Annotated in this window: 47 protein-coding genes and 1 rRNA gene (1 of these 48 running past the window's edge); 3 read left to right on the top strand and 45 right to left on the bottom strand. The window is 41.6% G+C overall.

What is annotated here, in order from left to right; genetic code table 11:
* From E4K68_RS16355 to E4K68_RS16230, 26 genes are all read right to left on the bottom strand, one after another.
* A protein-coding gene (locus E4K68_RS16355) for a desulfoferrodoxin (protein ID WP_135379996.1) crosses the window boundary here: on the bottom strand, window positions 1–364 show its 5' portion. 20 nt of this gene lie to the left of the window's left edge; the window shows 364 of its 384 coding nt (coding positions 1–364); it begins with the start codon at window positions 362–364; its stop codon lies beyond the left edge, outside the window.
* Between the two features lie 194 nt (window positions 365–558).
* Window positions 559–1,986, bottom strand: coding sequence for a cardiolipin synthase (cls, locus tag E4K68_RS16350; RefSeq protein WP_243450411.1), 1,428 nt, complete (start codon window positions 1,984–1,986; stop codon window positions 559–561).
* A gap of 24 nt (window positions 1,987–2,010) precedes the next feature.
* Window positions 2,011–3,354, bottom strand: a complete 1,344-nt coding sequence (locus E4K68_RS16345; RefSeq protein ID WP_135379994.1) for a VWA domain-containing protein — start codon at window positions 3,352–3,354, stop codon at window positions 2,011–2,013.
* 49 nt (window positions 3,355–3,403) lie between these two features.
* Window positions 3,404–4,279 (bottom strand): MoxR family ATPase, encoded by an 876-nt coding sequence (locus E4K68_RS16340; RefSeq protein WP_135379993.1) that lies wholly within the window; start codon window positions 4,277–4,279, stop codon window positions 3,404–3,406.
* Between the two features lie 136 nt (window positions 4,280–4,415).
* Window positions 4,416–5,579, bottom strand: coding sequence for a DEAD/DEAH box helicase (locus E4K68_RS16335; protein WP_135379992.1), 1,164 nt, complete (start codon window positions 5,577–5,579; stop codon window positions 4,416–4,418).
* 143 nt (window positions 5,580–5,722) lie between these two features.
* Window positions 5,723–8,149, bottom strand: coding sequence for a type IA DNA topoisomerase (locus E4K68_RS16330; protein ID WP_135379991.1), 2,427 nt, complete (start codon window positions 8,147–8,149; stop codon window positions 5,723–5,725).
* Window positions 8,150–8,335: 186 nt separating this feature from the next.
* Window positions 8,336–10,480 carry an ATP-dependent helicase gene (locus E4K68_RS16325; protein ID WP_135379990.1) on the bottom strand — a complete coding sequence of 715 codons (2,145 nt, stop codon included), beginning with the start codon at window positions 10,478–10,480 and terminating at the stop codon, window positions 8,336–8,338.
* Between the two features lie 302 nt (window positions 10,481–10,782).
* Window positions 10,783–12,501 (bottom strand): methyl-accepting chemotaxis protein, encoded by a 1,719-nt coding sequence (locus E4K68_RS16320; protein ID WP_135379989.1) that lies wholly within the window; start codon window positions 12,499–12,501, stop codon window positions 10,783–10,785.
* A gap of 444 nt (window positions 12,502–12,945) precedes the next feature.
* On the bottom strand, window positions 12,946–14,202 hold the full coding sequence (locus E4K68_RS16315; protein WP_135379988.1) for an adenosylhomocysteinase: 1,257 nt from the start codon (window positions 14,200–14,202) through the stop codon (window positions 12,946–12,948).
* A 313-nt stretch (window positions 14,203–14,515) separates the two neighbouring features.
* Window positions 14,516–15,169 (bottom strand): class II aldolase/adducin family protein, encoded by a 654-nt coding sequence (locus E4K68_RS16310; RefSeq protein ID WP_135379987.1) that lies wholly within the window; start codon window positions 15,167–15,169, stop codon window positions 14,516–14,518.
* Between the two features lie 352 nt (window positions 15,170–15,521).
* Window positions 15,522–16,115: an HD domain-containing protein gene (locus E4K68_RS16305; RefSeq protein ID WP_135379986.1), complete on the bottom strand. Its 594-nt coding sequence runs from the start codon at window positions 16,113–16,115 to the stop codon at window positions 15,522–15,524.
* Window positions 16,116–16,294: 179 nt separating this feature from the next.
* On the bottom strand, window positions 16,295–16,801 hold the full coding sequence (locus E4K68_RS16300; RefSeq protein WP_135379985.1) for a nitroreductase family protein: 507 nt from the start codon (window positions 16,799–16,801) through the stop codon (window positions 16,295–16,297).
* A 44-nt stretch (window positions 16,802–16,845) separates the two neighbouring features.
* The gene (locus E4K68_RS16295; protein ID WP_135379984.1) at window positions 16,846–17,856 is read right to left on the bottom strand and encodes a lipoate--protein ligase; all 1,011 of its coding nucleotides are present in this window, start codon (window positions 17,854–17,856) and stop codon (window positions 16,846–16,848) included.
* Window positions 17,857–18,220: 364 nt separating this feature from the next.
* Window positions 18,221–18,538: a TusE/DsrC/DsvC family sulfur relay protein gene (locus E4K68_RS16290; RefSeq protein WP_135379983.1), complete on the bottom strand. Its 318-nt coding sequence runs from the start codon at window positions 18,536–18,538 to the stop codon at window positions 18,221–18,223.
* A gap of 101 nt (window positions 18,539–18,639) precedes the next feature.
* Complete coding sequence (gene dsrP, locus E4K68_RS16285; RefSeq protein WP_135379982.1) at window positions 18,640–19,800, bottom strand: sulfate reduction electron transfer complex DsrMKJOP subunit DsrP; 1,161 nt, start codon at window positions 19,798–19,800, stop codon at window positions 18,640–18,642.
* Window positions 19,793–20,599, bottom strand: a complete 807-nt coding sequence (gene dsrO, locus E4K68_RS16280; RefSeq protein WP_135379981.1) for a sulfate reduction electron transfer complex DsrMKJOP subunit DsrO — start codon at window positions 20,597–20,599, stop codon at window positions 19,793–19,795. Before dsrO ends, dsrP begins: the two co-directional genes overlap by 8 nt.
* Window positions 20,596–21,063 carry a sulfate reduction electron transfer complex DsrMKJOP subunit DsrJ gene (gene dsrJ / locus E4K68_RS16275; protein WP_135379980.1) on the bottom strand — a complete coding sequence of 156 codons (468 nt, stop codon included), beginning with the start codon at window positions 21,061–21,063 and terminating at the stop codon, window positions 20,596–20,598. Before dsrJ ends, dsrO begins: the two co-directional genes overlap by 4 nt.
* Window positions 21,063–22,688, bottom strand: a complete 1,626-nt coding sequence (gene dsrK, locus E4K68_RS16270) for a sulfate reduction electron transfer complex DsrMKJOP subunit DsrK (protein ID WP_135379979.1) — start codon at window positions 22,686–22,688, stop codon at window positions 21,063–21,065. Before dsrK ends, dsrJ begins: the two co-directional genes overlap by 1 nt.
* A 6-nt stretch (window positions 22,689–22,694) precedes the next feature.
* Complete coding sequence (dsrM, locus tag E4K68_RS16265; RefSeq protein WP_135379978.1) at window positions 22,695–23,693, bottom strand: sulfate reduction electron transfer complex DsrMKJOP subunit DsrM; 999 nt, start codon at window positions 23,691–23,693, stop codon at window positions 22,695–22,697.
* Between the two features lie 15 nt (window positions 23,694–23,708).
* A complete protein-coding gene (locus E4K68_RS16260) occupies window positions 23,709–24,260 on the bottom strand; it encodes an RsbRD N-terminal domain-containing protein (protein WP_135379977.1) in 552 nt (183 codons plus the stop codon).
* 589 nt (window positions 24,261–24,849) lie between these two features.
* The gene (gene htpG, locus E4K68_RS16255; protein ID WP_135379976.1) at window positions 24,850–26,694 is read right to left on the bottom strand and encodes a molecular chaperone HtpG; all 1,845 of its coding nucleotides are present in this window, start codon (window positions 26,692–26,694) and stop codon (window positions 24,850–24,852) included.
* 226 nt (window positions 26,695–26,920) lie between these two features.
* On the bottom strand, window positions 26,921–27,604 hold the full coding sequence (locus E4K68_RS16250; protein ID WP_135379975.1) for a DUF6308 family protein: 684 nt from the start codon (window positions 27,602–27,604) through the stop codon (window positions 26,921–26,923).
* A 91-nt stretch (window positions 27,605–27,695) separates the two neighbouring features.
* Window positions 27,696–28,127 (bottom strand): DUF188 domain-containing protein, encoded by a 432-nt coding sequence (locus tag E4K68_RS16245; protein ID WP_135379974.1) that lies wholly within the window; start codon window positions 28,125–28,127, stop codon window positions 27,696–27,698.
* Between the two features lie 47 nt (window positions 28,128–28,174).
* On the bottom strand, window positions 28,175–29,017 hold the full coding sequence (locus E4K68_RS16240) for a S1-like domain-containing RNA-binding protein (protein ID WP_135379973.1): 843 nt from the start codon (window positions 29,015–29,017) through the stop codon (window positions 28,175–28,177).
* Between the two features lie 128 nt (window positions 29,018–29,145).
* On the bottom strand, window positions 29,146–30,402 hold the full coding sequence (locus E4K68_RS16235) for a cation:dicarboxylase symporter family transporter (RefSeq protein ID WP_135379972.1): 1,257 nt from the start codon (window positions 30,400–30,402) through the stop codon (window positions 29,146–29,148).
* Between the two features lie 239 nt (window positions 30,403–30,641).
* Window positions 30,642–32,003 carry an FMN-binding glutamate synthase family protein gene (locus E4K68_RS16230; protein WP_135379971.1) on the bottom strand — a complete coding sequence of 454 codons (1,362 nt, stop codon included), beginning with the start codon at window positions 32,001–32,003 and terminating at the stop codon, window positions 30,642–30,644.
* A 474-nt stretch (window positions 32,004–32,477) separates the two neighbouring features.
* Here E4K68_RS16230 and E4K68_RS16225 point away from each other — a divergent pair, with 474 nt between their 5' ends.
* Entirely contained in the window at window positions 32,478–34,571 is a 2,094-nt protein-coding gene (locus tag E4K68_RS16225) for a glutamine synthetase III (protein WP_135379970.1), read from the top strand.
* 127 nt (window positions 34,572–34,698) lie between these two features.
* Here E4K68_RS16225 and E4K68_RS16220 read toward each other — a convergent pair whose 3' ends face one another.
* The 10 genes from E4K68_RS16220 to E4K68_RS16175 all read right to left on the bottom strand — a co-directional run bounded on the left by E4K68_RS16220 (window position 34,699) and on the right by E4K68_RS16175 (window position 44,406).
* Complete coding sequence (locus tag E4K68_RS16220; protein ID WP_135379969.1) at window positions 34,699–34,920, bottom strand: DUF3006 domain-containing protein; 222 nt, start codon at window positions 34,918–34,920, stop codon at window positions 34,699–34,701.
* A 15-nt stretch (window positions 34,921–34,935) separates the two neighbouring features.
* Window positions 34,936–35,808, bottom strand: a complete 873-nt coding sequence (locus tag E4K68_RS16215) for a ComEC/Rec2 family competence protein (protein WP_135379968.1) — start codon at window positions 35,806–35,808, stop codon at window positions 34,936–34,938.
* A 308-nt stretch (window positions 35,809–36,116) separates the two neighbouring features.
* Window positions 36,117–36,434 (bottom strand): hypothetical protein, encoded by a 318-nt coding sequence (locus E4K68_RS16210; RefSeq protein ID WP_135379967.1) that lies wholly within the window; start codon window positions 36,432–36,434, stop codon window positions 36,117–36,119.
* A gap of 97 nt (window positions 36,435–36,531) precedes the next feature.
* Entirely contained in the window at window positions 36,532–38,106 is a 1,575-nt protein-coding gene (locus E4K68_RS16205) for a methylenetetrahydrofolate reductase C-terminal domain-containing protein (RefSeq protein ID WP_135379966.1), read from the bottom strand.
* Between the two features lie 517 nt (window positions 38,107–38,623).
* Complete coding sequence (locus E4K68_RS16200; protein WP_135379965.1) at window positions 38,624–39,868, bottom strand: hypothetical protein; 1,245 nt, start codon at window positions 39,866–39,868, stop codon at window positions 38,624–38,626.
* A gap of 172 nt (window positions 39,869–40,040) precedes the next feature.
* Window positions 40,041–41,039, bottom strand: coding sequence for a 4Fe-4S binding protein (locus tag E4K68_RS16195; RefSeq protein WP_135379964.1), 999 nt, complete (start codon window positions 41,037–41,039; stop codon window positions 40,041–40,043).
* Window positions 41,040–41,332: 293 nt separating this feature from the next.
* Window positions 41,333–42,202 (bottom strand): SDR family oxidoreductase, encoded by an 870-nt coding sequence (locus E4K68_RS16190; protein ID WP_135379963.1) that lies wholly within the window; start codon window positions 42,200–42,202, stop codon window positions 41,333–41,335.
* A 203-nt stretch (window positions 42,203–42,405) separates the two neighbouring features.
* A complete protein-coding gene (locus tag E4K68_RS16185) occupies window positions 42,406–42,957 on the bottom strand; it encodes a chromate transporter (RefSeq protein ID WP_135379962.1) in 552 nt (183 codons plus the stop codon).
* On the bottom strand, window positions 42,944–43,507 hold the full coding sequence (locus tag E4K68_RS16180; RefSeq protein WP_135379961.1) for a chromate transporter: 564 nt from the start codon (window positions 43,505–43,507) through the stop codon (window positions 42,944–42,946). The genes E4K68_RS16185 and E4K68_RS16180 overlap by 14 nt, the downstream gene beginning before the upstream one ends.
* Before the next feature lie 221 nt (window positions 43,508–43,728).
* Window positions 43,729–44,406, bottom strand: coding sequence for a GntR family transcriptional regulator (locus tag E4K68_RS16175; protein ID WP_135379960.1), 678 nt, complete (start codon window positions 44,404–44,406; stop codon window positions 43,729–43,731).
* A 196-nt stretch (window positions 44,407–44,602) separates the two neighbouring features.
* On the opposite strand from E4K68_RS16175, the gene E4K68_RS16170 reads away from it, so the two are divergent.
* On the top strand, window positions 44,603–45,580 hold the full coding sequence (locus tag E4K68_RS16170; protein WP_135379959.1) for a D-glycerate dehydrogenase: 978 nt from the start codon (window positions 44,603–44,605) through the stop codon (window positions 45,578–45,580).
* Window positions 45,581–45,618: 38 nt separating this feature from the next.
* On the top strand, window positions 45,619–46,794 hold the full coding sequence (locus E4K68_RS16165; protein WP_135379958.1) for a pyridoxal phosphate-dependent aminotransferase: 1,176 nt from the start codon (window positions 45,619–45,621) through the stop codon (window positions 46,792–46,794).
* An 829-nt stretch (window positions 46,795–47,623) separates the two neighbouring features.
* Here the strand turns inward: E4K68_RS16165 and E4K68_RS16160 are convergent.
* The 9 genes from E4K68_RS16160 to rrf all read right to left on the bottom strand — a co-directional run.
* The gene (locus E4K68_RS16160; protein ID WP_135379957.1) at window positions 47,624–48,205 is read right to left on the bottom strand and encodes an indolepyruvate oxidoreductase subunit beta; all 582 of its coding nucleotides are present in this window, start codon (window positions 48,203–48,205) and stop codon (window positions 47,624–47,626) included.
* Entirely contained in the window at window positions 48,198–49,934 is a 1,737-nt protein-coding gene (gene iorA / locus E4K68_RS16155) for an indolepyruvate ferredoxin oxidoreductase subunit alpha (RefSeq protein ID WP_135379956.1), read from the bottom strand. Before iorA ends, E4K68_RS16160 begins: the two co-directional genes overlap by 8 nt.
* 140 nt (window positions 49,935–50,074) lie before the next feature.
* Window positions 50,075–50,980 carry a bifunctional enoyl-CoA hydratase/phosphate acetyltransferase gene (locus E4K68_RS16150; protein WP_135379955.1) on the bottom strand — a complete coding sequence of 302 codons (906 nt, stop codon included), beginning with the start codon at window positions 50,978–50,980 and terminating at the stop codon, window positions 50,075–50,077.
* 29 nt (window positions 50,981–51,009) lie between these two features.
* Entirely contained in the window at window positions 51,010–52,074 is a 1,065-nt protein-coding gene (buk, locus tag E4K68_RS16145; protein ID WP_135379954.1) for a butyrate kinase, read from the bottom strand.
* A gap of 509 nt (window positions 52,075–52,583) precedes the next feature.
* Window positions 52,584–53,768, bottom strand: coding sequence for an NlpC/P60 family protein (locus E4K68_RS16140; protein ID WP_135379953.1), 1,185 nt, complete (start codon window positions 53,766–53,768; stop codon window positions 52,584–52,586).
* 200 nt (window positions 53,769–53,968) lie between these two features.
* Window positions 53,969–55,720: an aldehyde ferredoxin oxidoreductase C-terminal domain-containing protein gene (locus E4K68_RS16135; protein ID WP_135379952.1), complete on the bottom strand. Its 1,752-nt coding sequence runs from the start codon at window positions 55,718–55,720 to the stop codon at window positions 53,969–53,971.
* Window positions 55,720–56,130, bottom strand: coding sequence for a 4Fe-4S binding protein (locus tag E4K68_RS16130; RefSeq protein WP_135379951.1), 411 nt, complete (start codon window positions 56,128–56,130; stop codon window positions 55,720–55,722). Before E4K68_RS16130 ends, E4K68_RS16135 begins: the two co-directional genes overlap by 1 nt.
* A 294-nt stretch (window positions 56,131–56,424) precedes the next feature.
* A complete protein-coding gene (locus tag E4K68_RS16125) occupies window positions 56,425–57,120 on the bottom strand; it encodes a protein-L-isoaspartate(D-aspartate) O-methyltransferase (RefSeq protein ID WP_135379950.1) in 696 nt (231 codons plus the stop codon).
* Between the two features lie 442 nt (window positions 57,121–57,562).
* A 5S ribosomal RNA gene (rrf, locus tag E4K68_RS16120) occupies window positions 57,563–57,671 on the bottom strand; the annotation flags it as partial.

The following is a 57,671-nucleotide window of genomic DNA, read 5'->3' as shown; positions in this document are numbered from 1 at the left end:
GTCCGTGTATTGTGCAATATTCCCTAACCTCTATTACATCTTCAGCTTTGACTAAAAATGATGCCTCCGGTGCTTGATTTGGCACAAGTTCGGCTCTGAGAACTTGATCCTTCGTTAAGACTTCTATAAATCGGATGAAATGTTTTTCCTCCATTGGATGTGCAACACTACCTACTTTAACTTTTATGCCCCCGTCGACCGCCTCGACAACAGGAACATGTTTCTCATGGCTTGCATCTTTACTACCTGCCACCATTTTCTCCATAGGTTTATTACAGCAGACCAATGCAGTTGCCCCTGTATTAACAACCTCTACAACATTCCCGCAAATACTACAAACATAAAGTTCTCTAAGATTTGTCATCAAATATATCCCCTTTCACTGTTTGTTGGATGATAGTATTCTCCAGAAACGTGAAATCTCCTCCTTGAATATATTACTTTTTTATAATGCCTTTAACAAATATCTGTCCTTGAAAATTAATTTGTAAGAGTTTCCTGTAGCCTAACAATTTTTTCATTGCTTCAAAAAATAGCTAAACAATAATAGTACTATGGCTATAGCAGTGGAGAAAATAGGCGTGCGCTCGATTCTTTTATACGGTTCGACAACGGACGCAATTTATACTCTTGTAACACAAATTCAACACTATCGGCGAGATCCTGTTGAAAGTCATGTTCCAATCGTCGGGCAAACTCACGATCATAAATAAAGGCACTGATTTCGAAATTTAAGCTAAAACTACGGATATCAAAGTTAGTGGACCCCACTACTCCGACTTTTTCATCAAGGATTAAGACCTTAGCATGGAGTATCCCCTTTTGATAACGATAGATTCGAACACCTGATTCTAACAATTCTTCAATATAGGATCGCGACGCCCAATAGGTAATCTTATGATCTGGAATCCCTTGAAGGATAATCCTGACATCTAAACCGCTAAGGGCTGCTGTTTTCAAGGCCATTACAGATCCTTCGTCTGGAATAAAATAGGGTGTCTCGATAGAAATTGTCTTTTCAGCACTAGTCAAGGCTACAAAATAGATTTGCAACATAGATCCCCAATCGGAATCAGGGCCAGTTGCAGCAATTTGAGTCAGTTGATTTCCGCAGTTCTGTGGATGAGGATAGTATGATGGATTATTAATGTCCTGATGAGTAACGCCATTCCAGTCATTCAAAAAGACCGTTTGCAAAAAATGAACAGCGTCTCCTTCTAGTTTGAGAAACGTATCTCGCCAAAACCCTATTTTCTTACTACGAGACAGATATTCATCGCCGACGTTTAGTCCTCCCAGAAAGCCTATTTGGCCATCAATCACAACAATTTTGCGATGATTACGTAGGTTTAATCGGCTTGATAAAAATGGAAAACGAACTGGGTAGAATCCTTCCGCCTCAACTCCTGCTCTCCTCAACTCTCCAAATCGTTTACTTAGAGACTGGTTCGCCAACCCATCGACGAGGATGCGTACTTCAACTCCATCGAATGCTTTTCGCAACAATAGATTAAGAATATCTTTACCAATCGCATCGTCGTGAAAAATAAAAAATTCAAGGTGTATGTGAGCCTTTGCCCCCTCTAACGCGGCAAGAAGAGCCTGGAAGGTCTCTTGTCCATTGGTGAGCACTTGAGAACGATTATTGAGAGTCAGAGGCGCAGAGGCATCATTAAATAAGAGTCGGGCCAGTTTCTTGTTCATTGAAAGGTTTCCTACCTGATCCACATCCTCTACTCTCGGCCTGAGCTGTCGATCCTTCATAATTTCCTCGGTTTGCTCCCGCCAAACTTGTTTATGACGGTAAAGTTGATGTTTCCGAACAACGCGACCAAACAGCAAATATAGTAGCGCACCCAAAAGCGGTAGAACTCCTAGAATTAATAGCCAAGTTATTGTTTTTGTGGGATCCCTGTTCTCTAGGAAAATGATCGATCCCAAAAAGGCAAGTTGCGTAAGACCAATCAAGAGAAAACTCACAACCAACAATGAAATAGGCTTGCACCTCCTCTAAAACACATTCATAACAACTCTCTGTAAGTCGCTTGCTGAACGGCACCGATATACCTTCGTACAATATACTTGATACGCTTTCATCAAATTATCTGCCTCGTTCCACTCCTGAACGTCTAATGGATTTAGCCAAAATATATGACGCACTTTTTCTGAAATCTGTGCAATATATTCAGTTTGAGCGGGACGATAGTTGTTCTTACCATCTCCCAATATAACAAGCGTAGCACGTGATGACACATCCATAAGTCTGTTCTCAGCTAATTCCCTAAATACTGCTCCATAATCTGAAAACCCAGAGCTCATCTTGTGTCCCCAACTTTTAATCTCTTGTTTAATTCCGCTAAGTTCGTCCTCCCAAACAAACTCAGTAACATCCCAGACAGAATCTATGAAAAAGAACACCCGTATTTTTCGGAAACGGACTCTGAGGCACGTCACTAAATAGATCAAAAACTCAACATACGAAGCCATAGAATTCGAGACATCGCAAAGTATCACCAGTTCAGGCGCACGTCGAATTTTTTGACGGTAACTTAAGCGAAAAAGTAATCCATTCGATTGAGCGCTTTGCTGAACGATCCGCGAAATATCAATTGTCCCCTTATGGTTATTTTTCCAACGAAATCCTTGCCTAATTGCTAATTTACGTGCCCATTTCCTAATACTCGACTTTACAAGGTCTTTTTCTCCTTCTGTTAACGTATTTAAAGATTTAAGAAACCAGTGTTGGCGCACAAGTGGTTCCCAACTGTTTTCCTGACTGACTTGAACCGTCAAAACTCTTTGCCGAATTTCTCGGACAAGAGATACCCGACTGCTTTGATGATCGTACCATTCCTCTTCTGAAAGAGCACCTCGCTGATCAGCCAGATCATAAGCATTGATCCATGTGTAATAATCTATTTCAGCTAATACAGATTGTACAACTCCTTCATAGTCTGTCCCATGGCAAACTAACTCCTCAAGTCGCGAAAATGGAATTAGATTTGGCACATGTGCGGATTCAACGATTTCTCCTTTTGAAGTAAGGCTAACTCCTCCCGTTCCACGCCCTACTCCTTGTCCGCCTACTCCCAAAGTACCACGATTTTCTTCTGAGAAAGAGCAATTTGTTGCATTTTCGCGGGGCATTTGATTCATGAATAAGATTTCCCAGATCATCTCAAAGATCGAAGCATCTTGGGGACGACAAATAAAAGTTGTTTTAGTAATCAACTTTTCAGACAAGTCCGGAAATCGTAATAAGCAAGTAAGCGCATTAACGATATCTTGAGAGGAAATTGATATTGAAAGTTCTCTCAGTGCATAAACTAATTGAATAAACTTCCACCCGTTCATTATTTCCATCCCTCAGTCTTATTAATAACCACTATGATTGACCCTTTCATCAACAACGTGGATTAGCTTCCATCTCCCATTTTTTAAGACGTTCCTCTAACTTAGCAATATCTTTTGGATATTTCAGTAATACGCTGAGTGTTCCCATTAGTTCCCCATAGTTTAAGTCTGCTTTATGAAGTGCATTTAGGGCGCGGGCAAAATCGATTGATTCAGAGACACTCGGGAGCTTTTGCAAAGGAAGTTTCCTTACCCTAGCAACAAAGCTACAAATATCTTTCGTCAACCGCTCGGAAAGCTCAGGTACTTGGGAGGTAAGAATAGAAATTTCCCGTTCTAATGAAGGATATGTCAAATTTATATGTATGCAACGCCGTCTTAAGGCATCACTGAAGTCTCTAGCACTATTACTGGTTAAAATCACAACAGGCTTTATTTTCGAGGAAATTGTCCCCATTTCAGGAATTGTAACCTGTTGTTCTGCTAGCAATTCTAAAAGAAAACTCTCGAATTCCTCATCCGTTTTATCCAATTCATCGATAAGCAAAAGAACAGGGGTGGGAGAAAGGATGGATTCTAGAAGTGGTCGGGAGAGTAAGAACTCTTCCGAGAACAAATCCACCTTAATCTCATCCCACTTCTCAGTCTTAGCAAGCTGTAAGCGCAAAAGCTGCTTAGCATAATTCCAATCATACAACGCCTTATTAATATCAAGTCCTTCATAACACTGCAACCTGATCAATTTTCGTTTCTCCGCACGCGCAAGTGCTAACGCCAGCTGTGTCTTGCCAACTCCAGCCGGTCCTTCAATAAGACAAGGTTTTTCCAAGGCCAAAGCGAGAAACAACGTCGTGGCAGTCTCTTCATCTATAAGATATCCTTCATCTTCAAGCACCATAGCTAAATCCAAAGGAGATTTCTGCATAACGCCCAATTTCCTCCCACTTCCTTAAAATGAGGTCTGCATTAATTCTTCAAATGTTCTATGTAAACCCCATTTCTTAAATCTTCTAGATTGCTAGATCATATTACGTCAAAGCCTAATGAGAGTAGAAACCCTTTCAGCCTTTTTTCACTCCTGCTTTTTTTCTAGCATCTATTATTTCCCCTTGTAGCATCTCCTTAGGGCTAATCCTAATTTCAAATATATTTTCTAACTTTCTTATATGAGTAACCTCTTTATCATTCACTATAGATATTGCAATTCCACTTTCTCCTGCCCTGCCCGTTCTTCCCACTCGATGTAGATAAAGTTGAGGATCTTCTGGCAAATCAAGATTAAAAATATGCGTAATTCCTTTGATGTCTAGTCCTCTAGCTGCTAAGTCCGAAGCTACAAGTAAGCTTATTTTTCCAGTTTTAAAACCATCCATGGCTTTTCTACGGTTGATCTTGCTAGCGCCCCCGTAAATGCCTTCTGCTTCCAAGCCATGGAATTTAAGTTTTTCCACCATCTTTTCAATTTCTTCACTTTTATTGATGAAGATTAGAGCTCGAGTCGGAATAACCATTCGAACTAGCTTCCTTAGAACTTCAATTTTGTCTCTTTGCTCAGCCAAAAAGAACATATGCGTAACATTGGGAGCGATCATGACTTTGTCCGTAACACGAATAACTTCCGGTTGTTTCAGTAGTTCAGAAGCCCGTTGCAATGTCACCTGAGGTAAAGTGGCCGAAAACATCAATAGCTGCGTTCTGCTTAAAGTTGTTTTAATTACAGCCTTAACAACTTGGGAATTATTTACGTCAAGTAAGCGATCTGCTTCATCTAAAACAATCGTCTTGACTGTTTGTGACGAGATTTTTTTCTTCTGTATTAGTTCAAGAATTCGACCACTCGAACCAACGATTATATGTTGCTTTTCCTTAAGTTTTTCAATCTGGCGAGCGATATTCACGTTCCCTATGATCGCAGTTGATGTGATTGCAAGCCCTGAACCTCTTGCCAAAACCTCCATGACTCTTTGAATTTGGATAGCGAGTTCATGCGTAGGGGTTAAAATAATGGCTTGATTTTCCTTTTTTTGGGTATCTATTTTTTGGAAAATGGGAAGTAGAAAAGCAAGAGTTTTTCCTGTTCCTGTTTCTGATTGACCAACAACATCTCTACCTTCCAAAATAAATGGGAGTGTTTGTTCTTGGATCGCTGTCGATTCAACGATTCCTTCCTGTTCCAGGGCAGCCACCAAAGATTGGTCAAGCCCGAGCTGATTAAAAGATACCATTGATTATCTCCATCCTATCTTGATAAATGATATGAGTTAAGTATTTCTAACATTATATCCTTTTTTTTGATTATCAGAAACTTTAACCTTCTACAACATAATTCGAATGTAAAAAGCACTTTGCTAATCACATTCATGAAACGTTATTTGGGAAACTCAAATTTCAATTTTGCATCTGTTGGATCTTCCCAAATTAAATAAGCGTTAAATGATTTACCCAATTTTGATTTAAACCCTTTAATAAGCGGAGTTTTCCCTTTCTTTAATAGACTTTTGATCTGATTTGGTGTAAGTACTTTCCCATAGATTGGACTCTTCCATACCACGAAGCGGCATCCTTCTCTCCAACTCGCGCACCCAAATCCCTTTTGTCCTTCAATCACATCCCCACCGCACTTTGGACAGATACCCAACACGTCTAATTGAACTTTGCTTGTAACTGTCTTTGTCTTTTCATATTCCATCAAGGCGGTGGCCTGCAGATTATTTCGGGCTACTCTTTCTATTCCGTTCTCTCCTATTACTGTAGGTTTTCCCGTTTCTTCGATCTCCCTGGCAAATTTTGTTGATTTCAGAACCTTACTCGATTTCTTCCGGGCCACTTTTGCCCCTTCCCCTTTTCCTACTCCCGTAGAATGATCTGTTGTAGGTGCAAGGGCTAGAGGAGTTTTTCCGTGTTTATGTTCGAAGGAACGCAATTCCTCAATGATTCGGCCAATGGCTTCCTCTACATCCGCCATATAGCGTTCGATTGTCAATTCTCCTTTTTCTACCTTTGAAAGATTGAACTCCATTTGTCCTGTCATTTCCGCGCTGATCAAGAGCTGGGCTTGAGGGAGCCTTTCCTTTATGAGACGAATGAGTTCGGTCCCTTTTTCTGTAGGTTTCAACGTCTTTTGCTCCTGAAGGATATAGCCCCTGTCTATTAGGTTTTCCATGATAGCTGGTCTAGTAGCCACAGTGCCCAAACCTTTCCCTTTCAATTGCTGACGCAGCACCTCGTCGTCAATCTGCTTACCTGCACCTTCCATTGCTTTAAGAAGGTCACCTTGGGTGAATCGTTTGGGCGGTTTAGTACTCTTCTCTTCACTGAAAACACGTTTTGTTCGCACATCTTCATTCATGCTCAAGGGCGGCAGGGTCGTATTCTCATCATCTGATTGCTCACGGTCATCCTTCTTCTTTTTACGTGTAATTTTTTCCTCTTCTTCATCAGTGCCATAAACTTTCTTCCATCCCGGGCTAAGCAGAACTTTACCTTTTGTACGAAACCGTTCACCCTCTACCTCGGTTATCACATCTGTTTGGTGATATCGGGCAGGGGGAAACCAGACTGCTAGAAAACGTCGAACAATCAAGTCATACAGTTTCTGTTCATCAAAGTTAAGTCTCTCTATAACGACTTTCTCGGTCGTCGGAATGATAGCATGATGCGCGGTGATTGTGTTTATCACGCGTTTACTCCTAGGCACCCCCAAAAGTCTAGCTTCATCCACCAAATTCGTATAAGGCTCTTGTTTTACGGCCTTCAGGTGATCTGGCAACTTCGATACAAGGTCCTCTGAGAGATAAGCACAATCGGTTCGTGGATAGGTAATCGACTTTTTCTCATAAAGTGATTGGGCCAACTGAAGAACCTTTTCCGCACTGAAACCGTATTTTTTGGAAGCTGTGATTGTCAGAGAGGTTAAGTCAAAAAGAAGCGGTGCCGGTTCTTGGACATCTTTCTGCTCCATTTTAGTAATTTTACCAGGTTTCCCCTGAGTTCTAGTCACGATACTCTCGGCGTCTTGGCGATTCGTAATACGTCTGGATTCTTCTTGGGAATCAAACCATTTACCAGTATAGTCTCCCCGTGTTGCCGTGAGCTCAGCCCTAACTTCGAAGTAGGGCTGGGAAACAAAGCGTTCAATCTCCCATTCTCGCTCGACGATCAAAGCTAGTGTTGGTGTCTGCACTCGTCCGATCGAAATAACATTAGGTTTTTTACGCACAGCATCAAAACTGCCAAACAATGAGGTGAACCCCTCCGTTAAATTCATTCCAAAGTCCCAATCAGCATATGCTCTGCCATGCCCTGCAGCTGCCAGCCCGGCCACTGAATCTGCGGGAAGAAGGCGTTCCAAGCCTTCTCTGATTGCTACAGACGTCAATGAAGAAATCCACAGCCTAGATAAGGGTTTGCTACACATAGAAGCATCCCAAACTTCCTGAAAAAGCAACTGTCCTTCTCTATCAGCGTCTGTACCACATATAACATCTTCGACATCTGAAGATTTAAGCCACCGCTGTATTACCTGATACTGTTTGACAGCTCCAGATTTAACCACCCTACGAAACGCGTTCAAGCCGGGCAAGACCGGCAAACGATTCAAACTCCAGCGTTTTCCCACTCGATCAAGATTCATATACGCTTCTGGGCGCTCCAGTTCTAAGAGGTGACCGTAGCACCACGTGATCACGTACTGTTCATTTTCAATATACCCGTCCCCTTTACCCCGAACTCCTAAGGCCGTGGCATATTCACGAGCTTGTGACGGCTTTTCAGCCACAATAAGTGTCTTTCCCATGCATCCAGGCCTCCATTTTCTTAATGTTCACGACCGCTAACAAGCGCATCTAACATGCTTTTCAGTTTGAATACTCATAACGATTAACACCATTATTCAGGAAACATTTATTTACTAAGAGCCTTATCATTTGAAAATCGAAACGCGACCAAAAAACGCTAGAATCATATCACCGATCAGTCCCACTTATAACACCGAACTTACTAGGTTCCCTTCTAAACAAACCTTTAGTGAGAATTGCTTAACACCTAGTTTTCGAAAGTTCACTTCGAGCAAATCTAACCTTACGTCTGCAACTGTAATTCGTCCGATTCCAAACGCTTTGTGTCGTATATTGGCTCCCTTTTCTAGTTTAAACGTTGTTAAGTTGACAGTATCCTTCCCATTTTGAGAACTCCCTGGGCAAAGAATCTCTCGTACTTCTCCTACAAATTGTGATTCAATCACATCTTGATCGTTGAGATTCTCAACTGTTAGAAGTTCTAATTCTTTCTTCGCCCGAGTCATCCCTACATAAAAAAGCCTTCTTTCTTCTTCCAGACTGTCTATTTTTTTCATTTCCGCAGATTTAATACTTTCACGGTTAGGCAGAATCCCATCGACCAAGTCCAACATATAAACGCTTTCAAACTCTAAGCCTTTAGCTGAATGCAATGTAGAAAGCGTGACAGAATTATCATCTTTATTAACGACCGATTCGCGCATTAATTGCTCAAGATGTTTCAGCCGATCCGCAAAGTGCTTGAGCGTCTTCATACCTTGTGCAATACTTTCGAGCGTAGCTAAAATTCCTCGGATTCCTTCGATTGAAAGCCCCAAACGCTCGCTAAACTCTTCTTGTTTTTTCTCATAGTTCAGTTCCTTTCGGATGAAACGGATAGCATCAAGAGGGTTCATTTCATTGAGTTTTTTAAATTGCCGTTTCAATTCTAGGAAGTTTTTCTTACGAAACGCCGGAAGATTAGGAATATCGGCCAAATGATCAAACACAGATATAGTTTGATCTTGATGTTTCAAATACTCAATTTGCTGTTTTGAAATGTAAGAATCGAATTTGGTATGGAGGATTTCAAGAATCCCCACATTTTTATCACTATAGGAAAAGCGCATGAAGTTAATGATATCTTTAATTACCCAGTGATTAAAAAATTTGTTACCGGAATCCCGGACATAAAACGGAAGGTTAGCACTGTCTAGATGGTCAATTAGCTTAATCGCAGAAACGTTATTTCTGTAAAGCAAAGCCGTCTGCCCGATTGCCTTCTTTTTCTTTAACTCCTCAATGACGTAATTCAGCTGTTGATGAGCATATTCGAAGGACTTGATTTGAATTGATTTGTCTGAGGGGTTTTCTGTAAACATAGTCTTTAAGTAACGCTGTTGGTTACCACTAATGAATTCATTAGTCACCTTGACGATTTCTTGGGTAGAACGGTAATTCTGCTCCATCATCAGGATACGAGCACCTGGATGTACCCTCTTGAAATCCAATAAATACTTCGGATTAGCCGATCGAAAACCGAAAATCGACTGGTCATCATCGCCTACAACAAAAAGGTTATTGCTAAGTTTGGCGACCTTCTCAATGATCTTATTCTGAATAAACGAATTGTCCTGACTTTCATCGGTCAAAACAAACGGAAACTGCTTTTGATATCGCGAAAGAATCTCAGGATTTTCTTCAAGTATCCTGTTGGCAAGTGTGAGCATGTCATCAAAATCTATAAGGATGATACCCGGGTGGGCGTTTTTTTTGTAGTTTTCATAAGCCTCATAGATTAGCACAAGATCTTTGATCTTGGTATCTAACATTTCGATATCGCTAACCTTCATCATGCTATTTTTGATGAAGCAGATGGCGTTTGCTAGTTCTTCCAGCTTATCTTCTGTGAGCACCATCTGATTAATGCTTTCATAAAGGCGCTTGAGCACGGAATTTTTGCTATTGACCCCCTGCTCATTCTCAATCAGAGAATAAGCTATGCATTTCTCATAAAAATAAGTCCGAACAATATTATAGCTAAAACTATGTATCGTAGAAAACTGCACCCTTTGCTTAACCAATTGACCGTATACTCGCTGAAAACGGTCACTCATCTCTTTAGCTGCAGCTTTGCTAAATGTCAGAGCGAGAATGTTCTCTGGATTTACACCCAGGCGAATGATCAAATAGAGGATTCGAGCATTTAATACTGTGGTCTTCCCCGCACCAGGAGTTGCCAAGAGCAGCATTGGACCCTTAGGATGGCAAATTGCTTGTTTTTGCATTCCATTTAAGATCACCCCAGTTTCCCTCTCGAGGCATTCAAAAAACCGCTGATCCTCTAACATTTTAACTCCTTTTATACATTTTACTTATAACCATTGTAAACTTGTTACAAACTGTTAAATTGTATTCATTCATTATACTCTAATTTCCCTCAATCATCATCCTACTTGGCATCAGATTAAAGCAACATGATTAATGGGGGCGTAAAAAACCTAGATTTTTCTCAAGGTGGTAGTTCACTGTCTCATAAAAAGAGGATTATACACCTACAAAGTAGTGGATAATCCTTGAACTATATGTACAAATCCCTTCTCTTGTCGCCCATAATCTGTTAGATGATAGTCTGCATTTCCTTCTAGTCCTCTTAGACATGGAACTTTTCAATAGCGTATCGAAGTTCTTCTGCTAAACTAGCTAGACCCCTACTGTTATCTGCAATTTGATCCATCGAAGCCGTTTGCTCTTCAACTGCGGCACTAACATTCATCGTTTGATTAGAGGTTTCCTTACTGACTGTATCAATAGCCAATACGGAAGACACTATATATTGACTGCCACTTGCCATTTGTTGAACAACTGCCGCAATCTGGTTTACTTGTGAAGAAACTTCATCGATCAAACCTGCGATATTAGCAAACGCTTTGCCCGCGGTATTTACTACTTCCACCCCATCGTTGACGCTACTCACCGCACTACTCATAGCAATGCCTGCGTCTTTGATATTTTCTCGGTTTTCCTGAACTTGGGTAATTATGTTAACAGCTGAATCCTGTGATAGCTCAGCAAGTTTTCTTACTTCCTCCGCTACCACTGCAAAACCACGACCATGTTCTCCCGCACGAGCTGCTTCTATGGCTGCATTTAAAGCTAATAAATTTGTTTGGGATGAAATATTTGTAATTATGTTAATAAACTCGGAAATTTTATCAAATCCTACGGCTAATTTGTTTACAGCATTCTGAACAAGTTCAGTTGAATTTCCAACAATGCTCATCTGTTCCACGGCTTTGGTGATCGTTATGTTACCCTCTTTGGCAATCTGCACTGTCTTGCTAGCAGTATTGGCAACGATATTTCCACTTGAAGCCACTTCTTCAATACTAGCTGATAGTTCTTCAATCGTCGCGGATGTTTCAGTTAGCGCTTTGACCTGTTGTTCCGACCCATTCGCCACTTCAGAAATAGACGCACTAATCTGATTTGAAACTAAAGAATTTTGTTCCATAGTTGCTACGATCTCTTCCGAAGACGCTGCGAGTTGATCGGCTGTATTTGATATTTTACTTACCAAACTGTGAAGATTAATAATCATTGCATTAAACGAAGTGGCGAGTAAGCCAACTTCATCTTTAGAGTGTATCGTTAATTTATCAACATTTAGATCTCCGTCAGCTACTTGTTCTACGCTCTTTAAGATCATGTTAAGTGGCCCAATAATCATTCTAGTGATAATGATTCCGATAAGAGCTCCGATTAAAATTGCCATTATTGGTAAAACGACCAAGACCAATTGGACTCTAACAATCATGCTATTGTCCTTATTCACTTGGGCCTTTGCTTCATCAATATTAAAATTTCCGATATCCCGCAAAAGTGATTGAAAATCTTCTTGTTGTGAAAACCCATTCTTATAGTAATAATTCATTGCTTCTGTTTTATTACCAGCCTGCGCAAGGTCCACCGATTTTTGAATAACATCTTTTAAATTTTTAAACAAATCTTTTGCTTTTACTAATCTTTCCCCTTCATAACTTGTTGTGGCTAAGGGTTGGAATCCCGCAATAAACTTATCTATGGAATTCTCACGCACAGTGATCTGATCTAGTTGTTGCTTATTGATCGCATTATCTAAGGTATAAGAGGTAACTGCCAAAACCGCAGATTTAAGGGCATTACTGTCAGACCGTGCTTGATTGATATCACGAATTGGTATCAAATCATTCGTGTATAAATTATTGAGAGAAATACCCGCTTGCTGAAAATAATAATGACCTATAAAGCCCACTCCGCCTAATGTAATAGACATAATACAAATTAAGAGTCCGATTTTAAAAGCCGTATTTTTGTTTTGTAACCAATTCAAACTAACTCCTCCTTTTAAACTAACCACAGTACCCTTAGATAAATTTCGAAAAAAACGAATAATTATAGCGAATTCTTTTGCTGGTAAAACTATTTATCGTCCCCGTCTATTCGCCTATCATCATAGGTAATTACCTCTTATTAACAAGATACATTATATATTTCTGTAACAAAATGTAAAACCCTCTATTGTTTTATCCAACTGTCGATAAAATTTCATATACTATAATTAATTAGTTTCAGTTTTGTTTACCTAGTTTTATGGTCACTAATTCATCTAATTCACTTAAAAGACGAGAAAATTCATACAGTGGAAGATAAAATTTTAATTTATATTATTGATTAAGGAACTTAATTATCACACAAAAGAAAGAGTAATTATCGGCATATATACCAATAATTACTCTTTCCCCAAAAAGCGAACTCTAAATGAAGAAATTCTAAATTAGCTTTCCTCAGAACTCCAAGATGCCAGATACTCAACTTGTTCGTTGGTTAATTTATCAATGGATAACCCAAGTGACTTAAGCCTTAACAAGGCTACCTTTTCATCAATCTCCCTATTGACTTGGTAAACTCCAGGAGACAGTTTATCATAATTCAAGGCGACATATTCTAGAGACAGTGCCTGTAATGCAAACGTCATATCCATCACTTCTGCAGGGTGCCCATCGCCGGCGGCCAGATTGACTAAACGTCCCTCAGCTAAAAGGTACAAATGTTGACCTCCTGGAAGTGTGTATTCTGTTATATTCGCTCTTGCCACTCTTTCAGAAATTGCTATTTCTTTCAATTGCGCTACATTGACTTCGACGTCGAAGTGTCCAGCATTACACATGATTGCACCGGATTTCATCAAGACAAAGTGCTCTTTATTGACAATATCTCTATTGCCCGTAACCGTTATGAAGAAATCTCCGTACAAAGCCGCTTCAATCATGGGCATAACTTCAAATCCATCCATCAATGCCTCATTTGCTTTGATGGGATCAACCTCACAAATGATAACACGCGCTCCTAATCCCTTGGCACGTAGAGCAACCCCTTTTCCGCACCAGCCATACCCAGCGACAACGGCTGTTTTACCAGCCACTACCAAGTTGGTCGTTCTCATAATTCCGTCCCAGACGGATTGCCCTGTACCATACCTGTTATCAAACAAGTACTTGCATTGTGCGTCATTCACGGCAACCATAGGAAACTTCAATGCTCCATCACGCGCCATAGAATGCAATCGAAGAACACCAGTCGTCGTCTCTTCCGCTCCCCCCTTAACTTTCTGCAGAAGTTCAGGCCGGGTGGTATGTAATGTAGAAACAAGATCTCCCCCATCATCAATGATAAAGTCCGGCTCTGTATCAAGTGCCAATTGCAGATGATGATTAAATTCTTCTTCTGTGGCATTGTACCAAGCATGTGCCCCGATTCCGTCTTGAACAAGAGCTGCTACAATATCATCTTGAGTGGAAAGCGGGTTACTAGCAACCACGGTTACCTCTGCTCCTCCTGCTCTGATCACGTGGGCTAGGTAAGCAGTTTTAGCTTCTAAATGTAGACAAATCACAATTTTTTTGCCAGCAAAGGGTTGATTCTTTTCAAATTCCTTGCGTACCATGTTGAGCACTTGCATGCGGGGAACTACCCAATCAATCTTACGCTGTCCTTCTGGAGCTAATGTTAAATCTCGAATAGTGTATTTCATTCTTTGTACCCACTTTCTGTTTTTTGAGTTTAAAATTTTCGATCAGTCACGTATTCTTCAGAATCAAAGAACCTTCATCATCACAAATGTTAAAATGTTATTATTAATCAAATATGTACTTAGAATCTCCGCTAGACTCACCTTGTTGGTGGGAGATCACCTAATTATACTCTAAAAATCTTATTTGTTCCAAAAATCCAAAACCCCTATTAAATTTAATTAAAACAGGTTCCTTTCTTTACACTAGATAATGGTTGAATCCGAGTTATTAGGTATCGAGTTTTCATCTGCTCGATACACTTTCAAATCTTACTCATTTTCTCTGGCCATACCCGCCAAGATAGAAATTTCGCATTCCATCAATATCATTTTGAGATAATTCCACAACTCCACCCATGAGCTGTGCAAAAAGCGTGATTTGTGCCGATTTTTCGACTATCAAGCAAACTCTAAGGGCTTCTTCCAAATCCCGACCCACTCCAAGCATTCCGTGGTTCGCAAGCAAAACAGCATTACGCCCCTGCAATGCTTTGACTGTATTGATGCCAAGTTGTTCTGTACCAGGAAGTGCGTATTCGTTAACTCTCACGTTCCCGCCCACAATCTGTACTAAATCCTCAACCGCTCCTGGGATATCCTTTCTAGATACCGCCATCGCTGTCGCATAAGCACTGTGAGTATGTACTATAGCATGCACATCCTCACGAGCAATATAGATCGCTAAATGCAGAGGGACTTCAATAGAGGGTTTACGTGTTCCATTGACGATGTTCCCCCTCAAATCTAAAACCACAATATCGTCTGGCACCAAAGTATCGTAGCTCATACCGGACGGAGTAATGGCAACATAGTCTTGATCCGGGACTCGACAACTGATATTCCCCCAGGTTCCTACCGTGAGGTTTGTTGCGAGCATTTCGATCCCCTTCTCAACTACTTTTTTGCGTATTTCCAGTAATTGATTCATTTTGGTAAGTCTCCTCTTCATATCTCATTGGAAACAATTCCCTCAGATACTTAAATAAGCTTTCACTTAGCTAAGCTAAGCTAAGCTAACGATTCTACTGCTAATTTAACAACTTCCTAAAGATTATGCAAGGGTTCTTTAATTGCCATTGACCACACAGTCACATTATTTATACCCTAAACCGATAGCCTGCACCCCAAATGCATTGCTGTTTTCTTTTTCACTTTCATCAATACAACTCCTTTATCCGTTTTCAGGAAGCTTCCTAAGCTATAGTTTACCCTAGGGGTCTTGAGTTTCCATAAACAGACTATAAACAAAGTATAAACAGTTCTTATCTCTTAGAACTACATCATCTCTCGAGGTAACCCCTCTGAATAGAGTCTTCAATAATTTCTTGAACATAATCCCAAAGTTGGGGAACAGGCTTCTCTAATACAGCATTTCTTTTAAGCACCTTTTCACTTGAGATACCAGGCTTTTTCCACGTATGGCCGTCCGTATTGTAATTTAGTAGTAAAGGTTGTAATCGATCAAGACTCGCAGCAAAACGCGCTTCGTGAGTCTCCATTGCTTCAAATTCATGCCACAGATCCATGATTTCCTGAGCTTGGTCTGATGGAAGGATATTAAAGAGCTTATCGGCAGAGCTTTGTTCGCGGTCTAGCTTATCGAGGTTGCCCTTTTCGTCATAACAAAAGGTGTCCCCCGCGTGAATTTCTACAAGATCGTGGATAAGCAGCATTTTCAAAACCCTTAACACGTTTAAGTCCGTGGTCGATGAGTATTCGGACAGTAAAATCGCCATAACAGCCATATGCCATGAATGTTCTGCATCATTTTCCTGTTCTAAAGTCTCAATGACTACGTTTTGTCTAAAAATCCGCTTTAACTTATCGATCTCCACAATAAATTCGATTTGCTTTTTTAATCGTTCCTTCGCCAATCCTAGCAGCTCCTTTTCTATCGAAAGTTCAAATGATATAACTTATATGCTAACACTTAAGTTATTTGCACCCGAAATCCGTGAATGATCATACTACAAAGAGGCTAGCCCAAATTAACGGGCTGGCCCCTTGCTCAATTTTAAGAATCCTATCCTTTTTTAAAGGATGAGTCTGAACATTACCAACAATTATGATGGACCCTCGTTTCGTCGTAACGTACTATTGGGGCTTTTATTTCTGCAGGATGTCCCAATGCAATCACACAAAACGGAAACACATGCGCAGGCAGGGCAAAGATATTACGTATACCCTCGACCCGCTCTGGTTTTGGATACACTCCTAACCAGCACGTCCCCAAGTCCTTTTCCTTTGCTGCAATCAAGATATTCTCTGTTGCAGCCGCGCAGTCTTGTATCCAATAGTTCGTCCCCGGATACTTGTCACAGGTTACATCCGCACAGACCAATATTGCCAAGGGCGCTTCGTTCAGCATCTTGGAAAATTGGTGAACTTTCATAATCTCTTCTAGGAGAGGACGTTCTTCTATCACAATAAAGTGCCAAGGTCGTTCATTTCCTGCCGAAGGGGCACACATACCAGCCTCAAGAAGCTCATGAACTATTTCCTTAGACACTGTTTGATTTGTGTATTTTCGAATACTACGCCGACTTAAAATTGCTTCCACTAAATAACACACCTTTAATTTCAAAATCTAACTGCATTTGCCTGTTAAATGTCGCCTGCCTTGCTTAGTAACCAAGCTGCTAAGTCATTGATTATTACCTTATCATCAAAAGAACACTCAACCTTGCTTATCGTACTGACCATTTGTTCAATATCAAAGGGCAGATCACAAACTACAAAGGTTATCTGATCAATAAGATGACTATTCATTGCGTCAGAGTAAACCTTTGCTTCCTTTATGAATCCATTCTTAAGGCTTAGCCCTAGTTCTATACCTCCCCAAGGAAAACGTTTCTCCATGACTATATCAAAACTCGGAGTTTTGCCATAAAGCCATTCCCAGGAAGAGTATTTTTGGTAAAGTTCTTCTAAATCGTAGGATGCTTCACCTACAGAGACTGGATCACTCGAATTGGTTCCATATAATTCCTCAAAACTCTGAATTAGGGCTACTTTCATCGATTCGATAGAGATGTCTGGTAAAAACGCACTAAGATTCCCGACCCTAGCTTGGACAGAATCCACGCCTTTCGAGGCAATCTTCTCTTTGGAAACTTGGAGATATGCTGATAGTTTTTGAATATCGACATTAATCAAAATGGTTCCGTGATGGTAGGCTTTGTCATGCTCAAAATAGAACGCGTTTCCCGAAAATTTACGCCCTTCAACCGTTATATCATTACGGCCCGAAAACTCAGCCTTAATATTGAGTTTTTTTAAAGCTTCTAATATTACTTTTAGCTGCTTTTGCAAATCATACTGTGCACGGTCCATAATGAACGTAAAGTTGAGATTACCTAAGTCGTGAAAAACAGCACCACCTCCTGATAATCGGCGAGCCAATTTCCCCCCATCCTGCTCTAGCTGATTACACCGACATTCTTTCCATGCGTTTTGATGTCTTCCAATTACAACTGTATTTTGGTTTTGCCATAAATAAAGAATGACTTGATTTTTTTCGACTTGTCTAAAGAGGTGCTCCTCAAGGGCTAAATTATGCCAAGGGTTAAAGGATGTAGAAAGGACTATCTTCGTTTTAATGCCATCATGAGTCAAATTCGACCACTCCTATTATTAGAACTACAGTACATGCTGTTGAGACTCAAGACATTGTCTTAACTCCTTTTATCACCAGAATTATTATACTCCCAAAAAAAGTTTATAGTCTTAGAACTACTTTTCTTATTCTGCCTGGGAGTCCGTGGGAATTCTTGACACACAGTGGCACCAACTTTGAATTAAGTATTGTTATTCCTTAGGATCCCCAGGTTGCGGCAAACCTATTGCAGGTAGCCTACAACTAGAATAACATAAGTTAGCTAAATCGATAGAGAGCCGACCACAAACGTGTTCGGCTCTCTATCTGTCTATTCATAAAAAATATTATTGTTATGTGAGATCTGTTACCAATATCTAGCGATTACACGCAACCAGTTGGTTTCGGGAGACCTGCAATTTTACAAGCGCCTTTCCCTGGGCCAGCTGGAAATAACTCGTAAATTTTCTTTTGGTCAAAACCAGAGTCTTTAACCATTTTACGAACCATCGGTGCAACACCAAACTGATCATAGTACTCTCTGAGATAGTTAATTAACTTCCAGTGTTCTTCGGTAAGTTCTTCTACTTCCTCAGTGTTAGCAAGAGCTCTTGCTACATCTTCAGTCCATACTGAATGGTCCTCTAGAAATCCATCTTCATCCAATTCTACAACTAAGCTACCTACAACAAGTTGAGACATTTTAATTTTCCTCCTTTAATTGTGTTTATTAAAATTGATACTTGTCTAGGTAAATTGTTAATCTTATCTTCCCAAACAAGTATCAACAAAACCACCGATAATTACAAATTCTGCTCTCTAACTGAAATAGCAACCTTATAGAAAATAGTGAGAACTAACATACCAATGGCGTAGACACCTAGCACAATAGCGATCTCATTACCTGACGGGAAATATTCCGTAACTCGACCAAAGGAATTTGGAACAAATCCAGCAAGAATGAGGACAATACCTTTGTCAATCCAATTTGCAAGGAAGACGGATATGAGAGCTATTGGCAAGAGTACACTATTCTTACGAGTCGGGAATATTAACAAAGCAATCCCAAGAAACGCTAGAACTGTGGCAGTCCACATAAAGGGTACAAGGCTTGCATGTCCGTCAAGTCCGACGAACGCATACTTAAAGGGTGCCATTTCTTCCGGTAAACCGCTATAAAAGGCTGTGAACACCTCACAAATATAGAAGAAAACATTCGCAATCATGGCATACCTAATAATTTTTACAAGCGATTGGATCGCTCCAACACCCGGAGGATCAGGATCGAATTTACTTACCTTACGTACAATTAAGCACAATAGAATAAGAAGTGAAGGTCCAGCTGCAAACGCAGATGCTAGAAAACGTGCTGCCATTATAGCCGTTAACCAGAAATGTCTACCTGGAAGACCAGCATATAAGAATGCAGTCACGGTGTGAATACTAAACGCCCAAGGAATAGAAAGGTAAATGATAGGTTTAACCCATTTTGGTGAAGGAGTTCCTTTTCTTTCAGCACCAATGGTAGTCCAACCAACAATAAAGTTGATGGCCAAATAACCGCATAGTACACACATGTCATAAAACATGACAGAATGTAACTGGGGATACAAGAGGACATTTAGAATCCGCATTGGTTGACCGACGTCAACAAAAATAAACAGGATACACATGATAATTGCGGCAATCGCTAAGAATTCACCAAGGATTACCATTTTACCAAACTTCTTAAAATCGTGAAGGTAATAGGGAGTGACAAGCATAACAGCCGATGCGGCAATACCCACTAGAAAGGTAAACTGGGCAATGTACAAGCCCCAAGTAACATCTCTGCTCATACCCGTTAATCCTAAACCATAACTATACTGTCTGAGATAAGCCAGGACGCCGACTGCGATGACAGCTAGTAAACAGAAAACCCATGCCCAATACTTTTTACTACCGGTTAGAGCTTTTTCAAGCATGCTCTCCACCTCCAACTAGGTAGTAAACACTCGGTTGAGTCCCTAATTCTGCTTTGCGTCGAATCGTAAATTTAGAACTAATAATCTTTCGAACCTCGGAGTTAGGATCATCCAAATCGCCAAATATTAGCCCACCTTTTGAGACCTCCACGCAGGCTGGCTTTTGACCTTTAGCCAATCGTTCCACACAGAAAATGCACTTTTCGACAACTCCCTGTGTTCTCGTTGGATAATCCGGATTATTCTCCTTAATAAAAGGCCTAGGATTTCTAAAATTAAAGCTTCTTGCGCTAAAGGGACAAGCCCCCATGCAGAATCTGCAACCGATACAACGATGGTAATCCATATCAACAATTCCATCTGGTCTTTTGAAAGTTGCCCCAGTGGGACAGGCCTTGACACAGGGAGGATTCTCGCAGTGATTACACATGACTACAAATGGTAGCTCTTTAAAACTTTCAGTTAAATATTCATTTTCTCCGCCAGAAAATGTATGCTCGTAATCGTCTTCCCATATCCACTTTATTTCGTCCTTTGTATTACCAATGTCAGGAACATTGTGGATAAGATCGCATGCCTGGGAAACCCGCTTAAAGTCATCTTTTGACTTAAACTTACTCATATCCACTACCATAGCCCAGTGTTTTGCAGCCAAACCTTGCGTAGATGTCCCATACGTAGATTCAGCCGCTGCCTCTGCCAATTTGCTGCCAGCAGCATTGATCACAAAGGAACCACCAAGTCCTAAAGCAGTAACAATACCAGCTCTTCTCAGAAATTGTCTTCTATTGATGCTCATTTTGTTGCCCCCCCTGGTTCAGAATGGCAACTCCAGCAGGTCAGCTCCACTGATGCATAGTTATGGCATGAAACACAGAATTGATCAGAATTTGATGCCAACGTTTTACTCGATCCTGTTGTGTTTAATGCCGGATTACTAACACCTGCTGTGTTCGATGCCGCTCCAGTTGAATGACATTTTATGCATGTATCAAGATTGATTTCAAATTTCTTTCCTTGACTATTTGTATAGACGGTCTTGCCATCACGAACGTAAGCCTGTCTCCAGTCATTTAGTAGTTGCATATGATTGGCTCGCATAAAGGATGCTGGTTCAACACACTGGGTATTCGCTGTTAGCTTAATATTCGAATCAAGATTTTCTGGTCCAGCGTTAACTTTCCCCATATTATAGAAGAACGGGAAGGTAAGGAAAGCAACGAAGATGATAAGCGACGCGATTATTTTTCCGCCTTTATACATTACTCATTACCCTCCTTCCCCGGTAGATCATCACCACGTAAGTCGGTTGTTCTTTCTTTCTCACCTGTCATCACCAAGGCATTTGCTAGCAATTCATGGGTACCGTACACATCGACTCCCCCTACCCAATAATCCATAAGTGCTGGAAGAGCGGCTCTGTCGACTGCGCATATATTTGCAAGTACGTTTACCCCATGTTTTTCTTTAACATATTTAACCGCGTTTGCTCGAGCAAAACCGCCCCTCATACGCTGTTCCATGTTTTCCGAGGCGTTTAACCCTGAACCACTACCACAGCAGAACGTCTTCTCTCTAATAGTGTTTTCAGGCATCTCGTAGAAATTATTACAAGCAGCCTTAATAATATACCGTGGTTCCTCAAGAAGTCCCATACCTCTAGATGTGTTACAGGAGTCATGATAGGTTACCTTTAAGTGGTTATTCCGAGATGGATCTAATTTTAGTTTATTGTGCTTAATTAGATCAGCCGTAAATTCGGTAATATGAACCATTTTAGTCGATCTTGCATTTTCAAATACAGTACCGGTAATCGGCGATCTTGGCACTTCAAGGAAGTCCGCTGGCCCGTTCCAAGTATCCATATATTGATTCAAGACACGCCACATGTGTCCACATTCCCCACCTATAATCCACTTAACCCCTAGCCGTTTCGCCTCAGCATAAATCTTATAGTTAAGTCTCTTGGCCATATCATTTGAGGTGAAAAATCCAAAGTTACCACCCTCTGATGCATAGGTGCTCCATGTGTAATTAAGGCCAAGTTCATGGAAAAGCATGAGATAGCCCATGTTCGTGAAAATACCTGGATCCCCTAAAAGGTCTCCTGATGGTGTGATAAAGAGAATATCAGCACCTTTTCTGTTGAACGATGGCTCTATTCTAATACCCGTTAAATCCTCGATATCATCGCACATCGTTTCAATGTTACCAGTAATAGCATGGGGTTCAAGTCCCAAGTGATTCCCCTTCATATAACAGGCCGCAGCAGGTCCTGCGATCCAGTCAATGTTCAAGCCCACTAAGTTAAGAAGTTCTCTACCGATAATCGTTACCTCTGCTTGGTCGATTCCATAAGGACAGAAAACGGAACAGCGACGGCACTCAGTACATTGGAAGAAGTAATACCACCATTCCTTTAAGACGTCTTCAGTGAGTTCCCGACCACCGGCTAAGCGTCCTAGGAATTTACCAGACTTTGTGAAATACTTTTTGTAGACTGATCTCAATAGTTCGGCCCTTAAAACTGGCATGTTTTTAGGATCCCCTGAGCCAATATAAAAGTGGCATTTATCAGCACAGGCACCGCATCGAACACAGATATCCATAAATATCTTGAAGGAGCGATATTTACTCAGTCTTTCAGCTATTCCGTCCAAGATTGTTGTCTTCCAGCCCTCTGGTAATTTCCAGTCTTCATCGGCTGGTGACCACTGCCTTGGATTTGGTAAACCAAGGGTTAGAAGATCTTTTTCTTTAGCGCCCCAGGCATAGGTACCCGGTTTGAAATTAACGGGTGTGTCCATCCAATCCGTTGCAGGAGTTTTAAAGTCAATGTTCGATAATTCTCCCGGCTTAGGAAGTTTTACTTTTTCTGGTTTTGCCATCTACGCTCACTCCTTTTCCACCGGTATACCAGCTTTTTTCATTTTTTCTCTGAACTCATCTTCATACTGAGCATAGGTATGAACCTCTACAGCATGATTCCAAGGATTTATATGTCGAACAATTCGACTGTTATTCATCATGTTACGAGTCGGACTGAGGAAAATTCCACCCATATGCATCAGTTTACTTAAGGGGAAATAAGCGAACAGCACACTAATCAAAAATATGTGTACGTAAAAGATATCTCCAATTCCTGCGGGGAGAACAGGATGTAGTTGCGCTAATCCAATAGCCAATTCTTTGACAGCAATTATATCGACTTTGTAGAAGTAACGCATAAGGATTCCTGAAATCGCAATGCTCATAATCATAAAGAGCGGGAAGAAATCTGCAGGAAGAGAGATGTATCTAACCTGCGGAATGACGAATCTTCGAACCAACAGGAAGGTTACAGCCAACAAAAAGAAGAGATCTGTCAAGTAAATTGGTGGCAGACCAATTTGCAACATTCCATCAAGAGCATCCGCTATCCGAACAAAACCGGGTACTGGTTCCAAGAAAAACCTCAGATGTCGGATGACGATGATAAGGAATGACCAGTGAAAGACCAAACTACCAATCCAAAGCCATTTAGCAGAACCGTAGGATATCTTCGGACCATTAGGTCCCTCACTCACTTCAGTTTTGAGGTTGCGGAACAAAGAGCGAAAAAAAAGTATTTCCATAGCCATTCTTGCAATAACCCCGAGAGCGCTCGTTGGGTTTTCAATCTTGTCTTGCTTAATCCAAGGGAGTGTTTTTTGCTGTCCACAAGTTGTCGGTATACGATAAGGAACCGGCGACCGACCCCATTTAATCACGCGACAGACGAAACCACCTACAAACATCACAAAGGCTAAATAAGGTATTATGATACCAAAAGCAAACTTTAAGTTTAACACTGAACCTACAGCAGCGACCAGAACGAGAACAATTACTGTGAGGAAAGAAAACAGCACTTTCACTCTACGACCTCCTTCCTAATTATTATCTTTGGTCTTTAGCTCTAATTCTTGAGCAGGGATCTCGTACGCCAAGTTTGATTTCTTCAAGAGCAAGTGAGTCATCCTTTTAAGTTCTTCCGATTTCAGTTCATAGATTTGCTCTCGACATTTTACATATATGTTAAAGGCAAATAAAGCCAGGTCATCAATTCTTGATTCAAAACTAAACAACAAATCAGTGATCTGGTTCTGCCTGATTTCCTTTCCGAGTTCTACGTGAACAACGTTTTTGAGAAGGAAAATAAAGCTCATAGCTTTTGAGGGGGTGAAGTCCTGAACCGCTCTTACCTTGATAATATCATCGAGGAAAGGCATACCCTCGTTAAAATCTTTTTCTTCGAGGAGTGCATCCAAGAGGCCTTCTACTCCTTGTCTGATTGTGTGGCCCACTGGGTTAGCAAATTGATCTTGTTGCTTTTGCATAAAACCAGACGTATCCGTTGGGTACGTCTCCATGATTGCAATGAACCACCCTTTTGAGATGGCGGATCTCTTGTCCACCAAGAGGTCCTTCAGTTTTGCGTCCAATTTTGACCACTCCTTGCAAATTGATGTTCGAACCAATGCACACGTTTTTATTTGTACAAGACAATTCAGTCGATGCTGAATGGCGGTAACATTTCTCCATTCAACACCGACCTTTCTTCTAAATATAGGGGCCGTTCTTTCCTATTTCTGCTCAATGGGAGCGTCAGGATTTTAAGGTTACCGAAATAAGAATCTTATATTGTTCTTATTATCACTATCAGTCTAAGGAATTTTCATAGGCTTGTAAAATTCTTATTTCTTATTGATCAATTATATAATCGTATTGAAGTGTTAAGATTTCTTTATGGAAACTTTCTATTTCCTTAAAAACACACCTATATCTATTCAATATTAACTTCAAATCCCTTTAATATAAGCTGTGTAAATTAGGACTTGCGTTCATTTGACTAAAACGTACCACATCAATATCGAGTAGTCAATGACTAACTTGAAATTATCAGAACTTTGTGCTTCTAACATGCTACAGACTAAATGCTAATGGGCTGATAACATAGGTTGTATACAATATAGTTCAGCTCAATAAAGAGTAAGGGCTGCTTCTAATATACAGCCCTTACTCTCTCAAAATTTAACCTAACGCACGTTCTAAGATCTCATTGAGACGGTTGACCATCCCTCGCGGATCAGCAATAAGACCTGCTGCAATTTGCGCATTTTCAAATAGTTGCTCTGCTGCAGTTTTAGCAAATGAGTCCTCGTTTTTTCGAGCTATATCCATACGTTTAATCATCGGATGCGCTGCATTGATTTCCAAAACACTGGGTCCCACGTTATTCATGTCTTTATTCATAAGTTGCATCATTCGCTGCATACTATTTGTCCCATACGGACTAAAAACGACTGCAGGACTATCCACTAAACGTTTAGATTCTCGAACCTCTGTCACTTTACTACCCAAGACCTCTTTAAGCCAGCTTGTCAAGGCTTGGACATCCTCCTCAGACAAGGATTGTTCGCTCCTAACCTTCTCTTCATTATCTAACTTTAAATCAGCTTCGTCAGCCGATACGAGTCGCTTACCTTCATACTCTCCGATCGCCCCAAAGATGTAATCATCAATCGCTGCATACGTATAAATCACTTCTAGGCCTTTATCACGGAAAGCTTCTAAATACGGACCAGACTCAATCACCTCTCGCGAAGGTCCATTGACATAGTAAATGACTGTTTGGTCATCTTTCATGCGACCAACATAATCCGCCAAGGAAATAAGTTCGCCTGCCTTACTATTAGAGGATTCAAACTGCAAAAGTTTAAGAAGTTCTTTTCGATGTGTGAAGTCATTCGCAGCCCCTTCTTTGAGAAACTGGTTAAACTTCTCCCAGAACTCTTTGTACTTTTCTGGTTCCGAAGTCGCTTGGCCCTCTAGAAATTTAAGAAAACGACCGGTGACGACCTTGTTGAGTTTACTGACTAAAGCACTATCCTGCATAGTTTCTCGGGAGATATTTAGCGGAAGCTCCTCACTGTCCATAACCCCTCTTAGGAAACGTAGCCACTCAGGCAAAACGGCCTGAGATTTTTCTTGAATTAGAACTTTTTTGCAGTAAAGGCTAACACCAGGCTCTGTTCGACCGAAGCCAAACTGTTCAAAGTTATCCTTAGGAACAAATAATAAGGTATTAATATTCAAAGGCGCATCCGATGAGAAATGCAGGCGGAAAAGTGGTTCCTCATGTGCATTTGCGATGAATTTATAAAACTCATTGTACTCATCACCCGTGATTTCGTTTTTGTTTTTAGTCCAGAGAGCATCTACAGTGTTGACTTTCGTCCCATTAACCGTGACAGGATATGGTACAAAACTAGAGTATTGCTTAATAACCCGTTGGACAGTTTCTTCCTTAGCAAACTCATAGGCATCTTCTTTTAGATGAAGGACCATTTTCGTGCCTCTGGCTTGATCTTCTCCTTTAGAGATTGTGTAACTCCCTACACCGTCTGATTCCCAAACTAGGCTTTCGCCCTCTTGCTGATAGGAACGAGTATGAAGGGTAACCTTATCTGCGACCATGAAAGCAGAGTAGAAGCCTACCCCGAATTGACCGATGAGATTAAGATCCTTTTGGTCCCCTTTAGCAGTAAGATGCTTGATGAATTCTTTAGATCCAGAATGAGCGATAGTTCCTAAGTTTTCAACTAATTCTTCTTTCGACATCCCGATTCCAGTATCAGAAATCGTTAGTGTATGTGCATTGTCATCTGTATCAATAAAGATTTCCAAAGCCAAATCTTTGTCTTTTACGTCTGGACTTGTTAACTGAATATAATGCAGTTTCCCCATCGCGTCTGCTGCATTCGAAATTAGCTCTCTTAAGAAAATCTCGCGCTCAGTATAAAGAGAGTGGATTACAATGTCTAGTAATTGCCGAATTTCCGTTTGAAATTCCTTTGTTTCTACTACCGTACTCATTTGTTACCTCCATCATTTTGTCTTAATAAAAGAATTGTGCAACTTTCTCAAGCCCCGCATTCCTTATTTTAATCAATTTTTACCAAAAGTGCAAAGTCTTTCGAGCAATAAAAGAAGAGACAAGTTTACCTCAACAAGTAAACCTCTGTCTCTTTTCACGTTTCTTATATATTCATACTCATTCTCTAGTTACCTTATCATTCTAGAACTATTCTTTAATTCAACGTCATTTTTGATGATCCTTAGAATTCAAACAATATAAAGTTAGATCCACTAGGCGCAAAACAGAACTATGTCGTTCTTTGCCCTTCACCTTTAAATACTCCAATAACTCTTCATTTTCACTTTGCCTAAGATACTCACGCAACGCACAGATATACCCTTCGTATTTTCCAAAACTCAGATTATCCTGTCCGTAGAGGACGCGACAAATTGTTTTGTCGAAGATCGGTATCAGAGAGGGACACATAAAATGAAGGAGTTTTGAACTAGAGGCCAAGGTCGAGTTCCAATGGCCTCCATCATTAAGAAACTTATCCGCTAATTTTAGAAATTGTTCAAGTGGAACAGCCTTAAGTGCTTTTCCACTTAACTCGAAGATTTTCTTCTCAAAAAATTCCGATTCCAGTTTATAGATTTCAAACGTTAGTTTGGGACTAAGTTCCCCTCCATGTGGAATTTTCGCAATCCAGGCAAATACATAAGCTTTTCGCTCAATCCAGGTGTCTTTCTCAAAGTAACTACGTCGAGTTTCTTGAAAACGTTGCACAAAATACGGATAGGATTGATCGTACCAATCCAAGCGTTCACTACTTCGGGTTAGATAGGCTTTAACGATCGGAATCGTCAAGTTGTTTTCTAATGAAGCTAAAGCAATGTCCCGCCAAGGATTATCGTCACAGTCGCCCAAACTATCACCCTCTTATTTTTCTAATACGGAAATGATTTTATATAACAACCTATTCCCACGATTCCGCATCATTCCAATAGAAGGCAACTGTTCATTTAAGTAGTATATTCCGCAGACTGGCCTCGAACTGCTGATCATCTTCTAATAGTCTCTTTTTGGGTCCTTTCGTTCTGCCGCCGCCCCGTCGGAACTTAGCTTTAGCCTCCCTCTCTTCGAGTAAAAATTCAATCGTCGTTGAGCTAAATTCTCGACCACCGGGATTAAGGCACTTTACTCCCTTCCCCAATAACATGGCTGCCAGACCCCAATCCTGCGTCACTGCCACATCTCCTGCCAGTGCAAGATTCATAACCCGGATATCCGCTTCTTGCGAAGCGTTACCAACAACCACATGATGGTCGGACTCAATACTATGATTAAAGCTAGCGACTGTCCAAACAGGCAGATCAAATTCACGGGCCAACTTCATACATAGTTGCAAAACAGCCCTTGGACAAGCATCAGCGTCCACAATAATTTTCATATCATTACCACTTCTCTCGATCCTTTGATAGCTCCCCAATCTTACAATTAAAACTCTATTTCTCTCAAACCGCCTTCTGTCTGTTCAACTTTATTCTCTTTCAAAAGTTTCCCCACAGCTCTTTTAAATGCAGCTTTGCTCATGTGTAAACGACTTTCAATTTCAATAGGACTGCTTTTATCATTAAGAGCTAAGAAACCCCCATAGTTCTTGATCCCTTCAAGGATTTTCACGGTATCATTATCCCTTTGGAGATGGGAAAGTTCTCTTGGGGATAAATCGAGCTTGCCATCTTCCCTCACCCTAATGACCCGTGCCTCAACTTGATCCCCCTCTTTTAGATCCGTAAAATACTCGTTGTTCGGAATAAGTCCCATATACTTATTATCGACTGCGACAAAGGCTCCCATCTCAGGGTTCACTGAATAAACGATTCCAATAACTTTATCATTCTTCTGATAAGGAGCATCTGCCGATAGATACTCATAGATCTGTGTAGTGGCGCTTAATCTTTGACTCTTATCCAAATAAACTTTTACCAAATAATGCTTACCCATTTGAATGGGATATTTCTGTTCCTTAAATGGTAAAAACAAACCTCTTTCCAAGCCCAAATCCAAAAAAGCTCCGATCTTCGTCTTAGCATTGACTTTCAGATAGGCTAATTCACCTAATTGAGCAAAGGGCTTTCTCGTCGTGGCAATGAGCCGTTCCTCGGAATCCCGATAGATAAAGACCTCTAATTCGTCTCCCACTTTAGCTCCCTCCGGTAATTGCTTGACTGGGAGCAGGATATTATCATGTCGAACACCTGTTTCAGCATCTAAATATGCACCAAACGATGTGAAATTTGCAATTTTAAGATTCTGAAATTTCCCGATTTCTATCATGTCTTGAATTCCTCTTTTCGATTTCAGTTAATTGTAAGATTGACTATAAAGAAAAATTAAGGTTTATCCCATTATGAACTATTATATACACATGTTAGACTAAGGCAAATATAGAATGATTTATCGATTTATTCAGTCTCTTCTAGTAAAGGTTGCAGCGGATACGTTGCTCTGGAATAGTCGTAAACACCTTCGATTTTAGCCATGACAACTGAGGCAAGGGAAACTCCGATAACGTTAACAACCGTTCTTCCCATATCCATTATCCGGTCAACGCCCGCGATAAGTGCCAGCCCTTCGACAGGCAAGCCAGTCGTTGCTAATGTAGAGGCTAGGACGACGAAGGATACCCCCGGAACTCCTGCCATCCCTTTTGAGGTAACCATGAGTACTGCAATGATCGTCAAGGTATGAGCAAAGGTTAGATGGATCCCATACATTTGAGCAATGAACGGAACCGCAAGTCCTTGATAAAGTGCACTTCCGTCTAGGTTAAATGTATACCCGGTCGGAACAACGAAGGATACTATGGATTTTGGAACACCGAACTGTTCCATTTTCTTCAGAATCTGTGGGAATACTGACTCTGAACTGTCTGTAGAGAAGGCGATTAGCATCTCTTGTCCGAGGTTTTTTAGCATTGTAAACAAGTTAATCCCTACGAACTTAGCTATAATTCCAAAAACGACCACAACAAAAAAAATCATTGTCAGGTAGAGAATAACAACTAGTTTTCCTAGTGGAAACAATACAGCCAACCCGAACTGAGAAACAGTAAAACCCATCAAAGCGAAGACTCCATAAGGAGCAGCCGACATTATAATATTCGTTAGCTTAAACATTGTTTCTGCAACCCCTTGAAAAAAGTGAAGAACGGGCTTTCCGACTTCACCAATAGAAGAAAGGGAGACACCGAAAAGTACCGCAAAGAAGATAACCTGCAACAAGTCCGCACGTGCCAGAGCATCAACTATATTAGTAGGAACAAGATTCACAAATAAATCCGTTGTACTATGTTTTGCCACTGTGCCTGTGAAAGAACTGATGTCTACTTTATTGATCTGGCTTAAATTAACCCCCAATCCAGGCTTCGTTAAGGTGGAAACCGTAACACCGAGTAAAATAGCGATGGTTGTCACGATTTCGAAGTAGATCAAGGTTTTACCGCCAAGTTTTCCAACCTTTTTCAGATCACCAACACCCGCGATACCGATAACGATCGTGGAAAAGACAATTGGAACCACGATCATTTTTATTGAACGAATAAACATATCCCCAACAGGTTTCAACCAAGCAGAGTATCTACTAAAAAAATACCCATATAGAATTCCCAAGGTCAAGCCAATCACAATTTTTGTTGCCAAACCGATTTTTTTCTTTGCCATCGATACTTTAACCTCCATTTATGGCCCGAAATTTCCTAATTACAATATTTCGAAGACACCACATCTACCATATGTTTCTTGGTTGATTCAAACATTTTTTACCCCTATGACATCATCACAAATACCATCGAAGGGTGAAGGGAGCGGGCAAAATGCTGCTACCATCACCGAGCCCCTCACCCAATGCTACTATTCACAAAAACAGCAACTGTAACGGTTCTTGTAGCGATGAGATCTCATTAGCGCGCAGCTAAAGGCATGAAGCCTTCTGAAGTTTTCGCTTCACCTACGTACCCTACGTGCAGAGCCTTGGCAAGCCCTTGATCAATACTCACGAGATCTTCCCGTCCTAACTGACGAACACTGGATTTTCCCATGGCCTGTAAAGCCATGACCATCTCAGCCGAGCATGATTTTAGGAAATTAGCCAAGTGTTGACTTCCTTCCTCGGGATCAAACTCTTCTTTAAATTTGCCATCATACAAAGCGAGTTGGGGAGCAGGAGATTGAGGAAGTGCCTTCGTCATTTGACTTTGCATGGTGGCAATCAGTGCGATGGAACCAATATAGACCGCATCTGCTCCCAAAGCTAATGCTTTCAAGAACTCACCAGGCGTTCTCAATCCACCAGCCCCGATAATCGTAAAGCGATCCCGCAACCCTTGCTTTTTGAGCCAATCAACGGTACGAGCAATGGTAAATAGGGTTGGCAACCCTAGGTCATCCTCTAAAGTCGGTGCTGATGCTGCGGTACCTCCCTCTTGTCCATCAATGGTTATGAAATCCGCTTTAGTCTGGGCGATAATTTCTAATTCCTTCTCCATAAAATGTGTACCCGCAATCTTAATCCCTACCGGGACGTCATATTTTTCTTTGAGAGAATTAACTAGACTAATAATATCTTGTGGAGTATTCACCTTGGGAAAACGGGCTTTCTTGCCAGTCGTTTCTCCAGGTTTAACTTTCCAAAGTTCACGAAGGTGGTCATCCATTTTCGAGGAGTCCATCGTTGATGCTACCGCCCCGCCCCAGGCACCTTGGCCCAATTGTACTTCAATGGCATCAAGTTTCTTAAGCTGTTGAGGGTCATTTAGCCACCCTCCTCGATTATATTGACCTATCAAAAACTTTGCCGCGTCCCGCTCTTCCCGCGACACCGCAGATTCCCCAGTATTTGTTGCTGTATTTGCCTTAGATGCTCCTTTAGCCAAGGCCTCTTTCATTGTTAGGCTAAGGGAACCCCCATAGGACATCCCCGTAATCATAATCGGGATATCGATGATTAAGGGCTTTTTAGCCCTGGGCCCAATCGTCACTTTCATCTCGATTTTATGTTCATCCTCTGTTGGAAGCTCAAATAATTGCCGCGGATTCAAGAGAAGCTTCTCCCACGGTGAACTTCTTAAAGGGCTCCCTATAGGGCGGGAGAGCGCTTGCCCGGTTTGAGCACGCATTCCAGCCTCAGCGATCGCCCTCATGGTCATTTTCTCCATGATGGTCATCATCAAAAAGGGGTTATTAGCATAGGGTTCTGTCATCATAGTATCGAACATATCATCAGTTACCGGATTAAGCATTCGCAGCATCAGATCACTAAGCACAGCACTACACCTCTTTAGTCAAAATTTGATTCATAACTTAGTATGTCAAATTCAACCGCTATTATTTAAAAACGTCACAACTAGCCGATCATGAATAGACAAATAAAACTCCCCCTTTTCTGGTGAGTACGGTGGGCAAAAACTCCGATAAAGAGAAGCACGCTTCCCGTAAGCAATGCCTAGATTCGGATTATCGAGCTAATGAGTTTTTGAGCTTTTGGGCTAATGACTATTAGGCAAATAACTTAATCTCGCTTATTACGGTAGCGTTGTGAACTGTGTCACGCTTTTTACTTGATTTATTATTTTTAAATACTGTATACTTATAAATTTCCTCTTGTCAGTAAGGCAATAAGGTGTTAAATTTGTAATATATTCGATGGAGCAATGACGCTTCTTAAAGATTTGGGAATAATCTTTAAGGGGGGTCTTTTTGTTTCTTTAAGGTTCGAAGTCATGAAAGGGGTAGTAATAATGAAAATTTTTGGAGAAAACGTCTTTAATGATGCAGCAATGAGAGAACGTTTACCGAAGGCAACGTACAAATCTCTACATAAAACGATTGAGCAGGGACTTCCTCTTGATCCCTCAGTCGCTGAAATCGTAGCGAATGCCATGAAGGATTGGGCAATCGAAAAAGGAGCGACACACTTTACACACTGGTTCCAGCCCTTGACTGGAATTACGGCAGAAAAACACGACTCTTTTATCTCGCCTACTAAAGATGGTCACGTAGTTATGGAATTCTCCGGTAAAGAACTAATTCAAGGCGAGCCTGATGCATCCTCCTTCCCCAGTGGCGGAATTCGCGCCACGTTTGAAGCGAGAGGCTACACGGCCTGGGACTGCACCTCCCCCGCATTTCTCAAAGAGGATGCTGGAGCCTTAACACTATGCATCCCCACCGCCTTCTGCTCTTACACTGGGGAAGCTCTTGACAAAAAAACTCCGCTTCTTCGCTCCATGCAAGCGCTTTCTAAACAAGCTTTGCGCGTATTGAAACTTTTTGGCAACACGACAACATCTCATGTCACAAGCACAGTCGGAGCAGAACAAGAGTATTTTCTTGTTGACAAAAAATTCTTCGACAAACGGCTGGACCTTATGCTTAGCGGTCGAACTCTGTTCGGGGCCATGGCCCCTAAGGGTCAAGAGCTGGAAGATCATTATTTTGGAAGTCTCAAAACGCGGGTTGCTGCGTTTATGCATGATTTAAATGTTGAATTATGGAAGCTAGGTGTGCTTGCTAAAACACAACATAATGAAGTCGCTCCTGGGCAGTTCGAGCTAGCACCCATTTTCGGAACGACAAACATCGCCACTGACCATAACCAACTCGTTATGGATAGCATGAAGAAAGTAGCCCTCCGTCATGATTTAGTCTGCTTGCTTCATGAAAAGCCTTTTGCGGGTGTAAACGGTTCAGGTAAACACAACAACTGGTCGATGTCGACAGATGATGGGATGAACCTCCTCGATCCCGGTCCAAATCCCCACGAAAATTTCCAATTCCTTACCATAATATCTGCTGTCATCAAAGCAGTGGATGATTACGCAGAGTTGCTTAGGGTATCTGCAGCTAATCCCGGTAATGACCACCGTCTTGGTGCAAATGAGGCACCACCTGCCATTATTTCTATCTTCTTAGGCGACCAGCTCACGGATATTTTTGAACAGTTACAAAACGGTGGGCTCAACAGGTCTCTCCAAGGAGAAAGGTTGGCAAGTGGCGTTAAGACATTACCTGCCTTTCGTAAGGATTCAACCGATCGAAATCGTACCTCCCCCTTCGCCTTTACCGGCAACAAATTTGAGTTTCGGATGGTTGCCTCCTCTCAATCGATTTCTGGCCCTAACGTTGTACTCAACCTCATTATTGCAGAAGTTCTCTCTCAATTCGCAGATTGTCTAGAACAAGCACCCGACTTCGATCAAGCTCTTCAAGCGCTACTCAAAGAAACAGCAACGAACCACAAACGTATCCTCTTTGATGGCAACGGGTATTCGAATGAATGGGTCGAAGAAGCCGCTAAACGAGGACTCCCCAATATCAGCTCAACAGTTGATGCCGCTCTAGTTCTAATGCGCGAATCCACGGTTGAATTGTATGAGAAACATAAAGTGTTGAACCGCACCGAGTTAGAATCTCGCTACGAAATTAATTTAGAACAATATTGCAAACAAATTAACATTGAAGCTCTAACGATGATTGACATGGCTAAACATCAGATCATTCCGTCGGCAGTCAAGTATTCAACCCAACTGGCGAATTCTATTACTGCCATTAAATCTGCCTCAAGCGCCGTGGATATTTCAGTACAAGCAGAACTCCTCAAAGATCTCTGCTCCACCTTGGTTTCCTTCAACGCTAACTTAATCAATTTAGAAAAAGTAACTCACGAAGCCGCTACAATGACCACCGAAGCTTATGCGCATGGCGTTTACTATCGCGACGTTGTTTTCAAAGCTATGCAAGCTCTCCGAACGGATGGAGATAAACTAGAAACAATTATTGATGCTGATCAATGGCCACTTCCCACCTATTCACAAATGTTATTCATGCTGTAATCTCATCCCTGATCATTCACCTGGTAAAGAGGCGCACCATCCCCTTAGATTTTCTCAAGGTGATGTGCACTGTACCAAAAAAGAGGATTATGCACCAACAAAGCGGTGAATAATCCTCTTTTTACGCCTATTCCCATAATTCATTCATTAGCTTCTGAACACGGTCTTTTCGCTTTTGCGTTTCTTCTGGAACTAGGACAATCTTGCCATCACCCTGAATATCCAAGCTATCCCCTGGTCTAGCAGCCTTTGGAAGCTGAGCGCGATCCACATCGAAGGTGGTTCCATCGCTTCGTTCTAGGACTGCTCTGTGGTTGTCTTCTTCCCGTTCAAAGACCACAAGCATCATCTTCACCTGCTTATCTTATTTTTCGGTTGTAAAGGTTACACTTTTTCCGTCTGATACAGCCGTGACCGTCCCCTGCTGATCCGTACGATACGTCTTAATCCCTGAAGAGCTTAGACGATTCAAGATGGTCGATGTAGGATGCCCATAGCTATTAGGTCCAACTTCAATGACAGCATACTTCGGTGATACCGCCTTCATGAAAGGATCTGTCGACGAGGATCGACTGCCATGGTGCCCCACCTTTAAAACTGTAGCTTTTAAATTCGCCCCGCTGGCAATCATGTCCCTTTCACTTTCTCCTTCGGCATCCCCAGTGAACAGAAACGAAGTATCGCCGTAACTTACTTTGAGGACGGCTGAGTAGTTGTTATCTTGATCGTAGGTATCTTTGACTGGAGCGAGGAGGACTGCAGTCACCCCAACCCCTAAATCCACGGAAACTCCAGCCTTTGCAGAGGTGAACTTAAGCCCCTTAGTCTTCACTGCATTCGCGAATCGTTCCATAGTGACCGTTGCCTTCGTTGGCATCTTCGGTAAGTAGACCTTATCAACATCATAAGTATTAACAACATTATCAAGTGCCGTTATATGATCTGCATCTTCATGAGTCGCGATAATACTGAGTTGTCTAATCCCTTTTGATTTTAACGTGGACAAAACAGCAACTTCCCCATCCTTTGGTCCACCATCGATGAGGAGGACTTTTCCACTTGGGGCCTGAATAAGTGTAGCATCTCCCTGGCCCACATCAATAAAGGTAGCGGTCAATTTACCTGATAATGACACTGGTTCAGACACTGCCGACGTTGGTACTCCCTTTGAACAAGCTGTCGTATTTAGCAACATGGCACTTAGCAATAGGATCCCTGCCCAAACTCTCTTTTTCATGTCACATTTCCTCCTGGTTTCTCTTTAGCAATTCAGTATAGCATAGCAAAGCGACATGAATTTGTTAAGACTTATCAATAATCTTTTCTTTTCCTCTCTAGGATAGGTTTGAAGATGTTAGCTACAAAAGAGTTCATCATTCCCCTCCAAAATTGAACCATGATTTAACAACAAAACCTTCTATTGATTTATTTTATTCTCAATTCTACTTTGTACGAAGCTTTTCCTGTAATCCTATGAAGAAACATTTAAAAGAGACCCACTAACGATCCAACAATCGTCAATGGGTCTCTTCTATACGTTATTCGTTATTCCTTCGTTACACTAATACTTGCGTTCTGCGACAAAGCCAAACCTGCTGCCACTTCAACCGTCTTTAATATTCCGGAAACGCCTGGACAACTGGGATGAGGGCTATATTTGGCAAACACTTGATAAACTGTTCCTTGATGGAGTTTATTGAAAATTTCTTTGTAGGCATCTACTTCTGTTAATTCTTGTGCAATCTTTTGATAGTTCGGACAATCACTGGTAATTTCTAATGTTACTTTATGATTGGCATCGCTTACTGCTTTTACATTGATAGTAAAACCACAGATCCCGCTGTGTACAATTCCTGTTGCCATGTAATGCTCCTCCAAAACCATAATTTCCTAATTGAAACGTTCGCATAAGCGGTCTTATATAAAAAACTATAGCACAAGTGAAAACTATAGGCTACTCTTATTTTTTTGTTTCCGATACCTTGTTCACTGGTCGCTTAATGCCTAACAACGGTGCCGAATGGTCTTTTCCTAAGTAAAAATTAGACCAAGAAGACGTCTGATAGAAATCCCAATTGGCGGGTGGCACTGGAGGAACATCCAAGTTTGCTTCTTCCCCATATTTCTTGAGTCTGGCATACGCTCTTACCCAGACACATTTTTTTTCATTGGGATAAACCTCACACCAGCCATTTAAGCTCCCGCCACAAGCCCCATTTCGTTGATTTTTTGGGCACTGGGACATAGGGCAAAGATAGGCCAAATCCAAAATAGCACAATCTCCACAATCTTTACAATCAAGCATGACGACCTTTGAAATATGTTCGATCGCATGTAGTCTCTTTTCGGTATTCTTCTTGCCCTCTACTGAAGAATACATCTTGCGAAGCATAGGAAAGAGTTTCTTGTCAGGTGTGAACATGAGACTATGCATTCCCCGCATCATCGTATAGCCCACATTAGCCGGTGCATCTAAAGGGCGATTGTTACGGTTTGCTGGTCGATCGGTATTCAGACCCGTCTTTTCATCTTTTTCAAAGTAGTAGAATCCGTCCGTCTGTGGATAATCAAATTCCCGAACTAAATCCTGCCAGTTCTTGCTTAGTTCTTCCCCTTTGTCAAGAACGTATTCGACTTGCTCGTACTTAATATTGTGCCCACCAATATGAACCCCGGCAAAGCCCATGCCTTTCATGATCGCGTACATTTTGGCTGCCCTCAACAACCGTGCACCCACCCCTTTATCCGGGGCAACTTTTTCCGCATCGAGTTCGGCTAAAAGTTTATCTGTGACAACACAACCAGGCAACTGATTTTGATTCATGACTCTAGCTGCTCCGAAGGGGAGAATGTAAATATTTCCAACCACAGGAATATCTAATTTATTAACCTTTAGGAACTGTAGCACCTCATGGAACTTTCGGGCATCATATCCGAGTTGTGTGACGATAAACTGAGCACCGCCAGCAATTTTCTTTTTCATTTTATAATACTGAACCATGAGTTCAGCCTCAGTAGACTTAAAGGGAGAAACGGCCGCCCCAGCGAAAAAGTCACTGGGCTTGTGAAAGGTAGGTCCTTTCATGCCCGCAACTTCTAAGCCCTTATTCATATCAGATATTAATTGCAAGGTATTAGAAGGATCCAGGTCGAAGACTGGCTTTGGACGCCCTTTAAACCCAGAAACCGTGTAGTCCCCAGTCATAACTAAGAGATTACGAACGTTTGCACGATCTAAAGCATACAATTGACTTTCCATTTGATTACGATTCTTATCTTTACAGGTAAAATGTACTAACGGCTCAATCCCCATTTTCAGGATTTCCATTCCTAAATAATCTGCGAGAATTGCTGGATTACCTCCAGGGTTATCGGTAATGGTGAGTGCATGGATTCTGCCACCCTTAGCCGCTTGTTCCGCTGAGAAGATAGCACTTTCCTGGGCCTTTTCGTTTGCCCCCCTACCCGGTACGAGTTCCCATGTCACAGATAGCGTGTTTTTGTCAAGTAGTGACTCTTTGAACTTGTTTTCCATTCCCCAATCCCTCTCCCTTTTATCCATTCGTTTAGGACATTGTCCTTTATCTTAATTCATTATACCCTTTTTTAGACAATATTTTAAGTCATTTTTCAGTCTTTTCTAATAATATTCAATAAACTTAATGCTTCAGGTTATCATATGAAAAAGCTAGTACATTTCAGAACATATAATTTTGATATTTCTCAAGGTTATCGTTCACAGTGTACGCTCTGTAATAACAATTTTCATCGGGTTTAAGAGCCTGATCGATGTATTCTATGCTTATCTAGAACTATCATAGCACAGAAACATTCCTCAAACCCGAACATATTATTTATCGACGTAAAAACATTAATTTCGCACACCCCTTCTTTTTTCGTATTCGATGGTCTTTATTCACAGCGAATTAAGAGATCGGAGATTAACATATTTAATATTCAAAAACACTTTTTCAGTGGCGAACGGCATACAAAAATCGGAGTAGAATGCATAAACATTACCACTCCGACTTTAACCAATTTTCTGTTCTCAATTAAACTCCCGTAGAACCTGATTTAGAGTTTGATGAGTCAGCCACTGTCACTTCATGAGCTGTCGATGTATAAAAGGGGACTTTCCCCATGAACCAATCATTAAAAAGTAGCGGAATAATCGCCCAGAACAACCATACTAAGGGTTTGTTGACATGATTAGAAAGCTCAGGCTTGAGTCCAAGCAAAGGCAAACATACCATGTAATAGACAAAATACTGAACCGCAGCAATTGCAAATACACCGACAGTACGAACGATCCACCCAATAAAGCTTCCCCATTTCTGAGGCCAGTTGTCAAAATAATGATTCCAGATCAAAAATACAAATAACGTAAACCCAGCTATCGTCGCGGTGTGATAATAACGCCATACTAAAGATGTAGGCCCGTCAGCCGACTTCGGATCCACAGCACCCCATACTGCTCCCATCCCAAACATCAAAACCTTGACCGTTACAAAGGCTAAGAGAATAATCGAAACTAAGCCAAATAACCCACTCCAAGGTTGCTTTTTCACAAGATTCCACGGTTTCCCAGACCAAACATTTGCAGTCATAAAAAGGTAAACAACCATCCATTCCCAGATACCAACGACGTAATTCAAGTGTGATACACCATCAATTGCACCCCACCAGGGAGCAGCAGCAGCAAGCGGTTGCTTAAATACTACACTTACATAAAATGGGTAAATCAGCATCCCATAGGCAAAGAGCGTCACGACCGTGGTAAGACACCACTCTGCTAGACCTAAAGCCGGCTGGGTCAGCTTTCCTCCCCAAGGCCACTTATGGAAGATAATCGTCCAGAACGCATAGGTGAAAAAGCCCATTAGCACGAACATCGTCAGAGCTCCCCCTACGTATTCTCTAGCTAGTTCTTCAGTGATTCCCCGAGCAACTAAGGATTCAACGCTCCACAGCGGAAGGATAAGCTTGCCGAGAAAACCCTGAAAAATCCCATGGATTATCACATAGGTCATGACAATGTTGATCCCAATCTCAACAATTCCTCGTGTTATTGGTTTTAGCTTCGCGAATGGCCAATCCCCAAATATCATATGTTGCCAAAGACCCACCAAAATCATCCAGGCTAAAAACTCAAGCATAGGGTGTTCGTAGTACTTAAAAATTCCATGGGGTGATGCAAAAATGTACCAAGTTATTAGTGCGATGAGTAAGAAAGAGACCGTTGCAATAATGCCGGATAAGGGTTGACCCCAACGTGGATGTGAATTGTGATCTGACATTGCCATTCCTCCTCTCGTTTATTGATAATAGTATATCAGCAAAGGCCTCTTTGGTCAACTGAATATTCTTATAATTCTGATTAAACTAATTCCTTTTTCCTCTGAGCACAAAAAACACCACCCGCTTACATTCAAACGAGTGGCGTGGTTTGGATTTCAAACACATACACAGTTAGAGTCCTATTTGATCGACTAGAGGAAGAAGTTTTCTATACATCTCCGTTGTTATATTGGTCTCCCAATGCCCTGTCATTTTGCCAACAATTATAATTAAAGTCCAAAGACCAATCACTGAAAGGGCGAGTATCTGTGGAGAGAGAGTTCCATGCTTCCTCGACGATTTAAACGATAAGGTTTCTTTGACCGGACATTGATCAACACATTTTAAACACCCTGTACACTCAGGGGACCAAACCCTCTTCGCCACTTCAACATTAATGCGGTTTGGGCAACTTTTTGTACATTTCCCACACTGAATACAGGAAGACTCATTTCGAGTAATTTTTAACGGACTTAATATACTAAAGAGCCCCAACAGCCCACCATAAGGACATAGATAACGGCACCAGAAATTTTCAAAGAGCATCGAAAGAAATACTAATACTCCAATTATGCTCATTCCCACTATACTCAGATTTTGAAAAAACCTAAGCATTTTAACATCTGACACCATATTGTAAGGCGTTTGTAGGAATGATGAAGCTTCAGACCCACTCATTCCGAAGATGATAGCAGCGGAGAAAAAGAACAAAATGATGTACTTGACAGATCTGAGAACATTGTCCAACCAGTTAGGCATGATAAAATTCCGTCCAAACAGCTGTCGTCCGATTTTCGCCAGACCTTCAGAAAGCGTCCCGATCGGACAGATCCAAGAGCAGAAGGTCCTTTTAATCAACAAGGATACTGTGACAGCTGCCAGCAAAATTATTAAACCTGCAGGATGGATAGAGTCAAAAACCCCTGTCGCGATCCAAGCCTTTAGTCCAACTAAGGCACTAATCGGCAAAAAGGCTTCAACCCCGGCAGGCCGATTAACGACTGGTAAAGTATTATTATCAATATTTCCGATAAAAGCAACAAAAACCATGCCAATATAAAGAACAAGGAAAGCAAACATAAACTGGACAACGTTCCTTAACGAAAAATATTTATTAAATTTGGAAAACATTGCAACCACCTCTCTTTTTAAATATTTTTAGTATAAATCTTATCATTCGATGCATGTAACTAATACTATGATACTATAACACTTCGGGTTAAAATCAAGAACTGCTTTTAATTGGATTTCGAGAAGTACTTTACCAGTATAATGAATGATCAAGTGTAATAATGTGATCTTAATCACGATTTGAAATGACAAATTACAATCATCAACTTGTCTACAGAAAGAAATTAGGCATACGAGAAAAACCGCAGGAACCAGTCCTGCAGTTTTTCTCGATTCTTCGAATTTGGGATTGGCTACGAGTTAATAATGGTGCCCCCATTAATGTGAAGTATCTGGCCTGACATATAAGAGGAATCATCTGAAGCAAGAAAAACGTAAGCTGGTGCTAGTTCCTTCGGTTGCCCAGCTCGTTGCATAGGAGTTGTGCTTCCGAAATTTGCAACATGCTCCGCTTGAAATGTAGACGGAATTAATGGAGTCCAGATCGGACCGGGAGCAACTCCGTTGACTCGAATCCCTAATTTACAAAGTGATTCTGATAAGGAACGGTTGAAGGAAACGACAGCTCCTTTGCTCGCAGCATAATCAATCAATTGATCATGCCCCTCATACGCTGTTATTGATGCTGTATTAATAATTACGCTGCCTGATTTGAGATGGGGTAACGCCGCTTTTGTTAAGTAAAAGTAGCCAAAAATATTGGTGCGAAAGGTTCTTTCAAGCTGAGCACTTGTTATATCAAGCAAACTGTTTTGAGGATGTTGTTCTCCTGCATTATTAACTAGAATATCTAGTTTGCCAAAGTTCTGAAGCGCATAATCGATCACTTCCTGACAGAATACTTCATCTCCAATGTCGCCAGCCAAAACCGTACAACGGCGCCCCAATTGTTCCACACGTGCTTTTGTTGCCTGAGCGTCGCCATGTTCATTCAAATAGACCAACATGACATCGGCCCCTTCTTTGGCAAAGGCAATAGACACGGCACGACCGATTCCGCTGTCTCCTCCGGTGATAATCGCAGTTTTCCCTGTTAGTTTTGACCCTCCCAAATACGCTGGATCTTCAGCGACAGGTAACGGATTCATCAGCGATTCCAGACCCGGTTGTTGCCCCTGTTGTTGTGCAGGAAACGTTGGTTGAGGTGTTTTCGCCTGGCTCATATATGTTCACTCCTTGTTATTTACACTAAAATTCTATATTAAAATGACCTATTTCCGATATTTATACTCATTATTTTTCCGCAATTAGATGCCTAATCTTTATTAAAATAGGCAGAAAAATAGCCCATGCCGTAGAGTCAGGCACAAGGCACAGGCAGTGTAAGTTTACCTAGCCTAATTGAGACTTCTAAGGCGTAGGCTTATCAGAATAATACTATACCGATTATCGCTGAAGCAGCCATAAACGTGAATGTACCTACTTTGATTTTTTTCTGGTTTAGTATATAATATCCGATACCTATCACAATAATAGCTTTCAGCATTGTTAAAGATATGATGGTATTATTTACCTGAAACAAAGGTTTAATTCCAATTATGTAGGCAGCACTGATAAGGAGACCAAGTACAGCCGGTCTCACACCCATTAAAAGGGCATTTACATACTTGTTCTTTTTAAACTGAGCATAGAATTTGGTGATGATTACAGAAGCAGTAAATGACGGAATACAGAGGGCTATGGTAGCAATCAATGCACCAAGAATGCCTGCTACTTTAAAGCCGATATAAGACGATGAATCTACGGCAAAAGGCCCGGGTACAACCTGTGCAATAGCAATAACTTTGACATAATCAGTCAATGATACCCACTTATGGGATACCATTTCTGTCTCAAAAAATGGTATCATGGCGTAACCGCCGCCAAAACTAACAGCCCCAATTTTTAAAAATACGAGAAATAATTCAAAGAGCTTCATTTTGCTTGCCTCCTGCCTTCATGAAATACATATTTCGACCAAAGCCCAGCCCCGCCATAAGCAGAAGAATAAAAACAACGTTAACACTTGTAAAGAGTAAAAGGCCAGTCGCCAAGAGAGCCAAGACGATGTCTGAGTAATGTTTGACTGCTGTCTTCCAGGTTTTCTTAACAGAATTAAGGATCAAAGCAGTGACGCCCAGGAGAATTCCCGTGAAAGCTTTGTGGACAAAGATATTATCCGTGAAGCCCCATATCACAAAGGTCAGGATCAGTATCAAAAAAAAGGTTGGAAGGATGGACGAGAACGTGGCAACGATCGCGCCTAGAATACCTTTTCTTCGATAGCCAATCATCGTCGCCGAATTGACAAAGATGATCCCTGGCAGGGTTTGGGAAATAGCCATAATATCTGTCAATTCATCATTGCCCACCCATTGCTTTAATTCGACAACTTCTTTTTGAAGTATGGCTATAACAGCATACCCTCCGCCAAAGGCCAAACAACCAATTTTGAAAAAGGTAATGAACATCTCTAGAAATATGTTCATGTATTCTCCTACTTTCTCTAAGCTTTACTTAAAAACGCGTACTTTTACTAATTTACTCGATCTAACCATAGTCTTTTAAGTTTCCTAGCTACCGTTCCTTATTTATTCTTCTTATTATTCTTTTATATAGTTCTAAATCTATTAGTTATTATCTAGTTTATCCATTGTTCGTTTCTAATTAATTTGGTATACCGTATACCAAATTAATTCGGTGAAAACAATTATTTATCCCAAGAGGCCATTTCCAAAAACGCCTTACTAGAATTCTCAACATGTCTTTTCGCAGCGGCATCAGCCCTCAACTTATCATGGTCTCGCAACGCCTGAATGATCTCACTATGTTCAATCCATACTTCTTCAGGTCGACCAGGTTTATAATAAGCCACTTGTGTAAATTTGGTAATATACTCGCGTAACGTATTGAATAAATTGTACACTCTTGGGCTTTCCGCAGCTCTGTAGACGATCTCATGAAACTTATCGTTTAATTTGTTGGACCTTGTGAAATTTTCATTTTCGTGTTCCTCTAAAATCTCCTTAGCAAGGGATTGAAGCCGTTCCACGTCTTTAGGTTTAATTTTTGTCGCAGCAATACTACAAATTAGGGCTTCCAAGGATGCTCTAATGAGCAGAATCTCCATAATATCCTCCTTAGTGAATCCTGAAACCACGACCCCCTTTCTAGGAATATGCGTGACTAACCGTTCTAATTCGAGCTTACGAATTGCTTCGCGCACTGGAGTTCTGCTAACCCCAAGTTGTTCTGCAATCGTGCGTTCCACGAGCCTTTGCCCTGGTTTAAGTTTTTTATCAAGAATTGCATTTCTCAGAATTGAAAACACAGAATCACGGATATGGCTCATGTCATTGAATTTAATAGGTGAAAATTGATATTCCACTTGCCCTCTCTCCTTTTAGATTTATATCCATCATAAATCAAGTATAATTCGTTTGAACAAAAAAGCAAGAAAAAGTAGTATACGGTATACCAAAAACCGTTAATATTTAATTATAAATGACGTAATAATACTCAAGGCTTTTGGTATAATACCCTTATAATTATTATCTATTAGACTAAAGAGTGGGAGGCAGAAAATGAGTAGGTGGAACGTTTATGTCACGAACGAAATTCCTGAACCAGCACTAAATATGCTCGCAGAACATTGCGACATTGAAGTCAATCGCACGGGCCAAGTTCTGACAAAACCACAACTTTTGGGAAATGTTAAGGGCAGGGATGCCGTGTTAAGTTTACTAACAGACCCTATAGATGCTGAGGTAATGGATGCAGCTCAAGGCGCCAAAATATTTGCGAACTATGCGGTCGGCTATAACAACATAGATATCCCCTCCGCCACAGAACGAGGAATTATGGTCTCAAACACCCCCGGTGTACTTACTGATACCACTGCTGAAATGGCCTGGGCATTATTGTTTTCCACTGCTCGGAGAGTCGCAGAATCGGATAAATACACAAGGATGGGTAAATTTGACGGTTGGGGGCCAATGCTCTTTCTAGGGCAGGACGTCATGAGCAAAACGGTGGGAGTCATCGGCGCCGGAAGAATAGGCTTATCTTTTGCCAAAAGGGCAAAAGCCTTCGATATAAAAGTTCTCTACACTAGCACAGCTGCGAATCCCCAATTTGAACAAGAAACCGACGGTCAATACGTCGATCTAGAAACGCTTCTCAAAGAATCGGATTTTGTTTCGATCCATACTCCACTTCTCCCCGAAACACACCATTTGATCGGCGAAAAAGAGTTAAAACTTATGAAAAAAACAGCGATTCTTATCAATACTTCCCGCGGTCCTGTCATAGACGAACTAGCACTCGTCAAAGCCTTACAGACAGGGGAAATCTGGGGAGCAGGGCTTGATGTCTACGAATTTGAACCAGAGCTTGTGGAAGGCCTTAAAGAGCTCAACAATGCCATCCTCTGTCCACACATCGCCAGTGCCACGATTGATACCCGCACCAAAATGGGCACCATCGCTGTGTCCAACATCTTAGCGGCCATGAGAGGAGAACTTCCCCCGAATTGTCTCAACCCCGAAGTTTACAAATCGTAATCTCAGACCAAATTTCAAAAAAGAAAGGGATGTTTAAAATGAAAAATATCTTTGCCGATAGAATGTCCTTACTCGGTACAGAAACTGCCTTTGAAGTTTTAGCAAAAGCTAAAAAACTTGAATCACAAGGGAAAGATATCATCCATTTAGAAATCGGTGAACCGGACTTTGACACTCCAAAAAATATCATTGATGCCGCGTGTCAGGCGTTAACCAGCGGGTATACACACTATACTCCTGCCCCAGGTATTCAGGAAGTAAGGGAAACGATTGCTCAATACATCCGCTCCCATAAAAATGTCGACGCTTCCGCGGATGATGTTGTCATCGTCCCCGGTGGAAAGCCCATCATGTTCTTCTCGATAATGGCTACTGTGAATCCTGGGGATGAAGTAATCTATCCAAACCCCGGCTTTCCTATTTATGAATCCGTAATTCGCTTTGTGGGCGGAATCCCAGTTCCCCTCCCTCTTCGAGAAGAAAATAAGTTTCGCTTAGACGTCAAGGACCTTGCGAAGTTAATTACACCCAAGACTAAAATGCTCATTATTAACTCACCAGGCAATCCAACCGGTGGAGTGCTCACGAATGAAGATATTAAAGCCATTGCAGACTTGGTAAGAGGTAAAGAAATCCTCGTTCTATCCGATGAGATCTATGATCGGATTGTATATGGTGATACACACCCATTGTCCATTGCTTCCTTACCAGGTATGAAGGATTGGACCATCATCTTAGACGGGTTTTCCAAGACCTATGCCATGACTGGTTGGCGATTAGGTTATGGAGTGATGCACCCGGAAATAGCGGATCGGATTGCCCAACTGATGGTCAATTCAAACTCCTGTACCTCTGCTTCGACTCAAATGGCTGGTAAAGAAGCACTTACAGGACCCCAACACGAAGTCCATTCTATGGTTGCTGAATTTAAGAAACGCCGCGACATTATGGTTAACGGCTTAAACTCTATTCCTGGAGTAAGCTGTATCTTGCCAGAGGGTTCATTTTACGTATTCCCCAATTTTAAATCGTTCGGCAAAGACTGTAAAGAAATCGCTGACTATCTTTTAAACGATGCCGGAGTCGCTTGTTTAGGAGGCACTGCTTTTGGCTCCTACGGCGAAGGCTACCTTCGTTTCTCTTATGCAAATTCGGTCGCCAATATCCAAGAAGCTTTAGACCGTATTGAAACAGCTTTAGGCAAAATGAGATAGTTCAATCTCCATTAAATTTATTTTTGTTTCCTATAACTAATAACTAACCAATTTTAATTTTCTGGTTAGACATTAAGAATTTAAAAGCAGTCAAACTAGAGCCATGTGAAAGAAAGGCCCCTGCTGGGCAGCGGATGAACTCAGAAGTGTCAATGCGCACATTGAGTTTTTGCTTCGGGAAGCGGTCCGACGTGCAGGACGTTTACATGACCATGTTCCTCAAGAGGATTCGGAAGAAGTAATCAATCTAAAAGAATAGGTACCATATAAGATGTAACCTGGACAACTTTTCTGATTGTCCTCAATCTTCGAGACGAGGGGGGCAGTCCTTTTGACACATTATAAGTGTTAAAAGGACTGCCCCCCTCGTCTCGGGCCTACCAGACTTGGCTGTATGCTAGTTAATACTGTCTTACAACCATACTTAAATCTTTAATTAATTTATTTGAACTTGGATCAGCGATTGAACTAAAATTAGTTTATAAAAGAATTAAGGCTTCTGTCCCAAGGGAAAGTGGTAGAGTATATGGTGCTAAAGAAGATCCTTGAAAGAGCCGTAGCTGAGCATTAAACGAAAAGGTCGCTTCGCAAGAATACGCAACGACTTTATTCAGAATAACTCTTAAACTAGTTATCGAAAGTTGATATTGTCAAAATAATCAGTACAGGTTATCCATCGATGAGATTCCTACTTCTTTAACTGGGAATGGTACCCCGTACTCTACGATAATCTCCATGGAAACCATCATAGAAAGTACAAGGACCTTAAAGTATCATCCGCTGAGAATGTTCTACCCAAGCCTCAGTGTTCAACTTTAGTTGAATGTGTTCACTTTGCCTCGGCGATCCCAGAAGCAAAGGCTTTCTTATTTAATTCCAGCAACTTGGCTGGGATCCTTGCCTCAAGGGCATTTTGCCAGAAATCCTCCGAAAATTCCATATATTTGGAGAGGACCCCCATTAGCACAACATTTGTGGCTTTGGCATTACCAGCTTCGGAAGCTAATTTTAATCCGTCCAATTCGACAAAACGACCGACTCGACCTTTAAGGTCGTCAAGGATACTGTCCGGGTAAGTTGCGGCTCCGATGAGTACCGGCAAAGGGACTATCTTTTGGGTGTTAACGATTAAGACGCCATCTTTTTTTAAGAAGTGAGCCCACCGATAAGCTTCTAACTGCTCGAAGGCAACGATAAAGTCTGCTTCTCCTGGTTCGATGACCGGAGAGTAAACGTTTTCTCCCATACGGACTTGAGTTACTACTGATCCACCTCGTTGAGCCATACCATGGATTTCTGACATTTTGACTTCGTAACCCTGAGCAATAGCGGCATGGGTTAATATTTTTGAGGCCAAAATTGTTCCTTGCCCACCGACTCCCACGAGTAATACATTAATTATTTTAGACATTACCATCACCGGCCTTTCGCAAGGCATTAAATTTGCACACATTAATACATAATCCACAACCATTACATAGTGCTTGGTCAACTTGGGCGGTTTTGTTTTCTTCATCAAAAGAGATTGCTGGACAACCAAGTTTTAAGCACGCTTTGCAGCCGTTGCAATCTACAACTTGTAGAGGTTTTTCGGTATTTTTGATAATAAGAGCACAAGGACGCCTTGCAATAATCACTGATGGTTCGGGAACGGCTACTTCGGTCTTGATAATTTCTTTAACTGTTTTCAGATCAAAAGGATCGACCTCAGTAATTCGCTTTACTCCCAAGGCTTTGCACAAAGAAACAAAGTCGACTTGAGGAGCTGGCTGACCCATGAGAGTCTTGCCTGTAGACGGGTTTTCCTGATGCCCTGTCATGGCTGTGATGGAGTTATCTAGGATGATAGTAGTTAGATTTCCGCCATTATAAACTACATCCATTAGTCCGGTAATACCCGAATGTAAAAAGGTTGAATCGCCAATCACAGCGACCATTTTATCGGCCATTTCCGGATGGGCCTTAATCATTCCTAAGCCTGCAGATATTGAGGCCCCCATGCAGATAGTAGTATCCATTGCTTCGAGTGGAGCCATCGCTCCGAGAGTGTAACAGCCAATATCACCAGAAACAACGAGTTTAAGTTGTTTTAGGGTGTAAAATATTCCGCGGTGTGGGCAACCAGGGCACATGACTGGTGGACGAATTGGAGAGTCAAAGGCTGGGGCTACCGTTATTCCAGGTTGGCCGCTAATTTTTTCCGATACCATACGAACGGAAAGTTCGCCGTAAGGAGGAAAGAGCTCTTTCCCTATGACGTTGATACCCAAGATGCGGACTTCCTTTTCTATATAAGGCTCTAATTCCTCGACAACATAAAGTCTATCTACTTTTGCAGCGAACTCTTTGATTAAGCCTGACGGCAAAGGATTGGTTAATCCTAATTTGAGAATAGAAGCAGTGGGAAGAGCCTCTTTGACATATTGATAGGAAATCCCTGATGTGATGATGCCAATGGATTGGTCTTGCAGCTCCATATTATTGACTGCCACCGTTTCGGTATAGTCAGCCAGTTTATGCATCCTTTCCTCTACGACTAAACGCCGGGCTCGTCCATTCCCTGGAAGCATGACGTATTTACGTGGGTTTCGTTCATAGGTCTTAACAACTCGTTCAATGGGATCATTTAGCTCTACTAAACTTTGGGAGTGAGCTATCCGAGTCGTAATCCGTATCATAACCGGGGTATCAAAGGTTTCGGAAATTTCTAAAGCCAAGCCAACCATGTCTTTAGCCTCCTGGGAGTTTGAGGGTTCTAAGAGCGGTATCTTGGCAAACGCCGCGTATAGTCTATTGTCTTGCTCGTTTTGTGAAGAGTGCATTCCAGGATCATCTGCTGAAATCAAGACTAAGCCAGCACGAATTCCGGTGTAAGCTACGGTAAAAAGCGGATCGGCGGCTACATTAACCCCAACCATTTTCATGGCAACAATAGAGCGCGCACCAGCAATGGCTGCGCCTATGCCTACTTCCATTGCTACCTTTTCATTAGGCGACCACTGAGAATAAACTTCTGGGTATTTTGCAATATTTTCGAGAATTTCCGTGCTTGGTGTACCAGGATAGGCTGCAGCAACGCTGACACCAAATTCGTAGACACCCCGAGCAATTGCCTCATTGCCTGTCATTAATGTTTTCATGCCTTTTTAGTCTCCCCCCTTAGTCGAAATAAGCAAAATATTTCTAAACCCAGTACATGTAAGCATTTTAACTCAAAAAATAGAAAACTGTAAAGAGGCCAGTAGGTTCTTTATTAAAGATACACGCCCCTGTGCTCTGATCACTCTGGTCGATTGAGTGCGGCCATAGTCAGAGCCATTAATTTGCTTCTTGGGGTATCATTTCTCGACGTTAATACAATCGGAACTTGCGCTCCAAGAACGATCCCCGCCATTGTTGCTCCAGCAAAATAAACCATCGATTTTCCCAAGGCATTTCCCACTTCTATCGTAGGCACCAAGATCAAGTCGGCATCCCCATTAATCTCGCTGGAAATTCCCTTATGCTTTAGGGCAGTCGCACTCACAGCTCCGTCAAGCGCCAACGGGCCCTCTACAATCGCCCCTGGAAATTCTCCCGCTCGGCCCATTTCTGCCAATGCTTGAGCATCTATCGTCACTGGCATTTTTGGATTTGCCACTTCATTGGCAGCTAAAACAACCACTTTTACCAAATCCATTCCGATGCCCTTCAAATACAGTAAGCTGGTTTCGAGGATTTCCTTCTTCTGCGTCAAATTCGGAGCAATGTTCATCCCTCCATCGGTCACAAACAGTAACCGAGAAAAACCAGGGACTTGAAATGCCGAAATGTGACTGAGTAAACGTCCAGTTCGCAACCCTTTTTCGGCTCGTAACACGGCACGAAGAAAATCCGAGCTATTAATTTGACCTTTCATCAAAAAATGGGCCTGTCCATTAACCACAGCATCGACCGCTTTATGAACAGCAACCCCCGGAATGGGCTCATCAATTACTTCAGTTCCTACTATATCTAACCCAATTTCATCGGCTAAACGCCTAATCTGCTCACGATCGCCGACAAGAACAGGGGAGATTAACCCTTCCTGTTCTGCTAATTTAATTGCTTCTAGAACCTCTCTGTCCTCAGAAACTGCCACTGCAACTTTTGCCCTACCCATGCTCTTTGCTTTGTCAACAAGTGAATCAAATCCGCTAAAACGCATTCCTTTACACCCCATTTATCGAAACACTGTTATGCTCCATAGGTCAACGCTTTCTCTTCACTTCGAAGAACTCTTAGCGCACCCAAAGCCAGTGCTTCCATTTCTTCTTCGCCAGGGAGTACCACAACGGGGGAAATAAAAGACACACGTCGAATAATCTCCTGAGTAATAAATTCAGAATGAGCAAGTCCCCCAGTAAGCACAATTTGATCGACGTCCCCTGCTAACACAGTCGCCATAGCACCAATCTCCTTAGCTACTTGGTAACATAGACCTTCGAGTACTAGCTTAGCATCTGGGTCTCCATCGTTCATTCGTTTTTCCACCATTCGCGCATCTTTTGTCCCAAGGTAAGAAAACATGCCGCCTTCTTTCAGTATTTTAGTAAGCACCTGCTCTTGTGAATATTTGCCGGAATAGCAAAGTTTAACAAGTTGATTACTGGGCAATGTGCCACATCGTTCGACTGAATAAGGGCCTTCATTATTAGCGTTATTCACATCAATCATTTTGCCACGTCGATGCGGGGCCACAGAAATTCCTCCACCTAAATGTGCAATAATCAAATTTATAGTCTGATAAGATTTCCCCATCTCACGCGCCACCTTACGGGCAACTGCCTTCATATTTAATGCGTGAGATTGGCTCAAACGAGGCAGTTCAGAAAGTCCAGAAAGGCGTGCTAATGGCTCCATTTCATCAACGGAAACAGGATCCACAATGTAGACAGGAACATTAATTCTCTGTCCCAAGTAATATGCAATAATCCCACCTAAATTTGAAGCATGCTCGCCGCCAGGTGCGTTACGCAAAGTTTTAACCAGAGATTCATCCACCAAGTAGGTTCCTCCAACTAAGGGTTTTAGCATACCCCCCCTTCCCACTACGGCATCAAATGAATTCAATGGTGTAGCTTTATCGTCAAGCAAGTTTAAAATTTGGACAATTCGGTAGTCACATTGATCAGGCACACGCGCAAAGGCGTTGATTTCAATCGTTGGATGATCAATTGATTGACTCCAAAGACAAGCTTCATTCTCATAGGCAGCGATTTTCGTCGACGTTGAACCAGGATTAATGGCGAGTACTTTCAAACAGATCCCCCTTATTGTGCAGCATGTGCTGTCTAATTATATCATAAAAAAACAAATTTAATCTATCATCAACGATTGATAAGACAGCTTATAACGGCACTTTCGTCTCGATCTTACGTTTCTACGTGGCAGGCTCTGCATCATCTGTGGAACAATTATACAATGAACCATTGTTTCAAATCATGTCCGAAAAGAGCGCGACCTATGTCAAAATTATAAAAACCCTATTGATGATTCTGCTGCCGAAAGCTATTTTTGATTTTCTCCTAACAGAATAACTATTTACCCCATCTACCTAAATATACTAACGAGAAAACAATCACTGATAGCAAAAGTCCTAGTTCCTCAAAATGCTAGTTCCTTATGCTAGTCTCTCAAAAAGAGGATTATTCACCTAAAAAGTAGTGAATAATCCTCCTCGAACTTATATTAACTTAAATGAAGTTCTCAAACAGAACAAGATTATAACAAACTGGAAACAAATTGAGTTACAGCCCTTTTAGCTCGTTTTAAGAAGCAATAACGCGCCGCGCGCCTAGGTACCGCGTTGCCCAATAAGAGTTTGTCATATCATCGTAAGAAACACCACCTGAGGACGAATTGATCATGGTATTGTTTCCAACGTAAATTCCAACGTGAGAAGCGCCTGAAGAATATGTGTGAAAAAACACTAAATCACCTGGTCGTAAATCCGACCGTGAGACGTAGACTCCATTTGAATACTGTTGTTCGGACGTTCGACTCAGTGATATCCCGAAATGGCGGTACACATACTGTACATACCCTGAGCAGTCAAATCCAGGCGATGCGGTTGTGCCTCCCCAGACATACGGCGTACCTAAGAACTGAGCCCCAAAGCTAATGATCTGTTGCGCTCCCCCTGAAACTGTAACAGTACCCGCAACCCCTCCGCCATAATTTGTTCCTGAGGATTGATCAGATCCCTTAGCTGCATTGGCTGCTTCAAATGCTTCTTGCTGAATCAATTTTTGTATCCGGCTAACCTTTGCTTGGGCAGCTACAGAAGCATTCAAGGTTACTTTTTCTTCTGAACTTAATTGAGCCAAGACAGTTTGTTGCTTGTTTAGCGTTTGTTGCACGGACTGCTGAGTGTTCGCTTTATCCTGTATCGTAGATTGAATGGTTTCCTTCTTTTGTTTAATGAGTCCCATTTGGGTTTCCATACTCTTGTTAAGAACTGCGATGTCATTTTGAAGCTTACTGTATGTACCTACGATCATCTGAATCTTATCCGCACGGTCAATAAAGTCGGATAAACTAGTGGCATCAAATAACACAGCAAAGTAAGTTGTTATACCATCTTCATAGTTACTCTTCAAGAATTGCCCCAAGGCTTTAATATGCTCCTGACGCTGATCTTCAAGTTTCTGTTGCTGCTCTTCCAACCCCTTAAGATGATTTTGTTCTTCGGTGAGCAATTGTTGCTCACGTGCAATACTATTATTCAGTGCTTGTACGGATTGCTTTAATGCTAAAACTTGTGCCGTAGCATCCGATACTTTGTCCTTCTGAGCATTCAAGTTTCCCTTTAATTGATTGGCTTGTTGTTGGGACTGATCAAGCTGTTGCTGTAAATCGTCGGCCCTTGCCGGGATCGATGACCCTCCCAAGAGAATAGCTCCTATGACGATACTGATTAAGGCTGATTTCGGTTTCAGACGTACACTGTTCATTATTGTTAAACCCCTCAACTACACTCTTTTTATACTTAATTCGCCACAAATGCCGAAATTCCTTGTTTAATTCAACGGAAATTAGATTTCAACAGCGTAAAGGGCAAACCAAATCAATGTTCATAAAGTGTTCTTGAAGGGCTTGTCATATAATAAAAGCGCTTGTCGAGGCAAACAAAATGATGGATAGGACTTCGGCATTAGTTTTCTTCGGATAATAATAACAAACACTTTTCCACATACCTATTAATCATTCGTTCCGCAATTAATGGATCAAGTGTCCCATGTATGCTTGGAGTCTTGAAAAATCGTTCTGGTAATACCACCTGTCGCGGATCAAACCCTAGTTTTTCTTTGATGCCTAGCTTAGTCTTGTAAATCCGTTTTGCAATTGTTGTCAACTCGTTATCGGTAAGAACATAGCCAGTAGCATTGAGGGCTTTCAAGACAGTTTCCCGATTATACACTTTACGAGCGAATAGGCAGATAACGAGTGAGTTTAAAACACATCGCTCAAGTTCTTCCATGAAGAGAGCATCAACGGCTTTGTTCTCATCAAATGTTGAGATGGATTGATCAACTGCATAGCCGGCATTGCATAAATGTGAGTGCCGTGCTCCTACAGTAAGCCCCACTAAGTTACCGTACCCTGTGTGGTACCCTGGGATTTCATTACCTGCAACCTGAAGTGCAAACTCTTTGCCGCCATACGTAGCCCCTGCGGATCGGGTTCCTTCTCCCAGAACTCGATAAAAGTCATTTTTCCGGTTTGCTAAATACAGGATGGCCTGATAATAAATTTTTGAATCTCCAAATGTTAAAGGAAGAAGGGTTTCAGCTACAGTCACAATGCCTTTCATAAAACCTTCCGTTGCCCACGCCAGTGCGACGCCAGTAGAAATGGCATCCATGCCTGTTTTTTCGACTGCTTCAATGAGATGTAATACTTCATCCGTCTTGCTGACGCCGAGTAATGTGCCTAGCGAATAAATTAGCTCATAATCGTATGCGACACTCAGCGATTCATAGTCATAACCATCGTCAAATTTTTGTCGGAATTGGCCAATATGGATACATCCAACGGGGCAACCAGTACAAGCCATCTTACGGACGAGATGATTGTTGGCGAAGGCTTCCCCAGTTATCTTTTCTGCACCATCAAAGTGGCTCTCTGTTAGGTTTTTTGTAGGCAAGGCGCCTAATGCGTTAATTACCTCAACATTGATCGATGTCCCTAAGTCATGATATTTTGCCATAAGATCTGTCTCAGTGACAGATTTGAAAATAGATTGGTATACACGGAAATAGTCTTTATACTCTTTGATTTTAGTGGACTTATCACCTGTAACAATAATAGCTTTGACGTGTTTACTTCCCATCACAGCACCAAGACCGAGCCGTCCAAAATGCCGATAGGTATCAACGCAAACACTTGCAAACTTAACCATCTTTTCCCCTGCAGGCCCAATTCTTAAAATACTACGCTTTCCGCTTCCTTTTACATGATCCCGAATGAACTGGCCAACGACATCCGAATCCATTCCCCATATCGGACGGGCATCTTTAATTTCTATGTTGCCACCGTCGATGACAATGTAAGAAGGGCGGGGAGCTTTGCCATGAATCACCACTGCATCATATCCAGCCATTGACAACGTCAAGGCTAGTCTACCACCAGCGTAACTTTCCCCCAATTCCCCAGTCAATGGTGAAATAAACATTGCCACGGTCTTAGTAATGAGTGGGTAAATTCCAGAGATTGCACCAATTGCCAAGATCATGGGCTGTTCGGCAGCCAATGGCGAAAGTTCCGGTCTCATTGTTTCCTCTAGCAACTTAGAAGCAACACCAACTCCGCCGAGATACCCGGCCATATCAGTACGCCGTTTTATTTCAATCTTACCTGTTGAGAGGTCTATGTATAGAACTTTAATGGAGTTTTCGTATAACATCACTGAACCTCCTCTGTCAACTGCAAGCAACCATGTGGGCAAAATCGTGCACATACTCCGCAATGCTTACACACAATAGGTAGTTTCGTGCTGTGATCGAAATAAATAGCATCGACTGTGCACGCTGTAACGCAGTGTTCGCATCCTACACAATTTTCTTTATCTAACAAAACCCCTCCGCCCTTGCGTTGTACAAGTGCTCCTGTCGGACAGACTTCCGCGCATGGCACATCATCTTTGCATGCTTGGCAGACGATCGCCATAAATTTGCCAGTTAACCCTCCGCTAGTTTTAATGCGTATGGCGCTTTTCAATATGGAATGATCTTGCTGGTTCACTGTAGCACAAGTTATCATACATGATAAACAGCCAATACATCGGTTCATTTCGACTGCTTTTAGTACTTTCATTTTTTACCACCTTCCTTACAACAGTCTCTAAATTTAGTTATTCGCCACATCTTTCCACTTCTCCTAGTCATATGCTGTTTGAGATTAATTTTATTGTCATTTGAGTTCGCCAATGATCTCAATGTATTTGTTCTAAATAGTTATTATATATCACCATCTCAAAATTTTAGATATAGGGATTGACCTCGGTTTTTCAAAGCGCAATGTTAAAGACAAAGAGACCACCTTGAAAAAGGTAGTCTCTTTGTCTGTTTAACTGGCGATGACATATGACCGAGGTCATTCTATCAAAATTCATTCTAAGTTCATGTTGTTTAGTTCACTCCAGCCCTTTGTTCCAATCAGCGGAACAAAACGTACCAACCCTAAGTTTTCTTCTATTAGTTCACTGGTCATTGTTTTAGTAACACGCAAAAGCCTTTGATCTCCCTTATCCCCTACCGGAATAACCAAACGTCCAGCAATGGCTAATTGATTGATTAAGGAATCCGGAACCACGGGGCCTCCCGCCGTAACAAGTATGGCGTCAAAAGGCGCTTTTTCCTTCCATCCAAGAGTGCCGTCCCCAATATGTACTTCAATGTTTTCATAACCCTGATTCTGAAACCGGTCCTTCGCTTGATTGGCCAGTAAGTGATGGCGTTCAATTGTATAGATGCATACGGCCATGCGGGATAGAATAGCCGTGGAATAACCGGAACCCGTTCCTATTTCTAATACTTTATCACCCGCTTTCAACTCTAGGGCCTGTGCCATAAGGGCCACAATATACGGCTGGCTGATCGTCTGCCCCGCTTGAATTTTTAAGGCGGTATCATAATACGCGTACGCTTGCTTATCCTCCATAACATACTTGTGCCGAGGAACAATGAGCATACTATTAATTACCGCCTCATCAGTGATACCTCGATCAATAATTTGAGTTTGAACCATCCACTCACGTTCTGCTAGTCGTTCGTCTAAATCACCTTTATTATAATCTTTAATCAAGTATTTTCTCACCCTTACTTTAAGTTTTTGATAACGAATAGAACAGACGTAGATTAAACCTTTCCATAGAGCAGAAGACGTTTGAAAATCTCGCTTTTTGTACCCCTTCAGCAATTTTGCTTTTCTAACCCTCTTTAAGATCAACCTTCAGTAACTTCGGCAACAGCGGCTGTTACATATGCAAAGTTGCTACCATTTCGTTAATACTTCCATGCTTCCCTTATGTTGAATTTCTATTCTTGATTGAGCAGAATTTGATCTGTAATGATTGTCCCTGTATGTATTGCCGAAGCCACCAACTAAAAGGAATACTTTGTAGCGAAAACTCCAGCCGTGTGGATCGAAGGGGTGGAACCTCGACCCCATAGACGTTTAAATGCTTGAAAATCGTTCGTTCTAACACAAAAAGACTACCTCGTTAGAGATAGTCTTTTTGCTGGTTACCTGGCGATGACCTACGTTCCCAGGGGCCTGCGCCCCAAGTATTCTTGGCCCTGAAGGTCTTAACTTCCGTGTTCGGTATGGGAACGGGTGGAACCCCTTCGGCATGA

Origin of the sequence: Desulfosporosinus sp. Sb-LF (assembly GCF_004766055.1) — a bacterium.
GTDB lineage: Bacteria > Bacillota > Desulfitobacteriia > Desulfitobacteriales > Desulfitobacteriaceae > Desulfosporosinus.
The sequence above is the reverse complement of the archived record's forward strand: the minus strand, read 5'-3'. Positions and strand labels throughout refer to the sequence as shown.

Bases quoted from the DNA above. Each gene is read 5' to 3' on its own strand.
- E4K68_RS16345 (WP_135379994.1), bottom strand. From the start codon at position 3,354: ATGAACGGGTGGAAGTTTATTCAATTAGTTTATGCACTGAGAGAACTT.
- E4K68_RS16340 (WP_135379993.1), bottom strand. From the start codon at position 4,279: ATGCAGAAATCTCCTTTGGATTTAGCTATGGTGCTTGAAGATGAAGGA.
- E4K68_RS16335 (WP_135379992.1), bottom strand. From the start codon at position 5,579: ATGGTATCTTTTAATCAGCTCGGGCTTGACCAATCTTTGGTGGCTGCC.
- E4K68_RS16330 (WP_135379991.1), bottom strand. From the start codon at position 8,149: ATGGGAAAGACACTTATTGTGGCTGAAAAGCCGTCACAAGCTCGTGAA.
- E4K68_RS16325 (WP_135379990.1), bottom strand. From the start codon at position 10,480: ATGTTAGAGGATCAGCGGTTTTTTGAATGCCTCGAGAGGGAAACTGGG.
- E4K68_RS16315 (WP_135379988.1), bottom strand. From the start codon at position 14,202: ATGAAATACACTATTCGAGATTTAACATTAGCTCCAGAAGGACAGCGT.
- E4K68_RS16310 (WP_135379987.1), bottom strand. From the start codon at position 15,169: ATGAATCAATTACTGGAAATACGCAAAAAAGTAGTTGAGAAGGGGATC.
- E4K68_RS16290 (WP_135379983.1), bottom strand. From the start codon at position 18,538: ATGTCTCAACTTGTTGTAGGTAGCTTAGTTGTAGAATTGGATGAAGAT.
- dsrP (WP_135379982.1), bottom strand. From the start codon at position 19,800: ATGCTTGAAAAAGCTCTAACCGGTAGTAAAAAGTATTGGGCATGGGTT.
- dsrO (WP_135379981.1), bottom strand. From the start codon at position 20,599: ATGAGCATCAATAGAAGACAATTTCTGAGAAGAGCTGGTATTGTTACT.
- dsrJ (WP_135379980.1), bottom strand. From the start codon at position 21,063: ATGTATAAAGGCGGAAAAATAATCGCGTCGCTTATCATCTTCGTTGCT.
- dsrK (WP_135379979.1), bottom strand. From the start codon at position 22,688: ATGGCAAAACCAGAAAAAGTAAAACTTCCTAAGCCGGGAGAATTATCG.
- htpG (WP_135379976.1), bottom strand. From the start codon at position 26,694: ATGAGTACGGTAGTAGAAACAAAGGAATTTCAAACGGAAATTCGGCAA.
- E4K68_RS16245 (WP_135379974.1), bottom strand. From the start codon at position 28,127: ATGAAAATTATTGTGGACGCTGATGCTTGTCCAAGGGCTGTTTTGCAA.
- E4K68_RS16240 (WP_135379973.1), bottom strand. From the start codon at position 29,017: ATGATAGAAATCGGGAAATTTCAGAATCTTAAAATTGCAAATTTCACA.
- E4K68_RS16235 (WP_135379972.1), bottom strand. From the start codon at position 30,402: ATGGCAAAGAAAAAAATCGGTTTGGCAACAAAAATTGTGATTGGCTTG.
- E4K68_RS16225 (WP_135379970.1), top strand. From the start codon at position 32,478: ATGAAAATTTTTGGAGAAAACGTCTTTAATGATGCAGCAATGAGAGAA.
- E4K68_RS16220 (WP_135379969.1), bottom strand. From the start codon at position 34,920: ATGATGCTTGTGGTCTTTGAACGGGAAGAAGACAACCACAGAGCAGTC.
- E4K68_RS16215 (WP_135379968.1), bottom strand. From the start codon at position 35,808: ATGAAAAAGAGAGTTTGGGCAGGGATCCTATTGCTAAGTGCCATGTTG.
- E4K68_RS16210 (WP_135379967.1), bottom strand. From the start codon at position 36,434: ATGGCAACAGGAATTGTACACAGCGGGATCTGTGGTTTTACTATCAAT.
- E4K68_RS16205 (WP_135379966.1), bottom strand. From the start codon at position 38,106: ATGGAAAACAAGTTCAAAGAGTCACTACTTGACAAAAACACGCTATCT.
- E4K68_RS16200 (WP_135379965.1), bottom strand. From the start codon at position 39,868: ATGTCAGATCACAATTCACATCCACGTTGGGGTCAACCCTTATCCGGC.
- E4K68_RS16195 (WP_135379964.1), bottom strand. From the start codon at position 41,039: ATGTTTTCCAAATTTAATAAATATTTTTCGTTAAGGAACGTTGTCCAG.
- E4K68_RS16190 (WP_135379963.1), bottom strand. From the start codon at position 42,202: ATGAGCCAGGCGAAAACACCTCAACCAACGTTTCCTGCACAACAACAG.
- E4K68_RS16185 (WP_135379962.1), bottom strand. From the start codon at position 42,957: ATGAAGCTCTTTGAATTATTTCTCGTATTTTTAAAAATTGGGGCTGTT.
- E4K68_RS16180 (WP_135379961.1), bottom strand. From the start codon at position 43,507: ATGAACATATTTCTAGAGATGTTCATTACCTTTTTCAAAATTGGTTGT.
- E4K68_RS16170 (WP_135379959.1), top strand. From the start codon at position 44,603: ATGAGTAGGTGGAACGTTTATGTCACGAACGAAATTCCTGAACCAGCA.
- E4K68_RS16165 (WP_135379958.1), top strand. From the start codon at position 45,619: ATGAAAAATATCTTTGCCGATAGAATGTCCTTACTCGGTACAGAAACT.
- E4K68_RS16160 (WP_135379957.1), bottom strand. From the start codon at position 48,205: ATGTCTAAAATAATTAATGTATTACTCGTGGGAGTCGGTGGGCAAGGA.
- iorA (WP_135379956.1), bottom strand. From the start codon at position 49,934: ATGAAAACATTAATGACAGGCAATGAGGCAATTGCTCGGGGTGTCTAC.
- E4K68_RS16150 (WP_135379955.1), bottom strand. From the start codon at position 50,980: ATGCGTTTTAGCGGATTTGATTCACTTGTTGACAAAGCAAAGAGCATG.
- E4K68_RS16140 (WP_135379953.1), bottom strand. From the start codon at position 53,768: ATGAACAGTGTACGTCTGAAACCGAAATCAGCCTTAATCAGTATCGTC.
- E4K68_RS16135 (WP_135379952.1), bottom strand. From the start codon at position 55,720: ATGTTATACGAAAACTCCATTAAAGTTCTATACATAGACCTCTCAACA.
- E4K68_RS16130 (WP_135379951.1), bottom strand. From the start codon at position 56,130: ATGAAAGTACTAAAAGCAGTCGAAATGAACCGATGTATTGGCTGTTTA.